The organism is Actinacidiphila acididurans, from assembly GCF_016918855.1.
GTDB lineage: Bacteria > Actinomycetota > Actinomycetes > Streptomycetales > Streptomycetaceae > Actinacidiphila > Actinacidiphila acididurans.
On sequence record NZ_JADKYB010000004.1, the window covers coordinates 283,589 to 341,259 of the forward strand.

The window sequence follows — 57,671 nt, forward strand, 5'->3', positions numbered from 1 at the left end:
TATCGCCTCCCGGCTCCGGCGGATCACGGGCGGTCGTGTGGGCCCGGTCACCCGGCGCACACGTTCACCCGTTCCCGTCACCGGCCGCCACGGCGGGGCCGTTCGCCCGGGCGCCCGGCACCGTACTCGTCGTCAGCCCAGGCACACGCCCAGGACCAGGACGTGCAGGCACACCGGGCTGCGGGTCGGAGCGGGAGTGCCGGGAGCGGTGGTCGGCGGCGGGGTGGTGGGGTCGCCGGGGGCGGTGGTCGGGGAGCCGCCGGAGCCGGACCCGTGGCCGGCGCCCGGTTCGGGTCCCGCCGACGGGGAATCGGTGCCGGCCGCGGCCGAGGGGCGGCCGGTGGCGGCGGACGGGGACCCGGCCGGGGCGCCGGCGGTCGGCGCGCGGCCGGCGGGATCACGTACCGGCCCGGAGGCGACGGGACCGGACGGCGGGCCGGAAGGCTGCGCGGCGGGCGGGCCCGGCGACGGCGAGCCCCCGGGCAGGGGCGTCACGGGGGCGGAGGCACCGGGCAGGGCGGGCGTCGGGCCGGCGTCCGGCCGGGAGGGCACCCCGCCCGCACCGGTCCCGGCGGTCAGCAGCACCCCCGCGAGCGCGGCAGCGGCCAGCAGGGCGGCCACCGCGAGCAGTAGGAAGCGCCTGTTGCGGCCGGGCAGCCCGTCCTGCGGGCTCAGCGGGTCGAGCGGGTCGGGGTAGGGCACCGGTTTGCCCCGACCGCGTTCACCGGTGCCGGAGTTGGCCTTGCGGGCCAACTCCCACAGCGCGCCGATCCGGTCGTAGTCCGCGCCCGACGCCTGGGCGAGCACTTCCACGGCGTCCAGCGGCGGCAGCTTCCGCCCGGCCAGGACCAGCGACCACGCCTCGGCCGACAGCCCGGTCCGGGCGGCCAGCGCCGGTACGGTCAGCCCGCTGCGGTCCTTCATCCGGCGCAACTGCGTCGCCAGCCGCCGCACATCCACCGGTATCCGGTCGGCCAGCGGCTCCCACTGCCCCATCAGCCCCATCACGCCCCCAAAGCCCAGGCGCAACAGATGACTTGCCGCGCCGGGGTCACCGTAGAACGCCGGCGACCCATTCGGGGGATTTTCCCGGCAGCGCGTCTGAAAGGCGGCAGGTAGTGATATGGGCGATCACGCGCCCCGAGTACGCCTTCGCGCCCCTGAGCACGCCTGCCGCGCCCCCGCACTCGTAGCCGACCTCGGACCCCGGTACGAGGGCACGTACGTCAACCCGTCACCGCACCCCGAAGTGGATCACGTCGTCCAGGTACGGAATGTGCAGCAGTGGATCCGGCTGCGCCATCAGCGCCAGCAGCACGATGACCAGGCCGAGGATCCCGTACGTGATCACGTCGGTGAACCGGCTGCGGACCGCGAGCATGCCGACCGCGGTGACCGTCCACCGCAGCACCGCGCCGATCAGCAGGGAGACGCCCACGATGATCGTGCCGGCCCGGAAGGCACCGGTCGCCGTCGTGATCAGGCCGATCACCGTACCGACGATGACCAGCAGAATCGGCCACTGGCGGGCCGGGGCGGGCGCGGCACCGCTCGCCGCCCGCCCGCCGCCCTCGGGCCGCGGGGTCGACGTGGTGACCACCGGCCGCCCACCCGGCCCGCGCTCGACGTCCGTGCGTCCGCCGGAGTCGCGTCCGCCGGGCTCGCGTCCGCCTGGCTCGCGACCGCCCGCGCCCGGGGCACCCGCTTGCCGCTCCCCCGGAGCACCGGGCCGTACGGCCGTCCGCGCATCGGCCGGAGCGGCCGCCGGCCGCTCCCCGGCAGCGCTCGCGGTCCGTTCACCGGCCGCCGGCGCGGCCGGTCGCCCTTCGCCCGGCCCCCGGCCCGGGACCTCAGTGGACATGGCCCGCGGCCCGGTCCGCGGCGGACCGCTCGGCGGCCTCCACGACGTTCTGCAGCAGCATCGCGCGGGTCATCGGGCCGACACCGCCCGGGTTCGGGGACAGCCAGCCCGCGACCTCTGCGACGCCCGGGTGCACATCACCGACGATCTTGTTGTTCTCGTCCCGGCTGACGCCGACGTCGAGCACGGCCGCGCCCGGCTTGACGTCCTCGGGCTTGACCAGGTGCGGCACGCCCGCGGCCGCCACCACGATGTCGGCCCGCCGCAGATGGGCGGCCAGGTCACGGGTGCCGGTGTGGCACAGCGTCACGGTGGCGTTCTCCGACTTGCGGGTCAGCAGCAGCCCGATGGACCGGCCGACCGTGATGCCGCGGCCGACGACGACCACGTCGGCGCCGTTGATCTCCACGTCGTGGCGGCGCAGCAGTTCCACGATGCCGTTGGGGGTGCAGGGCAGCGGCCCCTGCTCGCCCAGCACCAGGCGGCCCAGGCTCATCGGGTGCAGCCCGTCCGCGTCCTTGGCCGGGTCCATCAGCTCCAGCACCTTGTTGGTGTCGATGCCCGCCGGCAGCGGGAGCTGCACGATGTAGCCGGTGCACTCGGGATCGGCGTTCAGCTCGCGGACGACGTCCTCGATCTCGTGCTGCGTGGCGGTCGCCGGCAGCTCGCGCTGGATGGAGCCCAGGCCGACCTCGGCGCAGTCCCGGTGCTTGCCTGCCACGTAGATGCGGCTGCCCGGGTCGTCCCCGACCAGCACGGTGCCCAGGCCGGGGTTGATTCCGCGCGCCTTGAGCGCCTGGACTCGGGTGGTCAGTTCGGACTTGATGGCGGCGGCGGTGGCCTTGCCGTCGAGAATCTGCGCGGTCATGCCCCCATATTCGCGGATGGCGCCGGTGCCCGGCCAATCCCCCCCGTCCCTCGGGTCCCGCCCGGCGACGGTGCCGGAGGAGTCGGGGGACGGCCCCGGTACGGCCGGGGGACGAAATGCCGTACGCCCCTGGCCACAGTGCTGCCACGATGCCGCCACAATGCCCCTTTGTCCCTTGCGCCCGGAGCGTGCTCGGCCCCACGATGTGCCGCGTCCCCGATTACGTCCGCTCGAAGGAACTCGCGTGAGCCAGCCTCCCGGCCCCAACCCCTACGACGGCTCCCCGCAGCAGCCGCCGTACGGCCAGCCGCAGCAGCCGTACGGTTACCCGCAGCAGAACCCGTACCAGCAGGGCGGCTACGGCCAGCCGGGATACGGCCAGGCGCCCGGTTACGGATACCCCGGCTACGCGCAGCAGGCGCCGCCGCCGGGATACGGCTACCCGTCCGGGCCGCTGCCCGGGATGCCGCCGCTGGCCGGGTGGTGGGCCCGGGTCGGCGCCGTCATCCTGGACTCGCTGATGTTCTCGCTGGTCCCTGTGGGCCTGATCATCGCGGGCAACGTACAGATCGCTGTGAAGGCCAACGACCAGACGGACAAGTGCGACCGGCTCGGCATCTCGCCGTGCCCCAGCGCCGACGTCCCCGGCGGCGCGGTGGCGCTCATCCTCATCGGCTTCCTGCTGGCCGTGGTCGCCGGCTTCTACCTCATCTACCGCGAGGGCAAGACCGGCCAGACCCCGGGCAAGCGGATCGCGGGCATACGGGTGCTGCGCGAGTACGACGGCTCCAACCTCGGCTTCGGCCGCGCCTTCGGCCGCAAGCTGCTGCACTTCCTCGACGGCATCTGCTACATCGGCTACCTGTGGCCCATCTGGGACGGCAAGAAGCAGACGTTCGCCGACAAGCTCGTGCATTCGGTGGTCATCAAGGATCAAGGCTGATCCGAGCGCTGCGCGAGCGTGGCAGCACGAAGGGGCCGCACCCGATCACCCGGGTGCGGCCCCTTCGCTCGACCACAGCGCCTCAGTGGAAGAAGTGCCGCGTCCCGGTGAAGTACATCGTCACGCCGGCCTTCCGCGCGGCCTCGACCACCGCTTCGTCGCGGATGGAACCGCCGGGCTGGGCAACGGCCTTCACACCCGCGGCGGCCAGCACCTCGAAGCCGTCGGGGAAGGGGAAGAAGGCGTCGGACGCCGCGTAGGAGCCGGCCGCGCGCTCGGCGCCGGCCCGTTCGACCGCGAGCCGCGCGGAGTCGACCCGGTTGACCTGGCCCATGCCGACGCCGACCGTGGCGCCGTCCTTGGCCAGCAGGATCGCGTTCGACTTCACCGCGCGGCAGGCCCGCCAGGCGAACGCCAGCTCGGCCAGCTCGTCCGCGTCCAGGGCGTCGCCGGTGGCCAGCGTCCAGGTGGCGGGGTCGTCGCCCTCCGCCTGGAGGCGGTCCCGGGTCTGCAGCAGGGCGCCGCCCTCGATCGGCCGGTACTCGGTCACCGCCGCCGGGGCGTCGGCGCAGCGCAGCACCCGGATGTTCTTCTTGCGGGCCAGCACCTCCACGGCGCCGTCCTCGAAGTCCGGGGCCACGATCACCTCGGTGAAGATCTCGGCGACCTGCTCGGCCATCGCCACCGACACCGGGCGGTTGACCGCGATCACCCCGCCGTACGCCGACACCGGGTCGCAGGCGTGCGCCTTGCGGTGCGCCTCGGCCACGTCCGAACCGACCGCGATCCCGCAGGGGTTGGCGTGCTTGATGATGGCCACGCAGGTCTCGTCGTGGTCGTACGCGGCCCGGCGCGCGGCCTCGGTGTCCACGTAGTTGTTGTACGACATCTCCTTGCCGTGCAGCTGCTCCGCGCCGGCCAGGCCCGCGCCCGTGCCGTCGGAGTACAGCGCGGCGCCCTGGTGCGGGTTCTCGCCGTAGCGCAGGGTGTTGACGCGGCTGAGGGTGACGCCCGCGAAGTCGGGGAAGCCGGCGGAGGCGCCGTCGCCGTCGGGTGCGTAGGAGCTCGCGAACCAGGAGGCGACGGCCACGTCGTACGCGGCGGTGTGCTGGAACGCCTCGGCGGCCAGGCGCTTGCGGGCGGCCAGGTCGAAGCCGCCGGAGCGGACGGCGGCGAGCACGTCGGCGTACCGCTCGGGGCTGGTGACGACCGCCACGGAGGGGTGGTTCTTGGCGGCGGCGCGCACCATGGAGGGGCCGCCGATGTCGATCTGCTCCACGCACTCGTCGGGGCTCGCGCCCGAGGCGACGGTCTCGCGGAAGGGGTAGAGGTTCACCACGACGAGTTCGAACGGCTCGACGCCCAGCTCCTCGAGCTGCCGCGCGTGGTCGGGCAGCCGCAGGTCGGCGAGGATGCCGGCGTGGACGCGCGGGTGCAGGGTCTTGACCCGGCCGTCCAGGCACTCCGGGAAGCCGGTCAGGTCCTCGACCTTGGTGACGGGCAGACCGGCGGCGGCGATCCGGCCGGCGGTGGAGCCGGTGGAGACCAGGGCGACGCCCGCCTCGTGCAGGCCGCCGGCCAGCTCCTCCAGGCCGGTCTTGTCGTAGACGCTGATCAGGGCGCGGCGGACGGCCTTGCGGCCGGTCGCCGCGTCGGTGCCGTCGGCGTGCATAACGTCGGCGCTCATGCGGGAATCAGAACCTTTCGTCCCTCGATGCGGTAGCCGTCGCGTGACAGCCGCCCTACTACGTCGACGAGCAGTCGTCGCTCGACTTCCTTGATGCGCTCGTGGAGCGCTTCCTCCGTGTCGTCCGGGCGGACCTCGACCACGCCCTGGGCGATGACCGGGCCCGTGTCGACGCCGTCGTCGACGAAGTGGACGGTGCAGCCGGTGACCTTGGCGCCGTACGCGAGTGCGTCGCGCACGCCGTGGGTGCCGGGGAAGCTCGGCAGGAGCGCCGGGTGGGTGTTGACGGTCCGGCCGGCGTACCTGGCCAGGAACTCCGTGCCGAGGATCTTCATGAAGCCAGCCGATATGACCAGGTCGGGCGCGTGGGCGGCGACCGCCTCGGCCAGCGCGAGGTCCCACGCGGCGCGGCTGTCGTAGTCCTTGACCTTCACCACGAAGGTGGGCAGGCCGGCGCGCTCGGCCCGGTCCAGGCCGGCGATGCCGTCGCGGTCGGCGCCCACCGCGACGATCGTGGCGCCGTAGTCGGGATCGGCGGCAATGGCGTCGAGCAGCGCCTGCAGGTTCGTGCCGGAACCGGAGACGAGGACGACGAGGCGGGCGGGGGTGCGGGGGGCCACGGGTGAACGCTTCCTCGGGTGCGGCTCTTCTTGACTGGTGGTGATGTTCCGTCGATCGCACGAGCCGGCCGCTTGACGATCCGGCTGTCGATCCGACTTTTGGACGATCGTACGAGTCGGGGGCGGGGAGAATTCTTGGGGAACCCTACGAGACCGCCGACCGTCAGCAACGATACCGGCACTCCGCACGGCCCCCACGGGACGGGGGAACGGCCGGGGGGTAGCGTCTGCCCCTGGAGAGGTGTTCCGTCGGCGCTCCGTCGGCGCCGGAGGCCGGCCCGGACGGTCCCGAGCGGCCCCGGGCGGTACGGTCCGACGACACGGGACGGACGCGGGACGCTCGCGTCGGCGACACGTCGCGTTCACGCGCATCGTTGAGAGCAGGTGGACAGCGGTGACGGCGCGGCGACCGCAATACGTTCGGATACGTTCACCACGAGGAGAGTCGAGCCCAAGGGGATGGCGCTACACATCATGAGCAGCGGCCGTATTCGCATTGCGCTGCGCGCGCCCGAGGGCGATCAGCGGGACAACCCGTTCGCGCCGCCGCCGGTGGGGGCGCCGGACCGGCCCTGGCAGCCGCGGCAGCCCACCGCGGGGAAGGGCGAGGGCTCCGGTGAGGATCAGGGTGAAGGCCAGGGGGAGGGGCAGGGTCAGGGCGACGAGGGCCGGCCGGGTCCGCCGCCGCCTCCGGTGTGGGGCAGTCAGTGGAGCAGCCGGCAGCCGCAGTCCGGGCGGCCCGAGCCCTTCGCCCGGCGGCCCGACGCCCCGCCGAGCGGTCCGCAGGGGCAGGGGCCGCGGTTCGACCCGACCGACCCGGCGCAGCGCAGGTCGCGCTACGCGCTGGTGTGCGGCGGCTGGGGCCTGATCTTCGTCCTCATCGGCTGGACCGCCGTCGGCTTCCTCCTGGGCGCGCTGGCCCTCTACTGGGGCATCTCCGCTCTGCGCATGTCCCCCGAGGACCGTGCCCGCGCCCGCGCCTCGGCCGCCTCCGCCCTGGCCGACGCCACCCGCACCCCCCGCCCGGCCCCGCCCCCGCCCGGCCCCGATGCCCAGCGCTCCTTCATGACCGCGGCCTGGACCGGCATCGTCACCGCGGCGGTCACCCTCGCACTGGTCGCCGCCACCTACGCCTTCCAGTTCGCGTACCGCGATTACTACTCCTGCAAGACCGACGCGTTGACGATGCCCGCGTCCCAGGCCTGCGAGAAGTTGCTGCCCACGCCTTTCCGTCACCTCCCCGCTTTCCACAACTGACCCTCCGCCCCGGCTTGGACCGCCCCTCGAGCCCCGCCCACTTCGGGCGGGGCTCCCGCCTTTCCCGGGGCCGGCCTTCACCGACCGAGCGTGGCCTTGCGCCTGTGCGGCGCCCGCCCTGCGGTGAGTCGGGCACCGCCGATCCACGCCGTCGTGGCCGCGCGCCACTGCGGCGGATGTGGGGGCGGCCCCGCTCCCGGCCCCCACACCCCCGGCCCGGGGTCACCCATACCGGGCGCAAACCTGCCTATCGCTCACCCATGCCGCCCGAATCCCCCGGCTACGCGCCGCCAGGCGCACCGTCACCCTCCGACGCGGCACCTTCGGCGGCCAAAAGGCGCTTTCCGCGGCGGAGGGTGGGGCGGAAGTGGAGGGCAAGGGTGAGGGGAAGGGCCAGGGCGAGGGACCAGGTGAGGGTGAAGGAGGCGGCGAGGTACCAGGTGGGGCCCAGGTGGGAGAGGTGGTGGGTGCCGAGGGGGCCGGAGGCGAGGAGGGCGAGGAGGGCGAGGGCGACGGCCTGGAGGAGGGCGGCGGTGAAGGCGGCGAGGAGGGCGCGTCGGAGGGGGAAGGGGCGGCGGGTGACGCAGTGGGCGAGGGCGGCCGCCGCGAGGACGGGGAGGGCGAGGGCGGCCCAGCCGATGCCGGTGGGGCCGGGCGGGGGGACGGCGGCGAAGAGGGGGAAGTCGGGCAGGCGGGGGCGCGCGGAGGTGCCGGAGAAGGGACCGACGAAGGTGCCGGCGCCCACGGAGAAGCCGGCGCCGACCGCGTAGGAGGCGCCCCAGACCGCGAGGTTGGGGACCAGGGCAGCCGCACACAGGAAGAGCGAGATACGGCCCGCGAGGGGCACGCTGAGCTGGCTGTACGTCGCCCCGGACGCGCCCGCGTGCCAGGCCAGGGACGCCCCGCCCAGAAGCGCGCCGCCCCCGACGAGGACGGCGGTGGCGACGGCCGCGGCCCGTAGCGCGGCGCGGGCCTGGGCGGCGTAACCCCGGAGCTCGCCGAGGGGCCGCCCGCTGCCCGACCAGGCCCCGCACCCGGTGGCGGCAGCGGCGAACAGGGGCACGCAGAGCGCGCTGAGCGGCGCCACGTGCATCGGGCCGCCGACGGTGTACGTGACGGCGACCACGGCCACCGAGAGGTAACCGGCCAGCACCCACCAGCAGACCACCGCCACCTCGCGCAGGCCGCGCGCCTCCTCGGCGACGACCGCGGACGCCGCGCCCCGGTAGAGCAGCCACGCCGGCAGCGCGCTCAGCAGCAGCGGCGTCAACGCAACGGGCGCCGGGTCCCCCGAAAGAGTCTCCGTACGAACGAGTTCCGCGCCCTGCGCGAGCAGCCACACGCCGGCGCCGGTGTGCAGCGCCCCGCCGAGCCCGTTGTCGGGGAACGGCGAACTGACCCAGAGCAGCAGCACCAGCGCCACGGGCACGCCGAGCCCGAGCCCGGCGGCCACCAGCCCGGCCGCCAGCGCCGACACGCGCATCGAGGACCACCGCTCGGGGGCGGGGACGGGAGCGGGGGCGGACCCGGCCCGCGAGCTGTGCGCCCCCTGCGGGGCGAGCGAGGCGACGGTGCCGTCGGAGGTATCGGTCACGGCGTTCCATGATGACGGCAACACCCGTTTCGCCCGTGCAAGAGGATATTGGTCGCCGTGTCGCACATCATGAGGCTTATGCGTTCTTTGTTCGGATCATCCACCGAGCGGCTCGGCGTGGACGGGAGGGCCGGGTGAGCTCGCGCAGGAAGACGGCGACCTTCGCTGCCCGGCGCGGGAAGGCGGCCGGTGACCGGGGGCGTACGGCGTCGTCCACGGCTCCTGCGACCTCCGCTCCCCCTGCGGCTGCCCAGGCGCAGGAAACGGCAGGGGAAGCTCCTCAGGAGACGGTTCAGGGCCCGGCCCGGGGCACCTCGCACCCCCGGCGGGGGTCCAGGGCCGAGCGCCGGGCCAGGAACCGTCCGCCGTCCGGGACCTCCGAACCCGAAGCCACTCCCGCCGGCGGACCCGCGCCCGCCGCCGGACGCGTCCTCGTCTCAGAACCCCCGCCGCCGGAACCGGAAGCAGAACCGGAACCGGAACCGGAACCCGTGGTCCCGCGGACCGGCGAGGGCGCGCGAGCCGCCTTCGACGCGCTCTACACGGCGACCGCCGGCACCCTGCTGCGGCAGACCCGCCTCCTGGGCGGGGACGATGCGCTGGCGCTGCGCGCGGTGGGGCACGCCTTCCGGCTGGCCTGGCAGCGCTGGCCCGAACTCGCCCGGGACAGCGATCCGGTGGGATGGGTGCGCCTGGCGGCGTACGACTTCACGCTCGCGCCCTGGCAGCGGTGGCTGCGCGGTCGCTGGCAGGTCGTGCCGGCCCCGCAGAGCCCGCTGGAGGCCGCGCTGCTGGACCTCTCCCCCGCCCGGCGCCGCGCGGTGCTGCTCCACGACGGGCTCGGGCTGAACCTGGGCGACGTGGCCGTGGAGGTTCAGGCGACCACCATGGCGGCCGCCTCCCGGGTGGTCGGCGCCCGCGAGGAACTGGCCGCGGCCATGGCGACGGAAAACGGCGCGGAGGCCGTGTCGGACGCGCCGGGCGCCGGCACCGTGTCCGCGGCCATGGCGACGGAAAAGGCCGCCGAAAGCCGGGCCGGAAGCACAGCGGAAGGCGAAGCGGAAGATCCACGCGGGCCCGGCGCCCAGCCCGCTCCGCTGGCGCCACTGCTCAGGAACCCGCCGGAGCCGCCGCAGGCACCCGCGGTCGTACGGGAGGAGAGCGAGCGGGAGGCCCAGCAGCGGGCCACCGCGTGCCTGCTGCTGGCCGGGCTGGTCGGGCTCGTCGTGCTGATCGTGATGCTGCTCGGGTCGGGCTCCCGGCACGCGCACGGCCTGGCCCGTGACAGCGCGCCCGCGGCAGCGCGGGGCGGCGTCACCCGGACGGCACCGCTGCGGCCGCACGCCCCGAACGGCCACGGCGTGGGCGCGGCCCCCTTCCGGAGGCCGGCCCACGCCATGGTGAGGTGACGGGCTGCGTCAGTTCGCCGCGAGGATGGCCCGGGCGAGGCGGGCGGTCTCGGACGGCGTCTTGCCGACCTTGACGCCCGCGGCCTCCAGGGCCTCCTTCTTGGCCTGGGCGGTGCCGGAGGAGCCGGAGACGATGGCGCCGGCGTGGCCCATGGTCTTGCCCTCGGGCGCGGTGAAGCCCGCCACGTAGCCGACGACCGGCTTGGTGACGTTCTCCGCGATGAAGGCCGCGGCCCGCTCCTCGGCGTCGCCGCCGATCTCGCCGATCATCACGATCAGGTCGGTGTCGGGGTCCGCCTCGAACGCGGCCAGCGCGTCGATGTGCGTGGTCCCGATCACCGGGTCACCGCCGATGCCGACCGCCGAGGAGAAGCCGATGTCGGAGAGCTCGTACATCATCTGGTAGGTCAGCGTGCCGGACTTCGAGACCAGGCCGATGCGGCCGGCCGAGGTGATGTCGGCGGGGATGATGCCCGCGTTCGACTGTCCGGGGCTGATCAGGCCGGGGCAGTTCGGGCCGATGATCCGGGTCTTGTTGCCCTTGGCCTGCGCGTGCGCCCAGAACGCGGCGGTGTCGTGCACCGCGATGCCCTCGGTGATCACGACGGCCAGCGGGATCTCCGCGTCGATCGCCTCGATGACCGCGCCCTTGGCGAAGGCCGGCGGCACGAAGATGACGCTGACGTCGGCGCCGGTGGCCTCCATGGCCTCCTTGACGGTGCCGAACACCGGCACGGAGACGCCGTCGAAGTCCACGGTCTGGCCCGCCTTGCGCGGGTTGGTGCCGCCGACGATGTTGGTGCCGGCGGCCAGCATGCGCCGGGTGTGCTTCATGCCCTCGGAGCCGGTCATGCCCTGGACGATGACCTTGCTGTCCTTGGTGAGGAAGATAGCCATGGTTGTGTCTGTCCTCGTCCCTTGCTTACTTCGCGGCCAGCTCGGCGGCGCGCTCGGCGGCGCCGTCCATGGTGTCCACCTGCTCGACCAGCGGGTGGTTCGCCTGGTTGAGGATGCGGCGCCCCTCCTCGGCGTTGTTGCCGTCCAGGCGGACGACCAGCGGCTTGGTGACCTCCTCGCCCTTGGACTTCAGCAGCTCCAGGGCCTGCACGATGCCGTTGGCCACCGCGTCGCAGGCGGTGATGCCGCCGAAGACGTTGACGAAGACGGACCGGACGTCCGGGTCGCCCAGGATGATCTCCAGGCCGTTGGCCATGACCTCGGCGGAGGCACCGCCGCCGATGTCCAGGAAGTTCGCGGGCTTGACGCCGCCGTGGCCCTCACCGGCGTACGCGACCACGTCGAGGGTGCTCATGACCAGGCCCGCGCCGTTGCCGATGATGCCGACCTGGCCGTCGAGCTTGACGTAGTTCAGGCCCTTGGCCTTGGCGGCGGCCTCCAGCGGGTTGGCGGCGGCCTTGTCCTCCAGCGCCTCGTGCTCGGGCTGGCGGAAGTCGGCGTTGGCGTCCAGCGAGACCTTGCCGTCCAGCGCGATGATCTTGCCGTCGGCGGTCTTGACCAGCGGGTTCACCTCGACCAGCAGGGCGTCTTCCTTGATGAAGACGGTCCAGAGCTGCTGGAGGACGTCCGCGACCTGGTCGGCGACCTCGGCCGGGAACTTGGCGGCGGCCACGATCTCGGCGGCCTTCTCCGGGGTCACGCCGTCCAGGGCGTCCACCGGGATGCGCGCCAGGGCGTCCGGGTTCTCCTCGGCGACGATCTCGATCTCCACGCCGCCCTGGACGGAGGCCATGGCCAGGAAGGTGCGGTTGGCCCGGTCGAGGAGGAAGGAGACGTAGTACTCCTCCTTGATGTCCGCGGTCTGGGCCAGCATCACCTTGTGGACCGTGTGGCCCTTGATGTCCATCCCGAGGATGGCCTCGGCCTTGGCGACCGCGTCGTCCGGGTCCGCGGCGAGCTTCACGCCGCCGGCCTTGCCCCGGCCTCCCGTCTTGACCTGCGCCTTGACGACCGCCCGGCCGCCGAGTCGCTCCGCCACCGCGCGCGCCGCCTCGGGCGTGTCGATGACTTCACCGGCAAGCACCGGTACCCCGTGCTTGGCGAAGATGTCCCTCGCCTGGTACTCGAACAGGTCCACGGGCGTCCGTCTCCCTTTTTCCCTGGTGTTCCCTGGATTTCCCTGGTGGAGGACGTCTCGGGCGGCTGCCGCCGGAAGTGTGCAGTGCCGCCAGATCCGCCTGGGCGTGCCGCTACGGGCAGGGCGACTGCACTGTCACAAGGGAAGCGCACACGGTGACCGAGTACGCGGCATGTCCGTCTTGCAGGTTATCGCCGTCGGTCGTGGGCTCCTAAATCGCGGATCACTTGTGGGCGGTGAGAACGGTCACAAACGTGTCCCTGACATCGGTCCGGGCTCGGCTGCCTGTCATGGGCATGTGCCGCAGTCACTTGTCGTCACTTGTCCGGGACCGGCAGCGGGCGCTTCTCGATGGCCGCGGCCATGACGTCGGGGAACAGGTCGGGTGTGCAGGCGAAGGCGGGGGCGCCCAGTGCGGCGAGCGCTGCCGCGTGCTCCCGGTCGTACGCCGGCGCGCCCTCGTCCGACAGCGCGAGCAGCGCCACGAACTGCACCCCGGACGCCTTCATCGCCGCCACCCGCTTGAGCATCTCGTCACGTATGCCGCCCTCGTACAGGTCGCTGATCAGCACGACGACGGTCTCGGCGGGCCGGGTGATCAACGACTGGCAGTACGCCAGGGCGCGGTTGATGTCGGTGCCGCCGCCGAGCTGGGTGCCGAACAGCACGTCCACCGGGTCGTCCAGCTGCTCGGTCAGGTCCACCACCGCGGTGTCGAAGACCACCAGCTTGGTGTCGATCGACCGCATCGAGGCGAGCACGGCGCCGAAGACCGAGGCGTAGACCACGGAGGCGGCCATCGAGCCCGACTGGTCGATGCACAGCACGACGTCCTTCTTCACCGCCCGGTCCGCGCGGCCGTAGCCGATCAGGCGTTCGGGGACGACCGTGCCGTGCTCGGGCAGGTAGTGCTTGAGGTTGGCCCGTATCGTGCGGTCCCAGTCGATGTCGCGGTGGCGGGGGCGGTTCACCTTGGCACTGCGGTCCAGAGCGCCGGTGAGGGTGGCCCGGGTGCGGGTGGCCAGCTTCTTCTCCAGGTCGTCGACCACCTTGCGGACCACTGCCCGCGCGGTCTCCTTGGTGGTCTCGGGCATCGCCTTGTTCAGCGACAGCAGGGTGCCGACCAGGTGGACGTCCGCCTCCACGGCCTCCAGCATCTCCGGCTCCAGCAGCAGCGCGGACAGCCCGAGCCGGTCGATGGCGTCGCGCTGCATGACCTGCACCACGGAGCTGGGGAAATACGTCCTGATGTCCCCGAGCCACCGCGCGACCTGCGGCGCCGAGCCGCCCAGCCCCGCCGACCGCTCGGCACCGCGGGGGCCGCCCGCCTCGCCCGATCCGTACAGCGCGGTGAGCGTACGGTCCATCGCCGCGTCCCGCCCGCTCAGCTCCCAGCCCGTGCCCGCTCCGGCGCCGCCGTCCCCGGCCGCGCCGAGCACCAGCCGCCAGCGGCGCAGCCGCTCATCGGGGTCCGTCATCGTCCGTGCCTCCAGGGGTGCCGGGGGCGACGTCCGTCGTCCCGGGTTCGGTCGGGGTCGCGCCGGGTGTGCCGTCGGCGGGGGTGCGGTCGGTGGCCGTGGCCAGGTCGGTGGTCGTGGTGGTGCCGAGCAGGAGGCGTACGGTGTGGGCCGCCGCCTGCGCGCGGGCCGCGTCCAGGCCGGGGCCGAAGCCGGGCAGGCCCGCCTCCGCCGTGCCCGCGGGCCGGGTGCCGCGGGCCGGGCCGCGGCGCACCAGCTCGCCCACGGTCCGCCGCACTCCCGGCTCGAAGTCGGCGAACGTCCGCCGCAGCAGCGGCAGCACATCCGTGAACGCCTCCCCGCTCACCCCCGTCAGCCACCCGTCGACCAGGGCGAGCAGCCGCTCGTCGTGGACCAGCAGCATGCCGCCGCCGGCGAGGAAGCCCTCGATCCACGCTGCGGCCTCGCCGGGCGCGGTCCCGGGCGACAGCGCGAGGCCCATCAGCCGCGCCGCCTCCCCTGCCCCGAGCCGCCCCTCGTCCAGCAGCAGCCGCGCGGCGGCGCCCCGGAGCAGCCCGGGCACGGAGCCGTCCCGCTCGGCCAAGTTCCGCAGCACCCCGGCCCACCGCTCCCGCAGTTCCGTCACGGACGCGGCCGACTCGGGCGAACCCGGGCCCCGGGTCCCGGCCGGCTCGGGGCGGGCGGCGGGGAGGAGGGCGATCGCGCGGTGGACCTCGTCGAGGTGCTTGCGCATGGCCGCCGCCGCGTCCGCGTCCAGGCCGACGCAGGCCGGGGGAAAGCCGACGCATATGCGCTGGGCCAGGCCCTCCGCGACCCGGGCCAGGGCGGCGGAGTCGGTGCCGCGCACGTCGCCGTAGCGGACCGCGCGGACCAGGGCGGGCAGGGCCGCGGCGAGGTGGGCGACGTCCGCGTCCAGGGCGGCGCGGTCGGCCAGCACCCGCATCACCGTGGGCAGCGCGCCGGACAGCCCGGCCAGCAGGCACTGCTCGGCCACCGCGGTCACCTCGGCGAGGACGGCGGAGTCCACGGCCGCGTCCTCGGCGCGGGCGGTCGCCGCCGCCTCCACGGTGGTGCCCCAGATGCCGGCCTCGGCGACGCGTATCGCCGCCTCGGGCTCCCACCGCAGCCGCCAGGTCTCGCGGAAGGTGCCCTTGCCGCCGCGTCCGGCGACCGGCTGGCCCCAGTCGATCCGCAGCAGCCGCAGCCGGTGCAGCAGGCGGCTGCGGTCCGCGTCGGTGTCCTTGCGCAGGTCGAGTTCCAGCTCGCGTTCCAGCGCCTCGGGCTTCAGGCGCAGCCGCCGCTGCTCGCGGGCCAGGTCGCGGGCGAGCGGCACCGCGGGCGCGTCCGGCGGGACCTCGCCGAGCACGTCCCCGACGACCAGCCGGTCCTGTATCAGGGTCAGCGGCACGTCCGAGCCGTCGCACATCACCGCCCTTATCGCGTCCGTGGTCTCGCCGAGCCCGGCCAGCGGGCGGCCGCGCATCACCGCGAGCGCGTCGGCGAGCCGTACCGCCTCGATGACGTGCGCCGACGACACCGGCAGGTCCTCGTCCCGGAGCAGGCCGGCCACCTTGGTCATCCAGCGCGCGACCGGCCGGTCGGGCGCGGTGAACAGGTGCCGGTACCAGCCCGGCGAGGTGATCCCCGCGCCGTATCCGCCGGCCCGGGCCAGCCGGCGGTGGGTCCAGGGCACCCAGGTGGTCTCCACCTTCGCCTTGGGCAGGCCCTTGAGGAGCCGGCGGTCCGCCGCGGCGGCCGTGCGGGTCGCCAGCGCCGGGACGTGCCAGGCGCCGCAGACCACCGCCGTGCGCTCGTACGCCTTGCGGGCCTCGCGGATGCGCAGCCGCATGTGCGCCTCGCGCGGCAGGTCCTGCGGGTACCCGCCGTCGCCGTAGGTCTCCCGGATCGCGGCCATCGCCTCGGCGACCGCCTGGAACGGGGCGAGCGCGTCCCCGTCGCCCTCCGCCCGGTGCTCCACGGCGTCCTCCCACCAGCGCTCCGGGTCGTCGTACCCGGCGGTCCTGGCGAGCACGGCCAGCGGGTCGATCCGTACGGATACCGCCTCGGCCGCGGGGTCCGGTCCCTCGCCCGGCGCCGCTCCCGGCCCGGCGTCCCCGGAGTCCGGCGCGCGGTCGGGGTCCGGGCCGCCGTCCCGCACCGGGCCCTCCCCCGGGGCCGGTGCGGCGTCCGGGGCGCCGTCACCGGCCGGGGGCCCGGCGTCCTCACGGGCCAGGGAGTGGGCGGCCGGCAGGTCGATGAAGCGCACCTCGGCGCCCGCCTTGGCGGCCCACCGCATCGCCACCCACTCCGGGGAGAACTCGGCGAACGGCCAGAAGGCGGCCCGGGCCGGGTCGTCCACCACGTGCGCGAGCAGCGCGACCGGCGGGCGCATCGCCGGGTCGGCGGCCAGCGCGGTAAGGGCGTCGGCCTCCGGCGGGCCCTCGATGAGCACGGCTTGCGGCCGGTAGGCGTCCAGCGCGGCCCGCACCGCCCGGGCCGAACCGGGGCCGTGGTGGCGCACGCCGAGCAGGAGCAGGTCGTCCGTCATGCCGACACCTCGCGGCAGGCGCGGTAGAAGTCCTTCCATCCCTCGCGCTCGCGCACGACGGTCTCCAGATACTCCTGCCAGATGACCCGGTCGGCGGCCGGGTCGCGGACCACCGCGCCGAGGATGCCGGCGGCCACGTCCCCGGCGCGCAGCACCCCGTCGCCGAAGTGGGCGGCCAGCGCCAGGCCGTTGGTGATCACCGAGATCGCCTCGGCCGTGGACAGCGTGCCCGAGGGGGACTTGAGCTTGGTGCGGCCGTCCTCGGTGACGCCGGCCCGCAACTCGCGGAAGACGGTGACGACCCGGCGGATCTCGTCGGCGCCGCGCGGCGCGGCGGGCAGCTCCAGGCCGCGGCCGATCTGGTCGACCCGCCGGGAGACGATGTCCACCTCGTCGTCCGCGCTGGCGGGCAGCGGCAGCACCACCGTGTTGAAGCGGCGGCGCAGCGCGCTGGACAGGTCGTTGACCCCGCGGTCGCGGTCGTTGGCGGTCGCGATCAGGTTGAAGCCGCGCACGGCCTGGGTCTCGGTGCCCAGTTCCGGTATCGGCAGCGTCTTCTCGGACAGGATGGTGATCAAGGTGTCCTGCACGTCGGCCGGAATCCGGGTCAGCTCCTCGACCCGGGCGATCCGGCCCTCGGCCATCGCGCGCATGACGGGGCTGTGCACCAGCGCGGCCGGGGTCGGGCCGTGGGTGAGGAGCTGCGCGTAGTTCCACCCGTAGCGGATCGCCTCCTCCGGGGTGCCCGCGGTGCCCTGCACGAGCAGCGTCGAGTCGCCGCTGATCGCGGCGGCCAGGTGCTCGGAGACCCAGGTCTTCGCGGTGCCCGGCACGCCGAGCAGCAGCAGCGCGCGGTCGGTGGCGAGGGTGGTGACGGCCACCTCGACGATCCGCCGCGGGCCCACGTACTTGGGGGTGATCACGGTGCCGTCCGGCAGGGTGCCGCCCATCAGATACGTGGCGACGGCCCACGGCGAGAGCTTCCACCGGGCCGGGCGGACGCGGTCGTCCGCGGCGGCCAGCGCGGCGAGTTCACCGGCGAAGGCGTCCTCGGCGTGCGGGCGCAGCGCCTGGTCCCGACCGGGCTCCCGGCCCTGCTCGTGCCCCTGCTCCCGGTCCTGGCCCGGGTCGGTCGTCGTGCCGAGGCCGGCACCGGTCGTTTCGGACATGGTTCTCCCCCATCGCGTGAGTGCGTAGACAAGTGACGACGAATGAAAAGGCCTGCCAAGGCATGGGAACGGCCTGTGCACGGGCCCCTCGGTCCGTGCTGAATCCACCATGCACCACCCCTCTGACAATCGGTCACCGAGCGCGATCTGTGCAGGTCAGGGCGATTGTCAGAGGGGGGTCCTACCTTCGTGGGCATGGAGACGGAAGCACGGTGGACGGCTGATCAGGTGCTCGCGCTCGCGCCTGACGCCGCATCGAGAAAAGCGGGCGCGCGCCTCGCGACGCCCGCGCCGTGGACCGGCACGGGGGTGGCCGGACGCACGGTGTGGGGGTCGTGCAAGGGCAGCGGGAGCCGGCCGTACCAGACCGCGGTCGACCTGGCCGGGCCGGCGTTCCGCTGCACCTGCCCGAGCCGCAAGTTCCCGTGCAAGCACGCGCTGGGCCTGCTGCTGCTGTGGGCCGAGGGGGAGTCGGGTCCGATCACGGCGGACACCGAGCCGGACTGGGTGGAGCAGTGGACCGCTGCACGGCGGAAGAAGGCCGAGGAAGCGGCCGCGAAGGAACCGAAGGCAGCGGCGGGCCCGGCGGACCCGGACGCGGCGCGCAAGCGGGCCGAGCGGCGGGCGGTGCGGGTCGAGGGCGGCGCCGCCGAACTGGAGCAGCGGCTGACCGACCTGCTGCGCGGCGGCCTGGCCGGCGCGGACCGGGCCGGCTACCAGCAGTGGGACGAGGTCGCGGCCCGCATGGTCGACGCGCAGGCGCCCGGGCTCGCCTCGCGCGTACGGGAGTTGGGGGCGCTGCCGGCCACCGGCGGGGACTGGCCGTCGCGGATGCTGGAGGAGACCGCGCTGCTGCACCTGCTGGCCCGCGGCTTCCTCGGCCGCGAACGGCTGCCGGGCCCGCTCGCGGAGACCGTGCGTACCCGGATCGGCTTCACCGTCGACACCGCGGAGGTGCTGGCGGGGCCCACCGTGCGCGGCCAGTGGCTGGTGCTGGCGCAGTACGACACGGCGGACGACCGGCTGACCACCCGCCGGATCTGGCTGCACGACGAGGGCGCCGGACGGTTCGCCCTGCTGCTGTCCTTCGGCGCGGCGGGCCGGGCACCCGAACTCGCCCTCGCGGTGGGCACCGTGATGGACGCGGAACTGGCCTACCACCCGGCCGCGCTCCCGCTGCGGGCCGCCCTGGGCCCGCGCCACGACATCGGCCGGCCCGTGCGAATCCCGGCCGGCACCGCGACCGGCCAGGCGCTGGCCGCATACGGCTCCGCCCTGGCCGACGACCCCTGGCTGGACGCCTTCCCAGTCCTGCTCGGCCCGGTCGTCCCCCTCCCCGGCCCGGACCGCTGGCAGCTCGCCGACGCCCACTCGGACGACGCGATCCCGGTCGCCGGCATGGGCCCCTCCGCCGCCCTGTGGCGCCTCGCCGCGGTCTCCGGCGGCCACCCGCTCACGGTCTTCGGCGAACTCGGCCCCACCGGCATACGCCCGCTCACGGCATGGACCGACGGCTCACCGGAGCCGATAGCCCTCTGACGGGGGTTCAGACGGCGGCAGACGCTCTCCCGGCAGGGGCCCGGGCGGCCACGGCAAGGCGACAGCGACGGACGGCAGGCGTGGGGGAAACGATGGACGTGACGTGGGACGACCTGGTGGGCAGCGCCCTGCTGGGGACGGAGCGGCGACGGCCGCCCGGAGTGGTCGGGGACGCCGAGGAAGCGGCGGCGGGGCTGCTGGACGCGGCGGCCGCCGGGGTGGTGCGGCGGCGGGCGGGGCTGCGCCCGGGGATCGCCGGGCAGCGGCCGAAGCCGGCTCCGGCGGACCGGCGCCCGCCGTTGCCGGAGGCCGCGCGGCGGCGGCTGGCGATGCTGCTGGCGGACCGTACGGGGGACGGTGCGCGTGGCGGGCGCAGGGGGGCGGCGCCGAATCTGACGGAGTTGCTGCCGCAGTGGCTGGGCGCGGCCCGGGCGGAGGGCTACGCGGCGCCGCCGGAGTTGCTGCCGGCGCTGCTGGACGCTGCCCGCGCCCGGACCGACCTGCGGCCCGACGCCCTTGCGCTGGCCGGCCCGCGCGGGCTGTGGCTGGCCGGGCTGAACCCGGACTGGAAGTTCGCGCTGCGCGCCGGCCCGGCAGGGGCGGCGCCGGGCACGGCCGGCGGCGAGGACCCGGAGACGGCACGGCGGCTGTGGGAGGAGGGGCTGTTCGCCGAGCGGGTGGCCCTGCTCACGCGGATGCGGCTGGCCGAGCCGGCCGCGGCCCTGGAACTGCTGGACTCGACCTGGCGCGGTGAGCGGGCCGAGGACCGGCTGATGTTCCTGGACTCCCTGCGCACCGGGCTCGGCCCGGCGGACGAGCCGTTCCTGGAGGAGGCGCTGTCGGACCGCAGCCGCAACGTACGGGCCACGGCCGCGGAGTTGCTGTCCGCCCTGCCCGGCTCCGCGCTGGCCGGACGCATGGCGGCGCGGGCCCGGGCCTGCGTACGGCTCGGCCCGGACGGGATCACCGTCGAGGCGCCGCACGCCTGCGACGCGGAGATGGAACGCGACGGGGTGGCCCGCAAGCCGCCCAGCGGGCGGGGTGAACGGGCCTGGTGGCTGGGCCAATTGGTGGACGCGGCACCGCTTTCCGCCTGGCCGGAGCACTTCGGGGGGCGCAGCCCGGAGCAGATCATCGCACTGCCCGTGCCGGACGACTGGCAGGCGGACCTGCACGCGGCCTGGTGCAGGGCTGCCGTGCGGCAGCGCGATCCGCAGTGGGCGCGGGCCCTGCTCGGGCCGCCGCCGGCCGCCTCCGCACCCGTCGCGGCGGTCGGCGACCCGGCAAAATTGCTGGCGATATTGCCGGTGGACGAGCGCGCGGAATGGGTCGCCGAGTTCATCGGGACGCACGGGTTGTCGGAGGCCTTCCAAATGCTCGGCGTCTGCGCGGTGCCTTGGGCCGGCCGCCTCGGCCGGGCGGTCATCGATGCCCTTGATATGGCCCGGGACGTGGGCAGCTATCCCTGGAGCTTCAGCGGCGTCATGGGCCTGGCCGAGCGCTGCCTCGACCCTGCGGTGGCCGAGCAGGTCGCCCTGCTCAGCGCCACGGCCGAGGATGCGCCCGACGGCGCGCCCGGCGCCACCGCGTACTGGTCCGAGGCCTTCCAGCGCCTCACCAGCACCCTCCGGCTCCGCCGGTTGATGCTCGCCGAACTCCGCCCCGGTTCGCCGGGTTGACCCGACCCCCGCCTGGCGGCGGGCGGTACGCCGGGAGTGCCCCGGGCTGCGGCTGCGCCGCGGGGCTCCCCGGGGGTACCCCGCGCACAGGGGCTGTTGCGGTTGTGCCCGGGCCACCGGCCGCATGTAGTTGCTCGCGCAGTTCCCCGCGCCCCTACGGGGCGCTCCCGGCGTGCCCCCGGCCGCGGGCGTGCCCCCGTCCCGGGGGCGTCGAGCGGTTCGCCGCGAAAACCAAGGGGCGCGGGGCTGCATCTGATATGCGGCTGGCGCCGCGCGGGCGCGACAAGCCCATCACCGGGCCGCAGGTCGCCACCGGCTCAAAGGGGCTGTTGCGGTTGTGCCCGGGCCACCGGCCGCATGTAGTTGCTCGCGCAGTTCCCCGCGCCCCTGAGTGTGCCGCCGATGGCAGGCGGTGCCCCCGCCCCGGGGGGCGTATCCCGGGCGAACCGGCCCGCCGTCAGGGCGGGGCTAGACGTCGGCGGTGGGGCGGAGGTGGGCGTTGACCCAAGTGACAACGTCACCCGTGGGGGTGCCGGGAGTGAAGATCGCGGCGACACCGAGGTCCTTGAGGGGCTGGATGTCGGCCTCGGGGATGATGCCGCCACCGAAGACTTTGATGTCGGCGGCGTCGCGTTCCCGGAGGAGTTCGATGACCTTGGCGAAGAGGGTCATGTGGGCACCGGAGAGGATGGACAGGCCGATCGCGTCGGCGTCCTCCTGAATGGCGGTGTCGACCACCTGTTCGGGGGTTTGGTGCAGCCCGGTGTAGATGACCTCCACACCGGCGTCGCGCAGCGCACGGGCGATGACCTTGGCCCCGCGATCGTGGCCGTCGAGACCCGGCTTGGCGATGACCACACGGATCGGTCCGGACACTCCCATCACTGCCTCCATGGATACGGCCCGGGGGCCGGGGATTCGGGCCCGCCGCACTGGCGGGCGTCACTCCACAGTGTGAACGAACGTTATCGCCCGCGCCCGTACGGCGTCAGTTTTACCGGTCGCACCGAGGGGGAAATCACACAGTGGGACACATTCACCAGAGGTCGGGCCCGCCGGACCGTCCCGGCGAGGGACACGCCGGGGCGGCGGCCGGGCCCGGACACGTTCCGCAGGAGCCGCTGCCAGGACGCCGCATCTCCGCGCTCGCAGCCGCAGGGCGCGGCGATGCGGCCTCCGCTCCGGCTCCCGCCGAGGGTGCCGCCCGGTCGGAGCCGACCCCGTGGCGCCGTGACGGGAGGTGGGTCATGGCCACCCAGTCATCGCACGACCGGTCCTCGCACGGCCGGCCGGCGCACGACCAGTCCCCGCATGATCATTCCCAGCCCCGCCGTTCCCCGCACGACCAGCCGTCCGCCGCCGACCAGGGGGACCGCCCCGGCGAAAGTCCCCGGGGCTACCTGGCCTGGGGCAAGCACGGCGCCGACCTGGTCAGGGTGACCGCCATCGACCTGGCCGTCCTCGCCGGCCACATGCTGCTCTACCCGACCGGGATACTCCCCGAGCGCGTGCCGTCACCCTCCGCACCCGCCGACGACCCCACCGACAGTCCTGCCGAAAACCGCACCGGACACCCCGCCGAAAACCCCGGCAGCGACCAGGAACAGCGACCCGCCGCCCCGGCCACGGGCCCGCCCGACGGCCGGCCGCACCCGCCGGTCCTGCTGCTGCACGGCTTCGTGGACAACCGTTCGGCGTTCACCCTGCTGCGCCGTTCCCTGCAGCGGCACGGCTGGCCCCGGGTGCAGGCGCTCAACTACTCGCCGCTGACGAACGACATCCGCACCGCCGCCCGCCTGCTGGGCCCGCACATCGAACGGATCTGCGAGCAGTCCGGCCACCGCAGGGTGGACATCGTGGCGCACAGCCTGGGCGGCCTGATCGCCCGCTACTACGTGCAGTGCCTCGGCGGTGACAGCCGGGTACGCACCCTGATCACCCTGGGCACCCCGCACGCGGGCACCCGGGCCGTGCCCGCCCTGGCCCCGCATCCGCTGGCCCGGCAGATGCGCCCGGGATCGGAGGTGCTGGAGGAGCTGGCCGGGCCCGCGAAGGGCTGCCGGACCCGGTTCGTGGCGTTCTGGAGCGACCTGGACCAGTTCATGATCCCCGCCGGCGCCGCCTGCCTGACCCACCCCGACCTGATGTCCCAGAACATCGCGGTCCGCGGCATCGGCCACCTGTCCCTGCCGGTGCACGGCACGGTGGCCGCCGAGATACGCCGGACCCTCGCCTACGGCGGCCCGATGCGGGGCGCGGCGGACGCCGCATAACGGGCACATAACGGTCGAATATCAACCGAACACCGACCCCAGCGCACGCAAGGTCACCGCCAAAGATTGTCGGCGCCCCACAGGGGCAGCTACAGTCGCCGCTAATTCTCCTGCTGCCTAGGCGAAAGAGAAGCTGGCGGTGAACGAACGGCACGCGTCGGGATACGCCCCCGATTACGACGCCTACGGGTACGACGCCTATTCCTCGGGCTCCTACCCGACCGTCGGCACCGGCATCGCGTACGAGCAGTACGGCGACCCGTACGCCCAGAGCGGCGGCTACGACCCGTACGAGCAGACGACCGCCGGCGGCGGCCAGGACTACGCGTACGGCTACGGATACGCCACCGGCTACGGCACCGGGCAGGACCAGACGGGCACGTACGCGCTGTACGACCCGTACGCGTACGGCGGCGGGACCGGCGCCGGCGCGGCCACCGGGCAGTCCGCCGGCGTGCAGCAGCAGGCGGCCGGGACGCCGTACTACGAGACCGGCACCTACGACGCGAGCGCCTGGACCGGCGTCGTCCCGCAGCAGCAGACCGGGACGCACACCGGCCACGAGCCGCAGCAGGACTGGGACTCCGGCGGCTACCCGGTGTACGGCCAGGGGTACGGCTACGGCTACGGGTACGACGCAAGCGGCGACACGGGCATGTTCGAGCAGGTGGCGTACGCCGCCGGGCCCGGGACCGGGTACGAGCAGGACCTCACCGCCGAGTTCGGCACCCATTCCGGCGGCCACACGGGCTACGAGCCGCAGAGCGCCCAGGACCCGTCGACGGCCCTGATGGACCCGGTGACGGACACCGGCCTCGCGGCGGAGGCGGACCCCGCGACGGACTTCACCGCCTTCACCGCCTTCCCCGACGACCTCGCCCACGACGGTGCCCCCGAGGACATCGAGGCGCGGCACGACTACGCGGCCGACGGCCCGGCGGGCGACGACGGCATGGCGGCCCGCAGCCGGCGCCGTAAACCGGCCAAGCGCTCGGCGCTGCTCACCATCGCGGTGCCGTCGGTGGCCGTGATGGGCGTCGCCGCGGTGGGCGCGGCGGCCGTCGGCGGGGTCGGCGTGGCGCAGGGCTCGAACAAAGCGCAGGCGGACGGCCCGGACGCGGCGGCCACCACCGCCACCGGCAACGCGCCCACCACGCAGCTCGACCGCCAGCTCAGCGGGGTCAGCCGCCAGGCCGACGACTTCGCCACCCGGGCCAGCCGCACCCAGGAACGTATCGACCTCAAGGACCGGCAGGCCGCGGCGGCCAAGGCCCGGGCCGAGGCGGCGGCCCGCGCGGAGGCCCTGCGGCCCAAGTTCGTGCTGCCGGTCACCCAGAAGGGCCTGAGCGCCTACTTCGGGCAGGCCGGCGAGCACTGGATGATGCTGCACACCGGCATCGACTTCCCCGTGCAGGTCGGCACCCCGGTGATGGCCGCGACCGACGGCACGGTGCGCACGCAGTGGAACCCGTCGTACGGGAACATGGCCATAGTCACGGCGCCCGATGGCACCGAGACCTGGTACTGCCACCTGAGCAGCACCAAGATCCGCAGCGGCAAGGTGCAGGCCGGCACGGTCATCGCGTACTCCGGGAACACCGGCAACACCACCGGCCCGCACCTGCACTTCGAGGTACGGCCCGGCGGGGGATCGCCCATCGACCCGCTGCCCTGGCTGCTGGCCCACGGCCTGGACCCGCGCTAGCCGGACGCACAGCAGTCGGACCCGCGACAGCCCGGATCCGAAGCGCCCGGGCCCGAAGCCGGCGGGACCCGAGCCGCCGGGCCGCACCGATCGCGCGCCGTTCAAGCGCCAATAATGCGCCGAGCGGCCCGAGCCCCAAGGCCCGAGCCGCCCCTCCAACGGCCCCCGCGCTGCCCGGCGGACCCGCTCAGAGCTTCTCCACCGGCGCGTACCGCAGCAGAAGCTGCTTGGGCCGGTCGTCCCCGAAGTCGATGGTCGCCTTCTCGTCGCCCGGCCGGCCGCTGACCGCGATGACCGTGCCCAGCCCGAACTGGTCGTGGGTGACGCGGTCGCCGACCGCCAGCGAGATGACTGGGCGGTCACCGGCGCGACGGGTGGCGAAGGCGGAGGGACCGGATCGGCCGCGCGCGGCGATCGAGGAGGACAGCGAGGCCGCCGCCCTGGAGCCCGCGCTGGAGCCGGACGTCCCGGCGGCCACGGACGTCGGGGACGAGCCGGTGCGCCGCCACTGCACGAGCGGCTCCGGGATCTCCTCCAGGAACCGGGACGGCGGGTTGTAGGCGGGCTGTCCCCAGGCGCTGCGCATGACCGAGCGGGTCAGGTAGAGGCGTTCGCGGGCCCGGGTGATGCCGACGTAGGCCAGCCGGCGCTCCTCCTCCAGTTCGGTGACCTGGCCGAGCGCCCGCATGTGCGGGAAGACCCCGTCCTCCAGGCCGGTGAGGAACACCACCGGGAACTCCAGGCCCTTGGCGGTGTGCAGGGTCATCAAGGTGATCACCCCGCCGTTGTCCTCCTCGTCGTCCGGGATCTCGTCGGAGTCGGCGACCAGCGCGACCCGCTCCAGGAAGTCGGCCAGTGTGCCCGGCTCCCCCTCGGCGCGCTCCTGCTCGAACTCCAGGGCCACCGCGGCGAGTTCCTGGAGGTTCTCCACCCGGGTCTCGTCCTGCGGGTCGGTGGACGCCTGCAACTCGGCCAAGTAGCCGGTGCGTTCGAGCACCGCTTCCAGGACCACGGCGGGTCCCGCGCCGGACTCCACGACCGTACGCAGCTCCTCCAGCAGCGTGTTGAACCGCTTGACCGCGTTCGCCGAGCGGGCCGCCATGCCGTACGCCTCGTCCACCCGCCGCAGCGCCTGCGCGAAGGAGATCCGCTCGCGGGCGGACAGCGCGTCGATCATCGCCTCCGCGCGCTCGCCGATGCCGCGCTTGGGCACGTTCAGGATCCGGCGCAGCGGCACCGCGTCCTCGGGGTTGGCCAGCACCCGCAGGTACGCCAGCACGTCGCGGACCTCGCGCCGCTCGTAGAAGCGGACGCCGCCGACGACCTTGTACGGCAGCCCGACCCGGATGAAGACCTCTTCGAAGACCCGGGACTGGGCGTTGGTGCGGTAGAAGACGGCCACGTCGCCGGGGCGGGCCTGGCCGGCGTCGGTGAGCCGGTCGATCTCGTCCGCGACGTACTGCGCCTCGTCGTGCTCCTGGTCGGCGACGTAGCCGACGATCTCCGGGCCTGCGCCGGACTCGGTCCACAGGTTCTTGGCGCGGCGGCTGGCGTTGCGCTCGATGACGGCGTTGGCGGCCGACAGGATGGTCTGGGTGGAGCGGTAGTTCTGCTCCAGCAGGATGGTGCGGGCCTGCGGGTAGTCCTCCTCGAACTGGAGGATGTTGCGGATGGTGGCGCCGCGGAAGGCGTAGATCGACTGGTCCGCGTCACCGACCACGCACAGCTCCGCCGCGTCGTCGCCGGTGCCGACCAGCTCGCGGACCAGGGTGTACTGGGCGTGGTTGGTGTCCTGGTACTCGTCGACCAGGACGTGCCGGAACCGCCGCCGGTAGTGCTCGGCGACGTCGGGGAACGCCTGGAGCAGGTTGACGGTGGTCATGATGATGTCGTCGAAGTCCAGGGCGTTGGCCTCGCGCAGCCGCGACTGGTAGAGCGCGTACGCCTCGGCGAGCTTCTTCTCGAACGGGTTCTCCGCCTGGCCGGCGAAGGTCTCCTCGTCGATCAGCTCGTTCTTCAGGTTGGAGACCTTGGCGCTGAAGGACTTGGGCGGGAACTGCTTGGGGTCCAGCTCCAGGTCCCGGCACACCAGCGCCATCAGCCGCTTGGAGTCGGCGGCGTCGTAGATCGAGAACGACGACGTGAAGCCGAGGTGCTTGGACTCGCGACGCAGGATGCGGACGCAGGCGCTGTGGAAGGTGGACACCCACATGGCGTTCGCGCGCGGGCCGACGAGTTGCTCGACCCGCTCCTTCATCTCGCCGGCCGCCTTGTTGGTGAAGGTGATGGCCAGGATCGAGCCGGGGTGCACGTGCCGGGCGGCCAGCAGGTGGGCAATCCGGTGGGTGAGCACGCGGGTCTTGCCGGAGCCGGCCCCGGCCACGATGAGCAGCGGCCCCCCGGCGTGGACCACTGCGGCGGCCTGCTGCTCGTTCAGCCCGTCCAGGAGCTGTTGCGGGTCGAGGGCGGGGCGCGGGGCGCCGTCGCGGTAGTACGCGTCCCGTGGCGGACCGTCGAAGCGGTCGCCGAACAGGCCCTCCGGTACATCGTCGGGCCGGTCCTCCTCCTCGGGCGGCGGCGGGGGTTCCGCAGCGTCGCGGGCCCCCCGGGACGTGTCCAGCCCGGCCAGGAAGTGTTCGTCAAAGAGGCTGCTCATCGCCTCCCGAGTCTAGGCCGCCGCACCGACATCGAACCCGCGGTTCGCCCGGACCGCCCCGACCGGGCGGCCGGGGCCGCGGGCCGGACCCTGCGTGTGCCGCCGCGGTCACCACGGGTGACCGGAACACCGTCTTTGTATGGCAACCGCAAAAGATTACGAAAAGGTATCGGTGCTTATCGGACACCGGCCTTCCCCCGGCCGAGAGCGTCCGGCTAGCGTGCGGCGGCACAAGCGTCCGAAAGGGCGTCCGAAAGGAGCCACTCCCCCATGGCGACGCACCGTAAGGCCCGTACCGCGCTGCTCAGCACCACCGGACCCCGCGCGGCGGTCGGCCTGACCACTGCCGCTCTAGCCACAGTGACCTTGTTCGGCGAGAGCGCCAGTGCCTCTCCTGCCCCGACCCGGCCCGCCCAGCCCTCGATCACCGAGGTGAAGGCGAAGGTCGACACCCTGATGCACCAGGCCGAGGTGGCCACCGAGCAGTACAACGGCGTCAAGCAGCAGACGAACCAGCAGTCCGTGAAGGTCAACAAGCTGCTGGACGCCGCCGCCCGCAAGACGCAGGCGCTCATCGACGCCCGGCAGACGCTCGGCCTGTACGCGGCGGCGCAGTACCGGGGCGGCGGTGACGACAGCACCGGCCGTTACCTGCTCTCCGCGAACCCGCAGGACCTCGCCGACCAGACGCACTTGACGAACGTGCTGGCCGACCGGCAGAAGCAGGCCGTCGAGTCGTACCGGGTGGCGCAGGCCGCGGCCACCCAGCAGCGCATCGAGGCGGCCAAGAGCCTCAACCAGCTCACCGCCCAGCAGGCCCGGCTCAAGACGGCCAAGGCGACCGTGCAGAGCAAGCTCTCCGAGGCGCAGCACCTGCTCAACAGCCTGACCGCGCAGGAGAAGGCGCGCCTGGCCGCGCTGCGGGCCCAGCAGGAGGCGGCGGCGAAGGCGGCCGCGCAGAAGCTGGCCGCGGAGATCGCCGCCAAGCAGAAGGCCGCCCAGGAAGCCGCGGCCAAGGCGGCCGCCGCCGGCAGCGGTACGAGTACGCAGGGCGGCACCTCGACACCGGTCGGCGGTTCGACCGGCTCCGGCGGCTCCTCGTCCTCTTCGTCCACGGCGGCCGAAAAGGCCATCGCCTTCGCCCGGGCGCAGCTCGGCAAGCCCTACGTGTGGGGCGCGACCGGCCCGGACTCCTTCGACTGCTCGGGGCTGACCCAGGCGGCGTACAAGGCGGCCGGAATCGACCTGCCGCGCACCACCTGGGACCAGGTCAACGTCGGCACCCGGGTGTCGGAGACCGACCTGCAGCCCGGCGACCTGGTCTTCTTCTTCAGTGACATCAGCCACGTGGGCCTCTACATAGGAAACGGCGACATCATCCACGCGCCGCACACCGGCACGGTGGTCAAGATCGCGCCGGTCACGGAGATGCCGTTCTACGCGGCGGTCCGTCCTTATTGAGAAGCTTTCGGACCGATTCGGGCCGACACCGTCCGATCCCGTCGGATCTCATCCGATCCTGTCCGTCTCTGTCCGGTTCAGCCGTTCCGTCCAGTCCGCACCACAGAGCACCGCAATATCCTGCACAACGAGTAAGATCACAACTCGATTTCGGTCACATTGCGATCCAAACTTCCCAAGCCTCCCAACACTTGACTACGGTAGCCCGCTAGGTGACGCGCTCCCCGCCGGTGACAGCGCCGGCAGCACGTCACCTCCGCTTAATCCGGCCGGCGGCCGGAGCCGGGGACCCACCAGCACGTTGGGGTGAATCGGACAGACGCCCGCAAGGCGTCCGACCGTAGGGCAGCCTTCCCAGCCCGAACCCGTCAGCTAACCCGGTCAGCGGTCCACGGAAGGAGTCGCCTCCTTGGCGTCGCACCGCAAGCCGCGTCCATCCATACTCGCCACGACCGCCCCGCGCGCGGCGGTCGGAGTCACCGCAGCGGCACTGGCGTCGGTCACCCTGCTCAGCGAGACCGCGAACGCGGCGCCCGCCCAGCCGTCGATCTCCCAGGTCAAGGCGCAGATCGACACGCTCAACCAGCAGGCGGAGGTGGCCACCCAGCAGTACGACCAGGCCACCGAGAAGACGACCACGCAGCGCGCCAAGGCGAACGCACTGCTCCAGCAGGTCGCCCAGAAGACGCAGCAGATGAACGACACGCGCCGGATCCTGGGTCAGTTCGCAACCGCGCAGTACCGCGACGGCGGCCTCGACCAGACCACGCAGCTGTTCTTCTCCGACGACCCGGAGCAGTTCCTCCAGCAGAACCATCTGATGGCCCGCCTGTCCATGACACAGGAGCAGGCCCTTCAGACCTTCAAGACGCAGCAGGAGCAGGCGAACATCCAGCGGGCGCAGGCCACCGCGAGCCTGAACGAGCTGACCGCCGCGCAGAGCAAGCTGGCCGCCGAGAAGAAGAACCTGCGGACCAAGCTGGCCGCGGCGCAGAAGCTGCTCAACAGCCTCACCGCGGCGCAGAAGGCCCGGCTCGCCGCCCTCGAGCACCCGCCGACGCCGTCCGGCGGCTCGTCCTCGGCCTCCTCCTCGTCGTCCTCTTCTTCGTCTTCCTCCTCCGCGTCCTCGTCCTCGGCGGGCTCCAGCTACACCGGGCCGGCCACCGGGCGCGCCGCCGCCGCGATCCAGTTCGCGCTCGCGCAGCGCGGCAAGCCGTACGTCTCCGGTGGCACCGGCCCCAACGCGTACGACTGCTCCGGCCTCACCCAGGCCGCGTACCGCGCCGCGGGCATCAGCATCGGCCGCACCACCTGGGACCAGGTCACGGACGGCGTCGCGGTCTCCGAGTCGGACCTGCGCCCCGGCGACCTCGTCTTCTTCTACTCCGGCATCTCCCACGTCGGCATCTACCTCGGCAACGGCCAGGTGGTCCACGCCCCCCACACCGGGGCCACCGTGGAGATCGCCCCGATGTCCTGGATGCCCTTCGCCGCCGCGCGGCGTATCGCCTGACGGCTCACCGGACGTACCCGAAGGGGCGCGGAGAACGTCACAGTTCCCCGCGCCCCTCGGTTTTCCCGGCGGACCGTACGCCCTGCGCTCAGCCCTTGTGCGGCAGCGGCTTGGAGGAGAAGCCGCCGGTCCAGGCGGCCTTGGCGCCGGAGTCACCTATGCGGTAGACGTCCACGCAGGCGCCGACCGCGACTATGAGGGCGACGACGACGGCCACGCTGCGGAACCAGGTGGTGGAGGTCCAGGCCAGGGAGGACCCGGGGGCGGGCGCGGCGGAGTCGGCGGAGCCCGCCCGGCGGCCGAGCCACCAGAGGGCGGCGGAGACCAGGAACAGGCCGAGCGCCCAGGGCAGCAGGGTGTCGCCGAGTTCGGTGTGCTTGTCGAGCAGCGGGGAGTCGCCGACGCGCTTCTCGAGCCATTCGCCGGCGTGGGTGGTCAGCGGCACCGAGACGAGGCTGACCAGGGCGAGCACGGGGAGCAGCAGGCCGAATCTGCGCGCCCAGCCCGGCCGTACCGCCGCGGCCACCACCCCCAGCGCGGTCAGCGGCACCAGGACCACCACGACGTGGACGAACAGGATGTGGGCAGGCAGCCCATTCACAACAGTCGGACCCATGGAACGCACGCTTCCACACCAACCTCTGAACCGGCTCTGAGCCGTCCGGCCCGGGCCGGCGCACGCCCGGGGCCCGCCCGCCGCACCGCGGCACATCCGGGGCGCATTGGCCGATAGAGGTCCCGCGCCCGGGCCGTGGGGCGTACGGTCTGCTCACGGCCACGGCGGCCGGGACGACAAGGAGGTCGGACATGCGTGCCCTGACGGCGGGTTGGGGGGACTGGCTGTCGGTGTTCGAGGAGCACTACGCCGCCCTCCCCGCGGCGGCGGAGCGCCGGGCGTGCCCCAACTGCGGGGCCGAGCGCCTGCGGCTGGCGTTCACCGGTCTGGAGCCGGAACGTGTCGGGTACGCGGCCTTCTGGTGCGACGACTGCCTGTTCGGCATCCATGTGAGCCGCTGCCAGGTGCCCACCGGCGTGCCGATGGATTCCCTGCACACCCCGGTCGAACTGCGCTCGGTGCGGATCCCCAACTACACGCTGCTCTGGCCCGACGAGGACGAGAGACGAGCCTAGCCCCGACCGGAACAACCGGAACGACAGGAACTACCGGAAGCCCCGCGCCGGGCCGACCCGAAGCCTCGCCAAGCCCTCACACCAGCCGGCGCGCCGTCGCCCACCGGGTCAGCTCGTGCCGGTTGGACAGCTGGAGCTTGCGCAGCACCGCCGAGACGTGCGACTCGACCGTCTTGACCGAGATGAACAGCTGCTTGGCGATCTCCTTGTACGCGTAGCCGCGCGCGATCAGCCGCAGCACCTCGCGCTCGCGCTGGGTGAGCCGGTCCATGTCCTCGTCCACCGGCGGCGCGTCGGTGGAGGCGAAGGCGTCCAGCACGAAGCCGGCCAGCCGCGGCGAGAACACCGCGTCCCCGTCCTTGACCCGGAAGATCGAGGCGATCAGGTCGGGTCCGGTGATGGTCTTGGTGACATAGCCGCGCGCGCCGGCCCGGATCACCCCGATCACGTCCTCGGCGGCGTCGGAGACCGACAGCGCGAGGAACCGTACCGGCTGCTCGGGGTCGGCGGTCAGCGCGGCGCACCGGCGCAGCACCTCGACCCCGCCGCCGCCGGGCAGGTGCACGTCGAGCAGCACCACCTCGGGCCGGGTCGCGGTGACCACCGCCACCGCCTGGTCCACGTCCGCGGCCTCGCCGACGACCTCCACCCCGGTGGTCGCCGTGGCCCCGATCTCGGCCTGCACCCCGGTACGGAACATGCGGTGGTCGTCCACGAGCACCACCCGCACCCGCCGCTCCTCCGGGGCTCCCTCTTCCCGGGCCCCTCCGGTCACGTCAGCCTGGCCCGTGCCGCCGCTCATGCCGCCACCCTCTCCATCTCCAGTTCCACTTCCGTGCCGCCGCCGGGCGCCGGCCGCAGCCGCGCCGAGCCGCCGTTGCGCTGCATGCGGCCGATGATCGACTCCCGCACGCCCATCCGGTCGCCGGGCACCTGGTCGAGGTCGAAGCCGGGTCCGTGGTCGCGGACCGACACGAAGACCCGCCGGCCCTCGACCTCGGCATAGACCTGGACCGGCTCCCCCGCCGCGCTGCCACCGTACTTGGCCGCGTTCACCATGGCCTCGCGGGCCGCCTGCATCTGCGCCACCAGCCCCTCGTCGAGCGGGCAGTCGCCGACGCAGACCACTTCCACCGGCACCCCGTGCAGGTCCTCGACCTCCGCGGCGGCGGCCCGTACCGCGTCGGCCAGGGTGGTCGGCTCGTCGTCGCGGCCGGTGCCCTCGGGACGGTAGAGCCAGGCCCGCAACTCCCGTTCCTGGGCGCGGGCCAGCCGGGACACCTCGCGCGGGTCCTCGGCGTGCTTCTGGATCAGCGTCAGGGTGTGCAGCACCGAGTCGTGGACGTGCGCGGCGACTTCGGCGCGCTCCTGGGCACGTATGCGCATCAGGCGCTCGGCGGACAGGTCCTGGGTCATCCGCACCAGGTACGGGCCGGCGATCAGGGCCACGCCCACCAGGACCGCGAGCGCCGCCTGCAGGATGCCGCCGAGGTGGCTGCCGTTGCCGTGCACCACGATGAAGCCGGTGACGCCGGCCACCACCAGGAACACGCCGGCCGCGGCCCGGGCCAGCGGCCAGAAGCGCTTGCGCTGGCTCATCTCGACCCAGTGGGCCTTGCGGGCGTTGTCCGCCTGCCGCCACACCAGGGCCACGCCCAGGCCGATCACGAGCAGCGGCCACACCGCGCGGTTGGCGGCGCCCAGGTTGAGGTTGTCCACCAGGACGCCGATGCCGACCGCCAGCGCGATCAGCGCGAAGATCTGGCCCTTGTCGGGGCGCTTTCCGGCCAGCCAGGACCGGGCGTCGCGCGGCTCCTTGGCCTCGGCGACCCCGCCGACGCCGAGCGGGACGAAGAACCAGAACAGGGCGTAGAGCAGCACGCCTATGCCCTTGAAGCCGGCGAGCCCGAGGAACAGCACCCGCACCCACAGCACCGGCAGCCCGAGGTGGCCGGCCAGCCCGCGGGCCACGCCGCCCACCCAGCGCCCCTCCGAACTGCGGTACAGCTTGCGCACGTCCGGCTCGGGCGCGGGCTTGAGGAAGGACGCCCCGGACGGCCCGCCCGGTCGCGGCGGCACGCCGGAGGGCGGGGTGCTGGCTGACATAACCCCGATCGTCACACAGCGGCCCGGGCGAGGGCATCAGGGTTGTCCCCCCTGGTTTCCCCGGGGGAAGCCCCCAGGGATCCCCCCAGGGGTGGAGATCAGGGTGGGGTTCAGGGGTGGACGTCAGGGTGCAGATCAGGGACGGGCCAGGGTCGGGGCGGGTGCCGCTCGGGCAGGGCCGGCCGTCACCATGGGCGTATGACGGACGAGCCGAGAGCGGCGGACCAAGCGGCGGCCGCCGGGACCGACGACGCGGCCGGGCGGGACCGGCCGAAGCTGACGCGCGCCCGGGAGCACAAGGTGCTGGCCGGGGTGTGCCAGGGCGGCGGCCGCTACTTCGGGGTGGACCCGGTGATCTTCCGCATCGTGCTGCTGGTGCTCGCGCTGACCGGCGGCATCGGCCTGATCGTCTACGGCATGGGCTGGCTGCTGCTGCCGCAGGACGACGAGCGGGAGAGCGAGGCGCACCGGCTGCTGTCCGGCCGGATCGAGGGCGCCCCGCTGGCCGCCGTCCTGATGGCGCTGGCCGGCTGCGGCCTGTACGCCTCGATGATCGGCAACGGCACCAACCAGGCGTTCTCGCTGATCCTGCTGACCGCCACGGCCGGCGCGGTCTACTGGTCGCAGCGGCGCCACCGGGTGCCTGCGGCCGGGCAGGCCCCGGCGCCCGGCAGCGCGGCGAGCGCCGTGGTGGACGCGCCACCCGCCGTGAAGGCCCCGCCGGAGCCGGGCGGTTCGCCGTCGTGGTGGCGCGAACCGGCTGCGCGCGAACCGTACTTGTGGGGGCCGGACGACGGCCCGTACGGCGACGCGGACCGGGTACGGTGGCGGGCCCGTACCAAGGAGGCCCGCCGCGAGCGGTCCTGGGTGCTGGGCCTGCTCACCTTCCTGCTGGCGGTCGGCGCCGCCTGGGTCGGCGCCGCGGTGGCGTGGCCGGCCGAACCGGCCGCGACCAGCGTGGAGATCGGACTCGCGGCGGCGCTCGGCGTCTTCGGCACCGCCTTCGTGATCGCGTCCTTCGCCGGCCGGGCCCGGGGCGGCACGGTCTTCTTCTCGCTGGTGACGCTGGCCGGGCTCATCGCGGTGGCGACGGTGCCCAAGACCGGGCAGGGGGTGGGCGGCACCACATGGCGCCCGGCCGACGCCGGCGCGGTGCGGGCGACGTACGAGCGCGGCGCCGGCACCGGCACCCTCGACCTGACCGCGCTGAACCTCGACGGCCGCACGGTCGCGGCGCACCTGAACATCGGCGCGGGCCGGGCCGTGGTGCTGCTGCCCCGGAACGCCACCGTACGGCTCGACTACGACCTCGACCTCGGCGAGGTCGTGCTGCCCGGAAAGGCCAACGACGGGGTGGACATCAAGCACGGCCAGCACCGCACGGTCACCTTCGCCCCCGCGCCGGGCACCCTGCCGGGCGGGACCGTCGACCTGCGGGTCACCATCGGCGTCGGCCAGCTCAAGGTGGTGCGGTGATGCGGCGGCACGGGTTCGACCCCGCGGCGCTGGTGATGGGCCTGATCCTGCTCGCCCTGACCGCGGCCTTCGTGCTGGACGCGGCCGGGGCGTGGGACCTGTCCCGGCCCGCCCGCTCGGTGCCGCTGGTCGCCGGCGGCCTGGTGGTCGCGGCCGTGACCGCGGTGATCACGCAGGCGGTACGGACCGTACGGAACCGGCGGTCACGGCGTCGGACCGGCGAGCGCCCGGCACCAGGAGACCGTCGCCGTCACGACGCCGCTTGATCATGGCGTCCAGCGACAGGTAGGGCGCGCCCGCGAGCACCAGCGGCAGCCAGGCCATCAGGTACGCCAGGTCGTTGCCGTAGTAGTACGGGCTGGTGGACCAGCTCACGGTCAGCCACAGGCTGAGCGAGATCAGCGCTCCCCCGGTCGCCGCGACCCGGCCCAGCAGCCCGACCAGGGTGCCCAGGCCCGCGGCGATCTCACCGAAGGCGATGGCGTAGCCGAAGCCGTGCGGCGCCTTGAGGGCGAGGTCGACGAGCGCGGGGATCGCCGCACCGGCCTTCGCCCCGTGCAGGATGCCGACCAGCGAACCGGGCGCGGAATCCGTGAAGAAGGTGTTGCTGGTGAGCTTGTCGAGCCCGGCGTAGACGAACGTCACGCCGAGGAAGATCCGCAGGGGCAGCAGTGCGTGGCGCCGCGCGGTGTCCCGGACCGTATCGAGCATCGTCTTCCACCTCTCTCGCCGCCGGGTTCGGCGCGACGGCGTCAGAGGGCTATACGTACGCCCGCGCGCTGTTGCTCAACGGCCGGGGCAACACAGCGCCGCGCCCCCGGTCGCGGACCTGTGGATCCGGAGCCGGGGGCGCGGGAGATCGCGCGCGGGATCACTCCCACTCGATGGTGCCCGGGGGCTTGCTGGTCACGTCGAGGACGACCCGGTTGACGTCCTTGACCTCGTTGGTGATGCGGGTCGAGATCCGGGCCAGTACGTCGTAGGGCAGCCGGGACCAGTCGGCGGTCATGGCGTCCTCGGAGGAGACCGGGCGCAGCACGATCGGGTGACCGTAGGTGCGGCCGTCGCCCTGGACGCCGACGCTGCGGACGTCCGCCAGCAGCACCACCGGGCACTGCCAGATGTCGCGGTCCAGGCCGGCCGCGGTCAGCTCCTCGCGGGCGATCGCGTCGGCCTCGCGCAGCAGGTCCAGCCGCTCCCGGGTGACCTCGCCGACGATGCGGATGCCCAGGCCCGGGCCCGGGAAGGGCTGGCGGTGCACGATCTCCTCGGGCAGGCCGAGCTCCTGCCCGACCATCCGCACCTCGTCCTTGAACAGCTTGCGCAGCGGCTCGACCAGCTCGAACTGCAGATCGTCGGGCAGGCCGCCGACATTGTGGTGCGACTTGATGTTGGCGGTGCCGGTGCCGCCGCCGGACTCCACCACGTCCGGGTAGAGGGTGCCCTGCACCAGGAACTCCACCGGCTCGTCGCCCGGCGCCTCGGCCACGATCTCCGCTTGCGCCTGCTCGAAGACCCGGATGAACTCCCGGCCGATGATCTTCCGCTTCTGCTCCGGGTCGCTGACCCCGGCGAGCGCCGCCAGGAACCGCTCGGAGGCGTCGACCACCTTCAGCCGCACCCCGGTCGCGGCCACGAAGTCCTTCTCGACCTGCTCGGTCTCGCCCTTGCGCATCAGCCCGTGGTCGACGTACACACAGGTCAGCCGGTCGCCGATGGCCTTGTGCACCAGGGCGGCGGCGACCGCGGAGTCCACGCCGCCGGACAGGCCGCAGATCGCGCGCCGGGTGCCGACCTGGGCGCGGATCAGGGCGACCTGCTCCTCCACCACGTTCTCGGTGGTCCAGGTCGGGGTCAGGCCCGCGCCGCGGTAGAGGAAGTGCTCCAGGATCTGCTGGCCGTGGACGGTGTGCAGCACCTCGGGGTGGTACTGGACGCCGTACAGCCGCAGCTCGTCGTTCTCGAAGGCGGCGACCGGGACGAGGTCGGTGGAGGCGGTGACGGTGAAGCCCTCGGGCGCGGCCGAGCAGGCGTCGCCGTGCGACATCCACACCGTCTGCTCGGCGGGGGTGCCCTCGAAGAGGGTCGAGCCGGGCTTGGCGACGGCCAGCGCGGTCCGCCCGTACTCGCGGGCGCCGGTGTTGTCGACGGTGCCGCCCAGCGCGGTGGCCATGAGCTGGAAGCCGTAGCACATGCCGAAGACCGGGACCCCGGCCTCGAACAGCGACCGGTCCAGGCCGGGCGCGCCCGGCTCGTACACCGACGACGGGCCGCCGGACAGGATCACCGCGGCGGGCTTGCGCGCGAGTATCTCGGCGACCGGCATGGTCGAGGGCACGATCTCGCTGTACACCCGGGCCTCGCGCACGCGGCGCGCGATGAGCTGGGCGTACTGCGCTCCGAAGTCGACGACGAGGACGGTGTCGGGGGCTACAGGCGCTACGGGGGATGCCACGGGCGGCCTTCCGGCGGTCGGTGCGGGGTTCGCTGCCGAGTCTACCGGGGGAAGCGGGTTGCGCCGGGGCCCGGGTGATCGGCCATACTGGCCGCATGACCGCGCACACCTTCGCGTTTACCTATGGCACCGGCTGGTCCGGCTGCCACAGGCCGCGTCGCGTGCGCGATTGACACTTCGCACGTACGACGTCCCAGGCGCCCCGGGCCACTCGGCCCGGGGCGCCTTGCGTTCCCGGACCGGGATCCGCCGGGCGGCACCTGCCGAACCGAGGAGCAGATCATGAGCCTTTCCGCCGAGAACACCACCGGGAACACCACCGGGAACCCGGTCACGAGCCCGGCCCAGGACCCGGTGGGGAAGCCGGTCCGAAGCGCCGCCGGGGACGCGGGCCCCGCCGTGGAGAGCGGCGTCCCCGCCGACCCGCAGGCGCTGATCGCGGCGCGGCGGGTGCGGATCGACGAGATCGACGCGGCGCTGATCGGGCTGGTCCGGGAGCGGATGACGGTGTCCCGGGAGATCCAGGAGGCCCGGATCGGCTCGGGCGGGCGGCGGGTGCACCTGGCGCGGGAGATGGACATCCTGCGGACCTGGGGCGACGCCCTGGGCAAGCCGGGCACGGCGCTGGCGATGACGCTGCTGGAGCTGTGCCGCGGGCAGGCGTGAACGAACGGTTGCGACGAGGTGAGAAGGGGCGGGAAGGGGCGCGCGTGCGGCGGCCGGCGGGTACATCCGGGCCGGGAACGCGGTGCGGCGGGCGGCGGGCCGCAACGCGCCCCCTTTCCGGTGGATCACCCGAACGGCACGTGACCGGCCTGCGGCCCCTTCGTTGGAGGAGATGTCCGTGCCAGCCAGGGGCGGTGACACCACGCGTGGAGTGAGGACACCGCCCGGATGCCGTCCGGGCGGCGTGTGACCGGTGCGATGAGGCGGCCGCCGTCGAGCGGCCGCCATGGGACCTCGCACCGGCGGTGAGTGACCGGTCGGCAGGGGACAGCAGCCCGGTCACGACTCAGCAGGCGGTCGGTTCCCGGGGACGCCCGGGGCCGGCCGCTCTGCATTGGCCACATTACAGGGCAAGCCCGGCTTTCAGGGCGACCTGTGCGAGGGTGCCGGGCCGCGCGGCGGGGTCTTCGAGTCGCCCCCGGGGGCAGGTACGGCCGGCGGAACGTCCGGGTCTCGCACCACCTTCGGGACCTTCGGGACCGGCAGCAGCAGCGCGCCGAAGGCGTCCGCGGGCACGGCAGGGCGGACCGGGGGCACCGACGCCAGCCTGCGGTAGGGCTCGCCCGGGGCCGGCCGGGGATCCGGCTCGCCCTTGTTGGGCCACAGCGCCATCGCCCGCTCGGCCTGCGCCGTGATCGTCAGCGACGGATTGACGCCGAGGTTCGCGGAGACGGCCGCGCCGTCCACCACCGAGATGCCGGGGTGTCCGTGGAGCCGGTGGTAGGGGTCCACCACCCCCTGTGCGGCGTCCTCGCCGATCGGGCAGCCGCCCAGGAAGTGCGCGGTCATCGGGCGGCCGGTCAGCTCGCCGAGGTTGCTGCCGGCGAAGCCGTTGATCTCCTCGGCCAGCAGTTCCGCGGCCCGCGCGCCCTCGGGTATGTGCACCGGGTTGGGCGTGCCGTGCCCCTGGCGCGCGGTCAGCAGCCCCTTCCCCACACCCCTGGCCTTCCGGTACGTGGTCAGGGAGTTGTCGTGGGTCTGCATCACCAGGCCGATGATGGTCCGCTCCGACCAGCGGCGGTTCGACAGCGACCGCAGGGCGAGCACGGGGTGGCGCAGGTAGTTGCCGAGGAATTCCGCCCAGCGCGGCAGCCGTCCGCCGTGGGGCGCGGCCAGCGTGGACAGCGAGCCCATCGCGTTGGAGCCCCTGCCGTAGCGGACGGGCTCGATGTGGGTGTGGTCGTCCGGGTGGACGGAGGAGGTGATGGCCACGCCCTGGGTGAAGTCGGGGACGCGGCCGGGGTGCCGCCGGCGGTAGCGGCGCTCGGTGGTCTGCGCACCCACCAGCGCCTCGGAGTTGGTACGGGTCAGCTCGCCGAGCCGGGCGGAGATCCGGGGCAGGTCGCCGCTGTCGCGCATGGCGTGCAGCAGGGTCTGCGTGCCGTACGTCCCGGCGGCCAGCACCACGTGCCCCGCGCGCAGCACGGTGCGCCTGCCCTTGCGCCGCCGGTCGGTCGGCGCCACCGTCACCCGGTAGCCGCCGGTGCCGTCGGCGCGCTCCTCGGTTATGCCCACCACGGTCGTCATCGGGCGGATCTCGGCGCCGGCGCGTTCGGCCAGGTACAGGTAGTTCTCGGTGAGCGTGTTCTTCGCGCCGTGCCGGCAGCCGGTCATGCACTCCCCGCACTCGGTGCACGCCCGCCGCGCCGGGCCCGCGCCGCCGAAGTACGGGTCCGGCGCCTCCTCACCGGGCCAGGCCCGGGCCCCCTGGGCGTCCTCGCCGTCGCCGAAGAACACCCCGACCGGCGCCAGGTGGAAGCTCTCCCCCACGCCCATCGCCTCGGCCGCGGCCCGCAGGTGCACGTCGGAGGGGGTCAGCGTGGGGTTCGGCCGCACCCCCAGCATCCGGCGCGCCTGGTCGTAATAGGGCGCGAGTTCCTGCTGCCAGTCGGTGATGTGCCCCCACTGGCGGTCGGCGAAGAAGGCGGCCGGCGGCACGTAGAGCGTGTTGGCGTAGTTCAGCGAGCCGCCGCCGACACCCGCGCCGGCCAGCACCAGGACGTTGCCGAGCACATGGATGCGCTGGATGCCGTACAGGCCCAGGGCCGGCGCCCACAGGTAATTGCGCACGTCCCAGGAGTTCTTCGGCAACGTCTCCGGCGTGAAGCGGCGGCCGGCCTCCAGCACGCCGACCCGATAGCCCTTCTCGGTCAGCCGCAGGGCGGCGACCGATCCGCCGAAGCCGGAGCCGACGACGAGGACGTCGTAGTCGTACGAGTCGAAGCGGGGGTCGGTGGTGTCCTGGGGCACGGGGGTCGTCCTCCGGAGGGTTCGGGGGCGCGGGGGCCGGGAGGGGCGGCGGGACGGCTCAGCGCATGCGAAGGGCCTTCATCAGGCGCAGGGAGCGGGTGAGGAAAGCGGCGTACGCCTCGTCGTCCATGCCGAGGGCCGGGCCCATGGGGAGCAGCCGCTGCACGGCGACGGTCTGGGCCTCGGTGTACTTGCGGATGCCCTCGGCGCCGTGCCGGCGGCCGAGGCCGGAGTCCTTCATGCCGCCCATGGGCGCGCGGACGCTGCCGTACGCCGCCGCGTACGCCTCGTTGACGTTGACCGTGCCGGAGCGCAGGCGCGCGGCGATGCGTGCGCCCCGGCGCGTGTCGCGGCTCCACACGCTGGAGTTGAGGCCGTACGCGGTGGCGTTGGCCCGTTCGACCGCCTCGTCCTCGTCGTGGAAGCGGTAGACGGAGACGACCGGGCCGAAGGTCTCCTCCTCGCACACCGCCATCTCGGGCCGGACGCCGTCCAGGATCGTCGGCTCGTAGACGTACGGGCCCACGTCCGGGCGGTGGCGGCCGCCGGTCAGCACGGTGGCGCCCAGGTCACGGGCCTGGTCCACGTGACGGGTGACGGTCGCCAACTGCCGCTCCCCGACGAGGGAGCCCATGCCGGCGCCGTACGCGAGGGCGGTGCCCAGCCGCAGCGCGCGGGTGCGGGCGACGAACTTCTCCAGGAAGGCGTCGGCGACCGAGGCGTCCACCAAGAGGCGTTCGACGGAGATGCAGAGCTGGCCGGCCGAGGCGAAGCAGGCGCGGACCGCGCCCTCGGCGGCCTTGTCGAGGTCGGCGTCGCGCAGCACCAGCAGGGCGTTCTTGCCGCCGAGTTCGAGGGAGGCGCCGATCAGGCGGGCGGCGGCGCGCTGAGCCACGTCGCGGCCGGTGCGAGTGGAGCCGGTGAAGCTGACGTAGTCCGCGTGCTCGACCACGGCGGGGCCAACCACCGGGCCGTCGCCGATCACGATCTGCCAGACGCCGGCGGGCAGGCCGGCCTCGATCATCCGCTCGCGGGCCCACAGGGCGGTCAGCGCGGTCTCGGTGTCGGGCTTCATCACCACGGCGTTGCCGGCGGCGAAGGCGGGCAGGGCGTCGCCGATGCTCAGTTCCAGGGGGTAGTTCCAGGGGGCGATCTGGCCGACGACGCCCTTGGGGTGGCGCAGCTCCACGGCTTTCGTGAGGACGGGGATGGCGCCGGTGTGGTGGCGGGGGCGCAGGTAGGCGGGGGCGCGGTAGCCGAAGTGGCGGGCCGCCATGGCCACCACCTGCACTTCCTCGTGGGCGTGCAGGCGGGTCTTGCCCGTCTCCACCTGGATCAGGTCCAGCACCTCGGACTGGCGGGCCAGCACCAGGTCGTGGAACCGCAGCAGGACCGCTGCGCGGCGCTTCACCGGGGTCGCGGCCCATTCCCGCTGGGCCGCCCGGGCGCGGGCGAACGCCTCCTCGACCTGCTCCGGGCTCGTCTCCGGCAGATCCGCCAGCTTCTCCCCGGTCAACGGCGTCCCGCTACCGGTCCGCCCGGCTCCCGGCACGTCCTTCGTCAGCCTCGCGACGATTTCCGGGGTCACGACGTCCCGGGGGCCTCTTCCACTTCCGGCTCCGCCTGGTGCGACCGGATTGCCGTCGGCCGGCGGGGTGCGTTCCAGGGATTCCGTCATGCGGGTGAGGGTACGACTGCGGGGCTCGCTTGAATACCCGTGAGTAGCTTTTTCCCGGCTTGGACCGCCGCGTCGCAGCCCCGTGCGGTTGGGCACCGCCTGCCCAGGCGCGGGTCGTTCCGACCCGGAGGGGTGGTTACTGTCGTGCCCGGATCAACGGCAGTTTGTGGTTGCTCGCGCAGTTCCCCGCGCCCCTTGGTACTCCGGCCTTGCCCCCGCCCCGCAGTCTGGACCCCCTCGCCGGTGATCGGTTGCTCGCGCCCACGCGGCGCCAGCCGCACATCAGACACAGCCCCGCGCCCCTTGGTACTCCGGCCTTGCCCCCGCCCCGCAGTCTGGACCCCCTCGCCGGTGATCGGTTGCTCGCGCCCACGCGGCGCCAGCCGCATATCAGACACAGCCCCGCGCCCCTGGGTACTTCCGGCCTGCCGCCGCCCCGCAGACGCAGCCTCCTCCTGGGTACACCGTGCGTGCCGCCGCCCCGCAGCGGCAGCCTGCCGCCGGCGCACAGCCGGGGTTACCCAGGGGCGCGGGGAACTGCGCGACAAGCCACAGGCAACCGGTGATCCGGAGACGGCCGGGACAACCCCTCCTGGACGGAAAAGAGCCCAAGCCGGTAGGGGGCCGCCTTCTTCGCGAGCCCGGACCCCGTGCGGCTATTCCGCAAGGCGGAACGTGCTTCGGGACTGGTCGAAGACCTGCCGCGCGGATTCGGTGCGGGGGATGGGGGAGGAGAGCCAGATGTCGTACATGTGGCCGTTTTGGATCCAGCAGAGGTCGAAGGTGCGGCGGGGGCCACCGCCGGTGGGGAAGCCGTCGTAGGTGAATTCCCAGAGGGCGGCGGGGTGGCCGTCCTGGACGGTGGTGGTGATGATGCCGTCGCGGTAGCCGGGATAGATGGTGCCGGGGCCGCGGGAGGCGAGGTCCTGGGCGCGGAGGACGGCGTAGGGGCTGCGGGGGTCGGCGCCCTGGGTGCGTTCGCCCCAGCGGAAGGCGTGGTCGGGGGACCAGTAGTAGACGCGGGGCGGCTGGAGGTCGCGGACGTAGCCGGAGGGGAGGGCCACCGAGAAGCCCGAGGGGTCCGTGATCGTGCGGAAGCCGGACGGGAGGGGGTGGGGCGCGGCCTTGGGGGGCGCCAGGGAGGGGGAGGCTCCGTCGGCGGGCGGGCCGGAGATCGAGGGTGCCGCGGTCGGGCCGAGGGCGGTGTCGCCGCGGGTCGCCACGAGGCCGGCCGTCGCGCCGGCGATCACCGCGAGGGCCGCGACGCCGAGGGCCAGCATCGCCAGGGACGCCTTGGAGCGGGCGTGGTGGGAAGCGGGGGCGGGGGTCGGGCCGGCCGGGGGCGTCGGGTGGGGAGCCGCGGGTTCGATGCCGGCCTCGGCGTAGGCCGTGAGGACCGTCTGGACCTCGGCCGCGGCCATCCGGCGGCCCGGGTCGCGGTCGAGGAGGCGTTCGACGACCGGCCGCAGCGGGCCCACCGCGGCGGGCGGGGTGATCTCGTCGATGGCGACGGCGTGCACGATCTCGCCGATCGACTCGCGGTGGAAGGGCGAGCGGCCGTCGACCGCCGCGCAGAGCAGCGCGCCGAGGGACCACAGGTCGGACTCGGGCCCGGCGCCGCAGCCGGACATCCGCTCGGGCGCGGTGTACTCGGGCGAGCCGACGAAGGCGCCGGTCTCGCTGATGGTGGCGCTGCCCGGCACGCGGGCGATGCCGAAATCGGTGAGCACCACCCGGCCGGAGGCGCGCTCGATGAGCACGTTGGCCGGCTTGACGTCACGGTGCATGACGCCGTGCTCGTGCGCGGCCCGCAGCGCTCCGGCGACGGCCGCGCAGATCCGGGCGGCCTCGCGCGGGTCGCGGGGGCCGTCCTCGCGCAGCACGTCGGCGAGCGAGCGGCCGTCCACGAGTTCCATCACGATCCACGGCCGGCCGTCCTGCTCGACCACGTCGTGCACGACGACCACGTGGGGGTGACGTATTCCGGCCACGCTCCGCGCCTCGCGCAGCGCGCGTTCCCGGTGGTTCACGGCCCGCGCCTCGTCGACGGCAGGGTCCGGTAAGTGCAGCTCTTTGACCGCGACATGACGTCGCAGCAGCTCATCGGTGGCCCGCCACACCGTGCCCATGCCGCCGCGGCCGAGCCGCGCCTCGATCCGGTACCGCCCCGCGACCACGTCAAGCGGCCGGCGCGCCGCCGTGATCCGGCCCCCGTCACTCGCCATGACGCCATCATGCCCGACGACCACGCGTCGCCCCCGCGACGGACACACGATCCCCACAGGTAAGCGGTTTATGTCAACCGGGCCCGGACGCCGCCCCGTTGACGACGCCACGGGTACGACGGCGGAACGTACGGGCACCGCGTCGGTCCGGTCACGACGCCGAGTACGTCTCCACCGCCTTGTCGAACGCCCGCTGGACGGCGGCGCGTTCGCTGTCCGGGCCGCTGACCAGGACGACGTGGTAGCGGCCGCCGATCTGGACCGCGAGATTACGGGCGTAGACCGTCTGGTCGTTGGCGTCCCGCCAGGTGTACTCGCCCTCGGCCGCCTGGTGGCCGCGTACGGTCAGGGTCTCCAGGCCGGAGGCGGAGGACCAGGCGGAGGAGCGGAAGTCGCCGAGTTCGGGCTCGACGAGCTGGTAGGCGAGCGGGTCGCTGCTGTCGCCGGAGGCCCGGTCGCGGCCGGGCACCACGGTCATCCGCAGGTCGCTGCCGGTGAAGCCGACCTGGTCGCGGGAGTTGCGCCCGGTGCGGGCCCAGCCGGTGTGGACGGCGACGGAGAAGCCCGCCGGGTCGGTGTGCAGCGCGAAGTCGGGGCCGAGGTCGGGCGGCGTGGTCACGGGCGGGGCAGCCGGGGTGGTGGCGGGCGGCGGCGCGGGCGCGTGCGTGGCCTTCGCGGTGGTGGGCGCGGGCTTGGGCGGCGCGCTGGTGGCGTCCTTGTGGTCGCCGCCGCTGTGGCCGCCGGAGCCCGGCATCTCGGCCGGGAGCGTACGGGTGGCGCCGGCGCCATTGGTGTCGCCGGAACGGTTCGGCATGACCAGCAGCGCGTACGCCACCAGGGCCGCGAGCACCACCAGGACGGCGATCAGGATGCGCACGCCCATGCGGCGGGGCGACTCGACGGCGGCCTCGGGGGAGCGGTAGACGACCTGCTCGCTCCGCAGCTGCTCCCGGCGGGCCTGGGTGCGCTCGGCGCGCACGCTCTCCTTGGGAGTCCGCTCGGCCTTGACCGGGCGGGGCGGGCGGACGGGCCGAGCCTGCTTGCCGCGGGCGTGCCGGCGGTGGCCCGATCCGAGGTCGGCCGCCCCGGTCTCGGCCGACGCGGCGGCGGCGGCCGCGGCAGCCGCGGCGGTCCGCCGCTTGCGCCGTACCAGCTCGCCCCTGCGCCGCTTCTCCGGCAGCCGGGCGGGGTCGGCGGGCACCTGGACGGTACGGGCGCCGAGGTCGGGCTCGGGCGCGGAACGGATCAGGGAGCGCAGCCAGCCGCCCAGTTCCTCGGCCTCGGGCCGCTCGTCCGGGTCGGGGCGCAGCAGCGACTCCACGACCGGCCGCAGCGGGCCGCAGTCCTCGGCGAAGGCGGCCGGCTCGGCGCACACCAACTGGACGAGTTCGGTGGCGCTTTCCTCGGGGTAGGGCGGGTGGCCCTGGACGCTTCGGAACAGCAGCGAGCCCAGCGCCCACAGGTCGGCGGCCGGGCCGACCGGCGGGGACAGCCGCCAGTTCTCGTGCACCTCGTGCGCCTGCTCGGGCGCCCACCGCTCGGTGATCGCGCCGACCACGGTGATCCGGTTCTGCCGGGCCCGCTCCTGCTCCAGCGCGGACTGCGGGCCGTGCCAGGACGGCTCGGCGCCGCCGGCCAGCACTTCCTCGGGCAGCGGGTCGTAGCCGCACAGCGCCTCCTGGGCGGCGCCGGCCGCGAGGCCGCCCAGCATGGCCCGGCCGTCCTCGGTGACCAGGACCGTGCTGGCGGTGACATTGCGGTGGGTCCAGCCGTGGGCGTGCAGGGCGCGCAGCGCGGTGAGCACGTCGGAGCCGACCTCGGCGGCCCGGTAAGCGTCCAGCGGGCGTTCGGCGAGCAGCGCGGCCAGCGGGCGCCCGGACACCAGTTCGCTCGCGATCCACAGGCTGCCGTCCTCGACGAAGATGTCGAAGACCTGGACCAGCCGGGGGTGGTCGGGCAGCGCCGCGGCGGCCCGCGCGGCCTCCAGGGCGCGCCGGGCGCTCTCGCCGAGCACGTCGCCCTCGCCGTCGAAGCCGCCCTCCTCGCCGGGGACTTCGGCGGTCACCACCTCGGGCAGCAGCACCTGCCGGACGAGCACTTCCTGCCCGCTGTACGTGTCGAAGGCCCGGGTCTCGACGAGTTCGAACTCGTCGGCCGGCGGCCGGGGCAGCCGGTAGCGTCCGGCGAGCACCCGCCCCGCGTACTCCTCCACGGCGCCCTCCCTTCGGGCCCGGCCCACTGTCCGGCGGTCGACTCCTCGGCAGGCCGCGGGATTTCCGCGGTCCCGCCCAGCTCCGGTGAACTGCGCGGCGGAACGGTCCGGTTCGGACAGGATCCGATGCGGACGGTCCGCAACTCTTCACGATACGTGCTGCGGCAGGCTCGTTCGGCCCCTTTGCGAGCCGAAGTGCCCATACCCGTCCGGCGCTTCCCCTAGTCCCTCCCAGGCCCACCGGTCACACCCGGAAGCGACGATCAGCCGACCGGCTTGAACGTGGCGTACGCGACCTGCCGCATCTCCTTCGCCTGGTCGCTGTCCCACTGGTCCGCGGGGTACGAAATCATGATCGCGTAGCCGTGGTGGGGGTCCGTCACGAAACCGCGGTCGCGCACCTGGCTGTGGGTGCCGTCGCTCTCGGTGCGGCGGAAGTCCCAGTCGGCGGCGGTCGGGTAGTGGCGGTAGTCGATCGACGTGATCCCGATCAGGTGGTAGTCGGTGCTGTGCGTGCTGGTGGTCCGCGACAACTGCTCCCAGTCGGCCTTCGCGTCCGTCTTGGGGCTGTCGGTGAAGTCGACCTGGACCCGGGGGTATCCGCCGTCCTTGCTGTAGATCGCGCCGGAGCTCTGCCCGGCGGTCCCGGTGCGGTGCCAGCCCGCCGGCAGGGCGATGGCGAAGTGGAACTGCGCGTCGGTGACCAGGTGGTAACCGGCCGGGGCGACGCCGGGGGCGAGCGCGGCGGAGGTGGCGGGAGCGCTGCTCGCGGGCGCGGACGGGGAGGTCGTACCGGAGCCGCTGGCGGAGGCCGACGCTGACGGGGAGGTGCTGTGGGTGGCGCCGGTGGACGGACCGGGGCTGCCGGTACGGCCCGAGGCGCCGGTGCTGTGCCCGCCGGCCCCGGTGGAGGGCGAGGTCCCCGGGGTGCCGCCGCTGTGCGAATCCTTGCCACCGCCACCGGAGTTGGCCAGCGCCACGCCGATCACCGTGCCCAGCACGGCGAGCACCACCACCACGATCACCAGGATCAGGGTGCGGCGCGGCAGGATGTCGCTGAGGGGCGCGCGCGGCGGCGGGGGCGGCGCGTTCTCGGGGGTGCCGTGCTCCGGCGCGGGTCCGGCGGCGGCCTTGCGTACGGTCCGCAGCGCGTCGCGCACCCGCGTCTGGTCGGCGGCCGCGGCGGCACCCGAAGCGGCCGCGGCCTTCTCGCCCCGCCCGGCGGAAGCGGGCGCGGCATCGGGGGCGTCGGGGCGCGCACCGGCCGGCAGCACGGTGGTACGGGTGGCGTCGGAGGCTTCCGGAGGCTCTGGGGGCGCGGAAGGGCGCTCGGGGGCGTGCGCGGCGGCTTGCAGCAGGCGGCGTGCGCCGGGCTCGTCCAGCCGCCGCTCGGGGTCCTTGACCAGCAGCCCGGAGATCACCTCGGCGAGCGGCCCGGCCTTGCGCATCGGGCCGACCGGCTCGGTCATCACCGCGGTCAGGGTGGCGATCGCCGAGCCCTTGTCGTACGGCGGGTGGCCCTCGACCGCCGCGTACAGCAGCACGCCGAGCGACCACAGGTCGGCCGGCGGGCCGGGCTTGTGCCCGCGGGCCCGCTCGGGCGAGATGTAGGAGGGGGCGCCGACCAGCATGCCGGTGGAGGTCACCGAGGGGTCGCCGTCGATCAGGGCGATGCCGAAGTCGCTGAGCACCACCCGGCCGTCCTTGCCGAGCAGCACGTTGGACGGCTTCACGTCGCGGTGCAGGATGCCCTCGCGGTGCGCGTCCTTGAGCACGTCCAGCAGCACCAGGCCGACCTCGGCCGCGCGTCTCGGGCTCAGCGGGCCGTCCTCACGGATGGCGTCCGACAGCGACTTGCCCTCGACCAGCTCCATCACGATCCAGGGCCGGTCGTCCTCCCTGACCACGTCGAAGACGGTGATCGCGCCGGTGTTGCGGATCCGCGCGGTGGCCTTGGCCTCCCGCAGTGTACGGGTGACCAGGCGGCGCTTCTCGTCCTCGTCCACGTTCCCGGGGAACCGCAGTTCCTTGACGGCGACGGATCGGCCCAGCGTCTCGTCGAGCGCCCGCCAGACCGTACCCATGCCGCCCTTGCCGAGTACTCCGTTCAGGCGGTACCGATCGGCGAGCACGCGGCCTTCGGCACCGTCGGGGCCTTCGGGGCCATCGGTACCTTCGTGCTCGCTCATGGGGGCCTCGCTGGGACTTTGGGCGCTGTTGGTGGAGGTCCATCATCGCCGACGGGGGCACAGGTGCGCGAACTCGGTTCGACCCGTGCGGGTTTGACGGGGGCGGTTACGGTTCCGTCTGCCCCGGAAGGCGGTTCTCGTGCTGCCCGCCCGGTGGTTGGGGGTACCCCATGGGGGCACCCCCGGACGGAGTCTGGGGGAGAAGCTCTGGGGGAGCTCGCGCCCACGCGGCGCCGGCCGCAAATCGAACGCAGCCCCGCGCCCCTGTTTGGCGCCCTGGCGGGTGCCCGGCCTACTGGTTCGTCACCCGGAATCCGTCCACCGCGGTTTGGAAGACCGGGAGGTAGGTGGCCCATTGGGACTTGGGCGCCGAGAGGTAGACGGCGTATTCGGTGCCGCCGGGTTTGCCGAAGCCGAGGTCGGCGGCGCGGAAGTCGCGTATGGAGCCGCTGAAGGTGAACTGCCAGATGGCGGCGGGCTCGTTGCCCCAGGTGGTGCGTTCGAGGCGCTCGCGGTGGTACTGGTGGACCTGGTCGCGGGTCTGCGGCTCGAGGGTGACCCAGTGCTGGTAGGGGTCGTTGCTGCCGAACGGGAGAGCGCTGACCTTGAGGCCCACCAGGCCGGTGGGGTCCACCCAGTCGACCTCGTCGCCGTTGTCCTTGACGGTGCGGGTCCAGCCGTCGGGGACCGGTACCGCGTAGCCGTGGTCGGGGCGGCTGACCAGGTGGTAGCCGGCCGGGACGGGCGGCGGGGGTGTGGTGCTCGGCGCGGTGGCGGTGGGGCCGGTCGCCGTGGGTCCGGGGGCGGGTGCGGTGGACACCGGGGCGGACGGGGACGGCCCGGCGGTGGGGCCGGTGTGATCGTCCGAGCGCAGCCGGGTGACCACCAGCGCGGCGGCGGAGGCCAGCACGACCACGGCGACGGCGGCGGCGAACCAGGGCAGGGCCTTTCGGCGGCGCGCCGGGCGGGCGGGCGCCGGGACCGGGGTACCCGTGCCGCTGCCCTGACTCCAGGAACCGGAGCCGTACGTGCCACCGGCCGGACCGCCGCCGGAGCCGTAGGTGCCGGCCGGGCCGCCTCCGGAGCCGTAGGTGCCGCCGGCCGGAACGCCACCGGAGGCGTACGAGCTTCCGGGGGCGTACGGGCTGCCGGTCGCGTAGCCGGAGGTCCCGGTCGGTGCGGGCACGGCGGCGGACGGCTGGGAGCGGGTCGGGGGTTCGGCGGCGGGGAGTGGTGCGGGGGCTTCCCGGTGCGGGCCGGGGCGTTCGGACAGCCCCTCGACCAGGGCCGTCTCCTGTTCGGCCTCGGACAGCCGGAGCATCCGCTCGGCCTCCTCCACGGACAGGCGCTGCTCCGGCTCCTTGGCCAGCAGGCCGGCGATGACCCGGCTGAGCGGACCGGCGCTGGTGCGGGGCACCGGGTCCTCGGCGATGGCGTACGCGGTCTCGATCGCTGTCGGCCGGCGGAAGGGGGAGGTGCCCTCGATCGCCTGGAACAAGGTGGCGCCCAGCGCCCACAGGTCGGCCTCGGGGCCGGGCATGGCGCCGCGGATCCGTTCCGGGGACAGGAAGTCGATGGAGCCGATGAGTTCGCCGGTGCGGGTCAAGGTGGTGGTGCCGGACGCCTGGGCGATGCCGAAGTCGGTGAGCACCACCCGGCCGCCGCCGTAGCCCTGGGCCTGCGTGCCGTCCTCCTCGCCGAGCAGCACATTGCCGGGCTTGACGTCGCGGTGCAGCACCCCGGCCTGGTGGGCGGCGCGCAGGGCGGCGATCATGCCGCGGCCGATCCGGGCGACCTCGGCCGGCGGCAGCGGGCCGTGCTTCTTCAGCCGCTCCCCCAGCGTCACCGAGGGCACGTACTCCATGACGATGGACGGCAGTCCCGCGTCGTCCACCACGTCGTGCACGACGATGACATTGGGGTGGCTGATCCGGGCGGCGGCCCGGGCCTCGCGGCGGGTGCGCTCGAAGAGGGTGGCGAGCTCGTCCTCCATCATGTGCGGCTGCGGCGGGTGGAGTTTCTTCACCGCGACCCGGCGGCCGAGCAACTCGTCCTCGGCCAGCCAGACCGTGCCCATGCCGCCGCGCCCTATGCGCTCCACCAGCCGGTAGCGGCCGGCGACCAGCCGCCCTTCCTCGACCTGTCCGACCATCCCCGAGCCTTTCGCCTGCTCCCCCGTCCGCGCGCCCTTCCCGCGCCCAGGCGCACGCCGCTTAGGAAGGCACGATATCCGGAGCGCCGAGCCGCGCGGCATCGGCGGTCAGGTCGTCGGGCTGCAACTGCGACTCCCGCTCGGCCTCAACCCGCTTTTCGTAGTAGGTGACTTCCTTGTCGATCCGGCTGTCGTCCCAGCCCAGCACGGGTGCCATCAGTTCGGCGGCCTCGCGGGCGCTGCGGGTGCCGCGGTCGAACGTCTCGATCGAGATACGGGTGCGTCGCGCCAGCACGTCGTCCAGATGCCGGGCGCTCTCGGCGCGGGCGGCGTACACGATCTCGGCCCGCAGGTAGTCGTCGGCCGCGGCCAGCGGCTCGCCGAGCGAGGGGTCCTCCTCGATCAGGGCGAGCACGTCCTCGCTGAGCGAGCCGTACCGGTTGAGCAGGTGCTCCACCCGGGCGACGTGCACTCCGGTACGGGCGGAGGTGCGGGCGCGGGCGTTCCACAGCGCGTGGAAGCCCTCGGCGCCCAGCAGCGGGATGTCCTCGGTGACGCAGGGGGCGACCTTGCGGTCCAGGCCGTGCACGGCCTCGTCCACCGCGTCCTTGGCCATCACCCGGTAGGTGGTGAACTTGCCGCCGGCCACCACGACCAGCCCCGGCACCGGGTGGGCCACGGTGTGCTCGCGGGACAGCTTGCTGGTGGCGTCGGACTCGCCGGCCAGCAGCGGGCGCAGCCCGGCGTACACGCCCTGGACGTCGTCCCTGGTCAGCGGGGTGTTCAGCACCGAGTTGACGTGTTCGAGCACGTAGTCGATGTCGGCGCTGGAGGCTGCCGGGTGCGCCTTGTCCAGGTTCCAGTCGGTGTCGGTGGTGCCGACCAGCCAGTGCCGGCCCCACGGGATGACGAACAGCACGCTCTTCTCGGTGCGCAGGATGAGCCCGGTGGTGGAGTGGATCCGGTCCTTGGGCACCACCAGGTGGACGCCCTTGGAGGCGCGGACGTGGAACTGGCCGCGCTCGCCGATCAGGGCCTGGGTCTCGTCGGTCCACACGCCGGTGGCGTTGACCACCTGGCGGGCCCGCACCTCGTACTCCTGGCGGGTCTCGACGTCCTGGACGCGGGCGCCGACCACCCGCTCGCCCTCGCGCAGGAAGGTGGTGACCCGGGCGGCGTTGGCGACCAGGGCGCCGTAGGAGGCGGCGGTGCGCGCGAGGGTGGCCACGAAGCGGGCGTCGTCGACCTGGGCGTCGTAGTACTGGAGGGCGCCGACCAGGGCGTCCTTGCGCAGCGCGGGCGCCACCCGCAGGGCGTGCTTGCGGGTCAGGTGGCGGTTGAGCGGCACGCCGCGGCCGTGCCCGGAGGAGACGGACATGATGTCGTAGAGGGCCACGCCGGAGCCCACGTAGAGCCGCTCCCAGCCGCGGTGCTGGAGCGGGTAGAGGAACGGCACCGGCTTGACCAGGTGCGGGGCGAGCCGCTGGAGCAGCAGGCCGCGTTCCTTCAGGGCCTCGCGGACCAGGGCGAAGTCCAGCATCTCCAGGTAGCGCAGGCCGCCGTGGATGAGCTTGCTGGCCTTGCTGGAGGTCCCCGAGGCCCAGTCACGGGCCTCGACCAGGCCGACGCTCAGGCCGCGGGTCGCGGCGTCCAGCGCGGTGCCGGCGCCCACCACCCCGCCCCCGACGACCAGGATGTCCAGCTCCTGCTCCGCCATCCGGGTGAGGTGCGCGGTGCGTTCCGCGGGGCCGAGTTCTGTCGTACGCATCCTGCCTCCGTGCCTGCTCGGGGCCTGCTCGCTGGCCTGCCTGCGGCCTGATCGTGCGCCTGCTTCGGCGGTCGGGGTGGCTCTCCTTCGATAGTGACCGGGGCGCGGCCCGGCGGCCACCCCGGTGGGGTACGGGGCGGGTGTGCGGCGCGCCGCACGGTCATATCACTGATTTGTCTGGTTAGCCTGTTTTCGAGCTTTTGCTGAGCCCAAGGGAGTGGTGGCCCCGGACCCGGCGGCCGGGGCCCTTGCACGCACAGGCGACCGGGCGCCCGGTGCGCCGGCCGGCGAGAGGACGGACCGATGCCCGCAGGACCGGTGGCCGCAGACCTGGCCGTACTCGGGCTCGGCCGGCCCGGGCTGCCCCTGGCGCAGGCCGCGACCGTCGCCGGGCTGGGCGTCGTCGGCTGGGACCCCGATCCGGTGGTGGCCGCGGCGGTCGCGGCCGGCCGTGATCCGTCGGGTGCGCTGACCGCGGCCGAGCTGCGCCGGATGCTGGCCGCGGGGTTCCGGGCCACCGCCGACCCGGCGGTGCTGGGGCGGGCGCGGACCGCGGTGATCTGCGTGCCCGCCGTGCCCGGCGAGGACCGGGTGCCGGACCTGGGCGCGGTGGAGCGGGCGGCGCGGGCGCTGGCCGGGTCCCTGCGCCCGTACACCACGGTGGTACTGGAGTCGGCGGTGCACCCGGGTACCACCGAGGGCTTCCTGCGCCCGCTGCTGGAGGCCGGGGGGCTGACCGCCGGGCGGGACTTCCACCTGGCCTACTCCCCCAGCCGGCTCGACCCCGGCAACCGGGACTTTCCGGCGGCCGCCGTGCCCAAGGTGGTGGGCGGCCTCACCCCGGCCTGTACGGAGGCGGCCGCGGCCTGCTACGGCCGGTTCACCGAGCGGATCGTGCGGGCCCGCGGCATCCGCGAGGCGGAGGCGGTCAAGCTGCTGGAGACCAACTACCGGCACGTCAACATCGCTTTCGCCAACGAGATGGCGGTCTTCTGCCACGACCTGGGGGTGGACGTGTGGGACGTGATCCGGTGCGCGGAGACCAAGCCGTTCGGGTTCCAGGCGTTCCGGCCCGGGCCCGGGGTCGGCGGGCCCGGGGTCGCGCTGGACCCGGTGGCGGCGCCGGCCTTCGCGGCGGCGCGCGTGCGGACGCCCGGCCATCCGCTGCGGATGGTGGAGCTCGCGCAGGAGATCAACGGCCGCATGCCGCGGTACGTCGTCCAGCGCGCCGCCGCCCTGCTCAACGAGCACGGCAAGTCGCTGCGCGGCGCCCGGGTGCTGCTGCTCGGCGTCACCTACAAGGCAGACCTCGCCGACCAGGAGGGGGCGCCGGCCCGCGAGATCGGCACGCGACTGATCGAGATGGGCGCGAATCTGGCCTACCACGACCCCTACGTCCCCCAGTGGCGCGTGCTGGACCGTCCCGTGCCCCGCGCCGACTCGCTCTGGGAAGCCGCCGCCGAAGCCGACCTGACGCTGCTTCTCCAGCACCACCGCACCTACGACTTGCAGTCCCTGGCGGTCAAGGCGCAGCTTCTGCTCGACACCCGCGGCGCGACCCCGGCCGGGTCGGCGGCCCGCCTCTGACCTGTGCCGGGGCCCGGTCGGGCACGGTTGGCATGTGGTGGTCCTGTAACGACCGCATCAATCGGCTTGCCCGGTCGTCGTACCGCCCTGCTAGATTCCGGCGTCACCGTGGCGCTCCGCAGGGTTCGCGCGGCGCCATCACCATTCATTCGGGGGAACTTCGCGTGAGCTCCAACTTCACGCCGCCTTCGGGCGGCCAGAATCCGTATGCCCAGCAGCAGCCGTACGGCCCGCCGGCCGCGGCTCCGTCGCCGTACGCCGCCGGCCCGGTCCCCGGCCAGCCGGGCCACCCCGCGCCCGCCTGGGCACCGCCCGTCCCCGTCGCCGCCCGGCGCGACAACGTCGCCCTCGGCATCCTGGCCGGCGTCGCGGTCATGCTGGTCGCGATCTTCGCCTACGCGGGCATCATGCGGGCCATGGCCAAGGACGACGGCCACTACTCCGAGGTCGGCTACATCGCCATCGTCGTCGGCCTCCTGGTCGGCGCCGCCATCGGCAAAGTGGGCGGCCGCAACCCCGCCCTCCCCGTGGCCGGCCTCGTCCTGGCCGTCCTTGGCGTCTTCTTCGGCGAGATCTTCGGCCTCGCCATGATCGCCAGCCACTACGCTTCCCTGTCCGGCCAGTCCATCTCCTGGTTCTCCGTCCTCACCCAGCACTTCGGCGACGTCTTCCGCCAGTGGAAGCACGACTTCGACGTGAAGACCTTCCTCTTCCTCGCCCTGGCCGGCCTCGAAGGCTTCGTCGTCACCCGCCGCGTGGCCGGCTGATCCTTCGCCCTTCACGCCGGTGGCCCCGTACCTTTTGGTACAGGGCCACCGATGCGTCACCGTCACACCTTGGCGACGACGATCCTGTCCGGGAGCAGGCGCTCCAAGTCGTCCACGTCCGAGGTGAAGACCGTGACGTGCCCACGCTGTTGGAGGGCGACGACAGCGAGCACCGCGTCGATGGCGTACTTGTGGCCGTGCAGGTTCGCGTCGGCCAGCAGGCGCCGCGCCTGACGGGCCTCGGCCTTGCCGACCTCGGCAACGGTGACGCGGGAGAGAACCCAGTCCCAGCGGCGTTCGCCGATGCGGCCGTCGTGGGCCTCGACCAGGGCCATGGGCGAGGTCACGACGACAGCGGCACCACCGACGGCGGCTTCGAGCCGACGGATCATGGTCCGATCACCCCGCACGGCCAGCGACAGGGCCTCACTGTCCAGAACGAACGTCCGCGAGGCGACGGGCTGGGCAGAACTCTTGGTCATGCGGCATTCTCGTGGTGGCTCGCAGCCGCGGCCTGACGGCGGCGCTCGTGCTCGGCGTCAAGCGCCGCGATCTCCTCCGCGGCCGCCGCACGCTCCTCGTCGGTCAGCGGACCGTATTCCTCCTGAAGCCACTCGACCAGTTCGCCCAGCAGGTCACGGTCGTGCTTGGCTCGCAGAGCTTCCGTGACGTACGCCGACAGACCCCGTTCGGCCGCGTGAGGACGGATCTCCTCGAGCAGGTCCTCCGGGATCGTCACCGTCACCTTTTTCGTCGCCATACTCGCCACCATACCGGCAGCGCAAAGCCCTATCGTCCGGTTTTCCGGAGATTCCTACGAAAGGATGATCACCGGTGGTGGGTCGGGGACACCGTGACCTCGACGCGCTGGAATTCCTTCAGGTCGGAGTAGCCGGTGGTGGCCATGGAGCGGCGGAGGGCGCCGAAGAAGTTCATGGAGCCGTCGGGGGCGTGGGAGGGGCCGAGGAGGATTTCCTCGGTGGAGCCCGTCGTGCCGAGGTTCATCCGCTTGCCGCGCGGGAGTTCGGGGTTGACCGCCTCCATGCCCCAGTGGAAGCCGCGGCCGGGCGCGTCGGTGGCGCGGGCCAGGGGCGAGCCCATCATGACCGCGTCCGCGCCGCAGGCGATCGCCTTGGGGAGGTCGCCGCTGGCGCCGAAGCCGCCGTCGGCGATCACGTGCACGTACCGCCCGCCGGACTCGTCCATGTAGTCGCGCCGCGCGGCGGCCACGTCGGCCACCGCCGTGGCCATCGGCACCTGGATGCCGAGCACGCTGCGGGTGGTGTGCGCGGCCCCGCCGCCGAAGCCGACCAGCACCCCGGCCGCCCCGGTCCGCATCAGGTGCAGCGCCGCGGTGTACGTCGCGCAGCCGCCGACGATCACCGGCACGTCCAGCTCGTAGATGAACTGCTTGAGGTTCAGCGGCTCGTGCGACCCGCTGACGTGCTCGGCCGAGACCGTGGTGCCGCGGATGACGAAGAGGTCCACCCCGGCGTCCACCACGGCCTTGGAGAACTGCGCGGTCCGCTGCGGCGAGAGCGCCGCCGCGGTCACCACCCCGGCCTCGCGCACCTCCTTGATCCGCTGCCCGATCAGCTCCTCGCGGATCGGCGCCGCGTAGATCTCCTGGAGCCGGCTGGTCGCCCGCGTGTCGTCCAGCTCGGCGATCTCGGCCAGCAGCGGCTCGGGATCGTCGTACCGGGTCCACAGACCCTCCAGGTTGAGCACCGCGAGCCCGCCCAGGTTGCCGATCCGGATCGCCGTCTCCGGCGAGACCACCGAGTCCATGGGCGCCGCGAGGAACGGCAACTCGAACCGGTACGCGTCGATCTGCCAGGCGATCGAGACCTCCTCGGGGTCCCGGGTGCGCCGGCTCGGCACCACGGCGATGTCGTCGAAGGCGTACGCCCTGCGGCCCCGCTTGCCCCGCCCGATCTCGATCTCAGTCACAACCCGCGCCTCTCTGTCCTGGCCATGCGCCCCAAGTATCCCGCACACCGTGTCGGGCGTGCCCGCCCCGGCACCCCCGACCGCGCGGCGGCGTGACAGGGGTGCCCCGGGGCAGACGACCGGCGACCGGGACCGGCCGCACCGGACGGGCCGGGCGAAGCCAGGGAGGGACGATGTCGTCGCATTCGCACGTACGCGGCCTGTGGACGGGTGCACCGCGCCGCGCCGGCCGGAACAGAGGCCGGACCGCCGGCCGTACCACCGGCAAGGGGCAGGCGGGCCGGCGCGCGCTCGGCCCCGCGGGGCGCGCCGGATTCGCCGCCCGCGGCGTGATCTACGTCCTGGTCGGCATCCTGGCGCTGCGCATCGCCTTCGGGCACCGCGGCGAGGCGGACCGGCAGGGCGCCCTCCAGCAGATCGCGACGCGGCCGTTCGGCACCGTGCTGCTGTGGCTGCTGGCCGCCGGCTTCGCGGGGATGGCGCTGTGGCGCGCGGCCCAGGTGTTCCCCCGGGCCTTCGGCGGCCGTGGCGGCAGCCGCAAGAAGGGGACGCGGGCGATGAACGCGGTCCGCGCGGCCTTCTACGCCGCGGTCTGCTGGGGCACCGCCGCCTACGCCGCGGGCAGCGGCGGCTCCGGCAACAGC

The 57,671-nt window shown here is 73.8% G+C and carries 43 protein-coding genes and 1 riboswitch (1 of these 44 cut by a window edge); of the genes, 15 read left to right on the forward strand and 28 right to left on the reverse strand.

Features of this window, described 5'->3' with window-relative positions; genetic code table 11:
- Positions 1 to 132: 132 nt before the first annotated feature.
- The 3 genes from ITX44_RS09040 to ITX44_RS09050 all read right to left on the reverse strand — a co-directional run bounded on the left by ITX44_RS09040 (position 133) and on the right by ITX44_RS09050 (position 2,729).
- Positions 133 to 996: a helix-turn-helix domain-containing protein gene (locus ITX44_RS09040; RefSeq protein WP_205356545.1), complete on the reverse strand. Its 864-nt coding sequence runs from the start codon at positions 994 to 996 to the stop codon at positions 133 to 135.
- A 238-nt stretch (positions 997 to 1,234) separates the two neighbouring features.
- The gene (locus ITX44_RS42575) at positions 1,235 to 1,600 is read right to left on the reverse strand and encodes a DUF3017 domain-containing protein (protein WP_307795180.1); all 366 of its coding nucleotides are present in this window, start codon (positions 1,598 to 1,600) and stop codon (positions 1,235 to 1,237) included.
- A 250-nt stretch (positions 1,601 to 1,850) separates the two neighbouring features.
- Positions 1,851 to 2,729: a bifunctional methylenetetrahydrofolate dehydrogenase/methenyltetrahydrofolate cyclohydrolase gene (locus tag ITX44_RS09050; protein WP_205356547.1), complete on the reverse strand. Its 879-nt coding sequence runs from the start codon at positions 2,727 to 2,729 to the stop codon at positions 1,851 to 1,853.
- Positions 2,730 to 2,973: 244 nt separating this feature from the next.
- Here ITX44_RS09050 and ITX44_RS09055 point away from each other — a divergent pair, with 244 nt between their 5' ends.
- Positions 2,974 to 3,672, forward strand: coding sequence for an RDD family protein (locus ITX44_RS09055; protein ID WP_307795181.1), 699 nt, complete (start codon positions 2,974 to 2,976; stop codon positions 3,670 to 3,672).
- Between the two features lie 82 nt (positions 3,673 to 3,754).
- On the opposite strand, the gene purH is transcribed toward ITX44_RS09055, so the two are convergent.
- Positions 3,755 to 5,344 carry a bifunctional phosphoribosylaminoimidazolecarboxamide formyltransferase/IMP cyclohydrolase gene (gene purH, locus ITX44_RS09060; protein ID WP_205356784.1) on the reverse strand — a complete coding sequence of 530 codons (1,590 nt, stop codon included), beginning with the start codon at positions 5,342 to 5,344 and terminating at the stop codon, positions 3,755 to 3,757.
- Between the two features lie 11 nt (positions 5,345 to 5,355).
- Complete coding sequence (gene purN / locus ITX44_RS09065; RefSeq protein WP_205356549.1) at positions 5,356 to 5,979, reverse strand: phosphoribosylglycinamide formyltransferase; 624 nt, start codon at positions 5,977 to 5,979, stop codon at positions 5,356 to 5,358.
- 459 nt (positions 5,980 to 6,438) lie between these two features.
- On the opposite strand from purN, the gene ITX44_RS09070 reads away from it, so the two are divergent.
- Positions 6,439 to 7,236, forward strand: coding sequence for a hypothetical protein (locus ITX44_RS09070; protein ID WP_205356550.1), 798 nt, complete (start codon positions 6,439 to 6,441; stop codon positions 7,234 to 7,236).
- Between the two features lie 280 nt (positions 7,237 to 7,516).
- On the opposite strand, the gene ITX44_RS09075 is transcribed toward ITX44_RS09070, so the two are convergent.
- Positions 7,517 to 8,830, reverse strand: a complete 1,314-nt coding sequence (locus ITX44_RS09075; RefSeq protein WP_205356551.1) for a cell division protein PerM — start codon at positions 8,828 to 8,830, stop codon at positions 7,517 to 7,519.
- Positions 8,831 to 9,321: 491 nt separating this feature from the next.
- Here ITX44_RS09075 and ITX44_RS09080 point away from each other — a divergent pair, with 491 nt between their 5' ends.
- Positions 9,322 to 10,239 (forward strand): hypothetical protein, encoded by a 918-nt coding sequence (locus tag ITX44_RS09080; protein WP_205356552.1) that lies wholly within the window; start codon positions 9,322 to 9,324, stop codon positions 10,237 to 10,239.
- A gap of 9 nt (positions 10,240 to 10,248) precedes the next feature.
- Here the strand turns inward: ITX44_RS09080 and sucD are convergent, their stop codons facing one another.
- The 5 genes from sucD to ITX44_RS09105 form a co-directional block, all read right to left on the reverse strand.
- A complete protein-coding gene (gene sucD, locus ITX44_RS09085) occupies positions 10,249 to 11,136 on the reverse strand; it encodes a succinate--CoA ligase subunit alpha (protein WP_205356553.1) in 888 nt (295 codons plus the stop codon).
- Positions 11,137 to 11,161: 25 nt separating this feature from the next.
- Positions 11,162 to 12,334, reverse strand: a complete 1,173-nt coding sequence (gene sucC, locus ITX44_RS09090) for an ADP-forming succinate--CoA ligase subunit beta (protein ID WP_205356554.1) — start codon at positions 12,332 to 12,334, stop codon at positions 11,162 to 11,164.
- Between the two features lie 317 nt (positions 12,335 to 12,651).
- On the reverse strand, positions 12,652 to 13,812 hold the full coding sequence (locus tag ITX44_RS09095; RefSeq protein WP_205356555.1) for a VWA domain-containing protein: 1,161 nt from the start codon (positions 13,810 to 13,812) through the stop codon (positions 12,652 to 12,654).
- A complete protein-coding gene (locus ITX44_RS09100; RefSeq protein ID WP_236060273.1) occupies positions 13,796 to 16,360 on the reverse strand; it encodes a DUF5682 family protein in 2,565 nt (854 codons plus the stop codon). Before ITX44_RS09100 ends, ITX44_RS09095 begins: the two co-directional genes overlap by 17 nt.
- Positions 16,357 to 17,529: an ATP-binding protein gene (locus ITX44_RS09105; RefSeq protein WP_236060274.1), complete on the reverse strand. Its 1,173-nt coding sequence runs from the start codon at positions 17,527 to 17,529 to the stop codon at positions 16,357 to 16,359. Before ITX44_RS09105 ends, ITX44_RS09100 begins: the two co-directional genes overlap by 4 nt.
- 195 nt (positions 17,530 to 17,724) lie before the next feature.
- On the opposite strand from ITX44_RS09105, the gene ITX44_RS09110 reads away from it, so the two are divergent.
- The gene (locus tag ITX44_RS09110) at positions 17,725 to 19,068 is read left to right on the forward strand and encodes an SWIM zinc finger family protein (RefSeq protein WP_205356556.1); all 1,344 of its coding nucleotides are present in this window, start codon (positions 17,725 to 17,727) and stop codon (positions 19,066 to 19,068) included.
- Between the two features lie 92 nt (positions 19,069 to 19,160).
- Positions 19,161 to 20,747 carry a DUF5691 domain-containing protein gene (locus tag ITX44_RS09115; RefSeq protein WP_205356557.1) on the forward strand — a complete coding sequence of 529 codons (1,587 nt, stop codon included), beginning with the start codon at positions 19,161 to 19,163 and terminating at the stop codon, positions 20,745 to 20,747.
- A gap of 468 nt (positions 20,748 to 21,215) precedes the next feature.
- Here the strand turns inward: ITX44_RS09115 and icmB are convergent, their stop codons facing one another.
- The gene (icmB, locus tag ITX44_RS09120) at positions 21,216 to 21,629 is read right to left on the reverse strand and encodes a coenzyme B12-dependent isobutyryl CoA mutase small subunit (protein WP_205356558.1); all 414 of its coding nucleotides are present in this window, start codon (positions 21,627 to 21,629) and stop codon (positions 21,216 to 21,218) included.
- Positions 21,630 to 21,994: 365 nt separating this feature from the next.
- On the opposite strand from icmB, the gene ITX44_RS09125 reads away from it, so the two are divergent.
- Together ITX44_RS09125 and ITX44_RS42580 are read left to right on the forward strand one after the other, a co-directional pair.
- Complete coding sequence (locus ITX44_RS09125; protein ID WP_205356559.1) at positions 21,995 to 23,020, forward strand: lipase family alpha/beta hydrolase; 1,026 nt, start codon at positions 21,995 to 21,997, stop codon at positions 23,018 to 23,020.
- A 139-nt stretch (positions 23,021 to 23,159) separates the two neighbouring features.
- A complete protein-coding gene (locus tag ITX44_RS42580) occupies positions 23,160 to 24,725 on the forward strand; it encodes a M23 family metallopeptidase (protein ID WP_307795182.1) in 1,566 nt (521 codons plus the stop codon).
- A gap of 187 nt (positions 24,726 to 24,912) precedes the next feature.
- On the opposite strand, the gene pcrA is transcribed toward ITX44_RS42580, so the two are convergent.
- Complete coding sequence (pcrA, locus tag ITX44_RS09135; protein WP_205356560.1) at positions 24,913 to 27,381, reverse strand: DNA helicase PcrA; 2,469 nt, start codon at positions 27,379 to 27,381, stop codon at positions 24,913 to 24,915.
- A gap of 270 nt (positions 27,382 to 27,651) precedes the next feature.
- Here pcrA and ITX44_RS09140 point away from each other — a divergent pair, with 270 nt between their 5' ends.
- A complete protein-coding gene (locus ITX44_RS09140; RefSeq protein ID WP_205356561.1) occupies positions 27,652 to 28,842 on the forward strand; it encodes a C40 family peptidase in 1,191 nt (396 codons plus the stop codon).
- A gap of 247 nt (positions 28,843 to 29,089) precedes the next feature.
- Positions 29,090 to 29,244, forward strand: a riboswitch (cyclic di-AMP (ydaO/yuaA leader).
- Between the two features lie 7 nt (positions 29,245 to 29,251).
- Entirely contained in the window at positions 29,252 to 30,355 is a 1,104-nt protein-coding gene (locus tag ITX44_RS09145) for a C40 family peptidase (RefSeq protein ID WP_205356562.1), read from the forward strand.
- 88 nt (positions 30,356 to 30,443) lie between these two features.
- Here the strand turns inward: ITX44_RS09145 and ITX44_RS09150 are convergent, their stop codons facing one another.
- Positions 30,444 to 30,956, reverse strand: a complete 513-nt coding sequence (locus tag ITX44_RS09150; protein WP_307795183.1) for a DUF2231 domain-containing protein — start codon at positions 30,954 to 30,956, stop codon at positions 30,444 to 30,446.
- Positions 30,957 to 31,162: 206 nt separating this feature from the next.
- Here ITX44_RS09150 and ITX44_RS09155 point away from each other — a divergent pair, with 206 nt between their 5' ends.
- Complete coding sequence (locus ITX44_RS09155) at positions 31,163 to 31,486, forward strand: hypothetical protein (RefSeq protein WP_205356564.1); 324 nt, start codon at positions 31,163 to 31,165, stop codon at positions 31,484 to 31,486.
- Positions 31,487 to 31,562: 76 nt separating this feature from the next.
- Here the strand turns inward: ITX44_RS09155 and ITX44_RS09160 are convergent, their stop codons facing one another.
- Positions 31,563 to 32,288 (reverse strand): LuxR C-terminal-related transcriptional regulator, encoded by a 726-nt coding sequence (locus ITX44_RS09160; RefSeq protein WP_205356565.1) that lies wholly within the window; start codon positions 32,286 to 32,288, stop codon positions 31,563 to 31,565.
- Complete coding sequence (locus tag ITX44_RS09165; RefSeq protein ID WP_205356566.1) at positions 32,285 to 33,592, reverse strand: ATP-binding protein; 1,308 nt, start codon at positions 33,590 to 33,592, stop codon at positions 32,285 to 32,287. The genes ITX44_RS09160 and ITX44_RS09165 overlap by 4 nt, the downstream gene beginning before the upstream one ends.
- A 198-nt stretch (positions 33,593 to 33,790) precedes the next feature.
- Here ITX44_RS09165 and ITX44_RS09170 point away from each other — a divergent pair, with 198 nt between their 5' ends.
- Positions 33,791 to 35,068, forward strand: coding sequence for a PspC domain-containing protein (locus ITX44_RS09170; RefSeq protein ID WP_205356567.1), 1,278 nt, complete (start codon positions 33,791 to 33,793; stop codon positions 35,066 to 35,068).
- Between the two features lie 168 nt (positions 35,069 to 35,236).
- Here ITX44_RS09170 and ITX44_RS09175 read toward each other — a convergent pair whose 3' ends face one another.
- Together ITX44_RS09175 and guaA are read right to left on the reverse strand one after the other, a co-directional pair.
- Entirely contained in the window at positions 35,237 to 35,779 is a 543-nt protein-coding gene (locus ITX44_RS09175) for a DoxX family protein (protein WP_205356568.1), read from the reverse strand.
- A gap of 160 nt (positions 35,780 to 35,939) precedes the next feature.
- Positions 35,940 to 37,523, reverse strand: a complete 1,584-nt coding sequence (gene guaA, locus ITX44_RS09180; protein WP_205356569.1) for a glutamine-hydrolyzing GMP synthase — start codon at positions 37,521 to 37,523, stop codon at positions 35,940 to 35,942.
- A gap of 282 nt (positions 37,524 to 37,805) precedes the next feature.
- Between guaA and ITX44_RS09185 the strand changes: the two genes are divergently transcribed.
- Entirely contained in the window at positions 37,806 to 38,189 is a 384-nt protein-coding gene (locus tag ITX44_RS09185) for a chorismate mutase (protein WP_205356570.1), read from the forward strand.
- 423 nt (positions 38,190 to 38,612) lie between these two features.
- Here the strand turns inward: ITX44_RS09185 and ITX44_RS09190 are convergent, their stop codons facing one another.
- From ITX44_RS09190 to ITX44_RS09220, 7 genes are all read right to left on the reverse strand, one after another.
- Positions 38,613 to 40,499 (reverse strand): GMC oxidoreductase, encoded by a 1,887-nt coding sequence (locus ITX44_RS09190; RefSeq protein ID WP_205356571.1) that lies wholly within the window; start codon positions 40,497 to 40,499, stop codon positions 38,613 to 38,615.
- 58 nt (positions 40,500 to 40,557) lie between these two features.
- Complete coding sequence (locus ITX44_RS09195; protein ID WP_205356572.1) at positions 40,558 to 42,177, reverse strand: succinic semialdehyde dehydrogenase; 1,620 nt, start codon at positions 42,175 to 42,177, stop codon at positions 40,558 to 40,560.
- A gap of 656 nt (positions 42,178 to 42,833) precedes the next feature.
- Positions 42,834 to 44,402 carry a serine/threonine-protein kinase gene (locus ITX44_RS09200; protein WP_205356573.1) on the reverse strand — a complete coding sequence of 523 codons (1,569 nt, stop codon included), beginning with the start codon at positions 44,400 to 44,402 and terminating at the stop codon, positions 42,834 to 42,836.
- Positions 44,403 to 44,553: 151 nt separating this feature from the next.
- Complete coding sequence (locus tag ITX44_RS09205) at positions 44,554 to 46,614, reverse strand: serine/threonine kinase C-terminal domain-containing protein (protein ID WP_205356574.1); 2,061 nt, start codon at positions 46,612 to 46,614, stop codon at positions 44,554 to 44,556.
- Positions 46,615 to 46,877: 263 nt separating this feature from the next.
- Positions 46,878 to 48,803 (reverse strand): serine/threonine-protein kinase, encoded by a 1,926-nt coding sequence (locus ITX44_RS09210; RefSeq protein WP_205356575.1) that lies wholly within the window; start codon positions 48,801 to 48,803, stop codon positions 46,878 to 46,880.
- A gap of 292 nt (positions 48,804 to 49,095) precedes the next feature.
- Positions 49,096 to 50,955: a serine/threonine-protein kinase gene (locus ITX44_RS09215; RefSeq protein WP_205356576.1), complete on the reverse strand. Its 1,860-nt coding sequence runs from the start codon at positions 50,953 to 50,955 to the stop codon at positions 49,096 to 49,098.
- 61 nt (positions 50,956 to 51,016) lie between these two features.
- On the reverse strand, positions 51,017 to 52,723 hold the full coding sequence (locus ITX44_RS09220; RefSeq protein ID WP_205356577.1) for a glycerol-3-phosphate dehydrogenase/oxidase: 1,707 nt from the start codon (positions 52,721 to 52,723) through the stop codon (positions 51,017 to 51,019).
- A 318-nt stretch (positions 52,724 to 53,041) separates the two neighbouring features.
- On the opposite strand from ITX44_RS09220, the gene ITX44_RS09225 reads away from it, so the two are divergent.
- Both ITX44_RS09225 and ITX44_RS09230 read left to right on the forward strand, forming a co-directional pair.
- Positions 53,042 to 54,310 carry a nucleotide sugar dehydrogenase gene (locus ITX44_RS09225; protein ID WP_205356787.1) on the forward strand — a complete coding sequence of 423 codons (1,269 nt, stop codon included), beginning with the start codon at positions 53,042 to 53,044 and terminating at the stop codon, positions 54,308 to 54,310.
- A 164-nt stretch (positions 54,311 to 54,474) separates the two neighbouring features.
- The gene (locus ITX44_RS09230) at positions 54,475 to 55,077 is read left to right on the forward strand and encodes a hypothetical protein (RefSeq protein ID WP_205356578.1); all 603 of its coding nucleotides are present in this window, start codon (positions 54,475 to 54,477) and stop codon (positions 55,075 to 55,077) included.
- A gap of 62 nt (positions 55,078 to 55,139) precedes the next feature.
- On the opposite strand, the gene ITX44_RS09235 is transcribed toward ITX44_RS09230, so the two are convergent.
- The 3 genes from ITX44_RS09235 to ITX44_RS09245 all read right to left on the reverse strand — a co-directional run bounded on the left by ITX44_RS09235 (position 55,140) and on the right by ITX44_RS09245 (position 57,027).
- Complete coding sequence (locus ITX44_RS09235; protein ID WP_205356579.1) at positions 55,140 to 55,559, reverse strand: hypothetical protein; 420 nt, start codon at positions 55,557 to 55,559, stop codon at positions 55,140 to 55,142.
- Positions 55,556 to 55,837 carry a ribbon-helix-helix domain-containing protein gene (locus ITX44_RS09240; RefSeq protein WP_205356580.1) on the reverse strand — a complete coding sequence of 94 codons (282 nt, stop codon included), beginning with the start codon at positions 55,835 to 55,837 and terminating at the stop codon, positions 55,556 to 55,558. The genes ITX44_RS09235 and ITX44_RS09240 overlap by 4 nt, the downstream gene beginning before the upstream one ends.
- Positions 55,838 to 55,905: 68 nt before the next feature.
- The gene (locus ITX44_RS09245; protein WP_205356581.1) at positions 55,906 to 57,027 is read right to left on the reverse strand and encodes a GuaB3 family IMP dehydrogenase-related protein; all 1,122 of its coding nucleotides are present in this window, start codon (positions 57,025 to 57,027) and stop codon (positions 55,906 to 55,908) included.
- Between the two features lie 173 nt (positions 57,028 to 57,200).
- Here ITX44_RS09245 and ITX44_RS09250 point away from each other — a divergent pair, with 173 nt between their 5' ends.
- A protein-coding gene (locus tag ITX44_RS09250; RefSeq protein WP_205356582.1) for a DUF1206 domain-containing protein crosses the window boundary here: on the forward strand, positions 57,201 to 57,671 show its 5' portion. 417 nt of this gene lie beyond the right edge of the window; only the first 471 of its 888 coding nucleotides appear in the window; it begins with the start codon at positions 57,201 to 57,203; the stop codon falls past the right edge of the window.

What these genes read in the sequence shown, in the direction of transcription:
- purH (WP_205356784.1), bottom strand. Translation starts at nt 5,344, where the DNA reads ATGCACGCCGACGGCACCGACGCGGCGACCGGCCGCAAGGCCGTCCGC.
- ITX44_RS09195 (WP_205356572.1), bottom strand. Translation starts at nt 42,177, where the DNA reads ATGACGGAATCCCTGGAACGCACCCCGCCGGCCGACGGCAATCCGGTC.
- ITX44_RS09235 (WP_205356579.1), bottom strand. Translation starts at nt 55,559, where the DNA reads ATGACCAAGAGTTCTGCCCAGCCCGTCGCCTCGCGGACGTTCGTTCTG.
- ITX44_RS09185 (WP_205356570.1), top strand. Translation starts at nt 37,806, where the DNA reads ATGAGCCTTTCCGCCGAGAACACCACCGGGAACACCACCGGGAACCCG.
- icmB (WP_205356558.1), bottom strand. Translation starts at nt 21,629, where the DNA reads ATGGGAGTGTCCGGACCGATCCGTGTGGTCATCGCCAAGCCGGGTCTC.
- sucD (WP_205356553.1), bottom strand. Translation starts at nt 11,136, where the DNA reads ATGGCTATCTTCCTCACCAAGGACAGCAAGGTCATCGTCCAGGGCATG.
- ITX44_RS09125 (WP_205356559.1), top strand. Translation starts at nt 21,995, where the DNA reads ATGGCCACCCAGTCATCGCACGACCGGTCCTCGCACGGCCGGCCGGCG.
- ITX44_RS09100 (WP_236060273.1), bottom strand. Translation starts at nt 16,360, where the DNA reads ATGACGGACGACCTGCTCCTGCTCGGCGTGCGCCACCACGGCCCCGGT.
- ITX44_RS09220 (WP_205356577.1), bottom strand. Translation starts at nt 52,723, where the DNA reads ATGCGTACGACAGAACTCGGCCCCGCGGAACGCACCGCGCACCTCACC.
- ITX44_RS09040 (WP_205356545.1), bottom strand. Translation starts at nt 996, where the DNA reads ATGGGGCAGTGGGAGCCGCTGGCCGACCGGATACCGGTGGATGTGCGG.
- ITX44_RS09095 (WP_205356555.1), bottom strand. Translation starts at nt 13,812, where the DNA reads ATGACGGACCCCGATGAGCGGCTGCGCCGCTGGCGGCTGGTGCTCGGC.
- ITX44_RS09155 (WP_205356564.1), top strand. Translation starts at nt 31,163, where the DNA reads ATGCGTGCCCTGACGGCGGGTTGGGGGGACTGGCTGTCGGTGTTCGAG.
- ITX44_RS09175 (WP_205356568.1), bottom strand. Translation starts at nt 35,779, where the DNA reads ATGCTCGATACGGTCCGGGACACCGCGCGGCGCCACGCACTGCTGCCC.
- ITX44_RS09115 (WP_205356557.1), top strand. Translation starts at nt 19,161, where the DNA reads ATGGACGTGACGTGGGACGACCTGGTGGGCAGCGCCCTGCTGGGGACG.
- ITX44_RS09050 (WP_205356547.1), bottom strand. Translation starts at nt 2,729, where the DNA reads ATGACCGCGCAGATTCTCGACGGCAAGGCCACCGCCGCCGCCATCAAG.
- ITX44_RS09110 (WP_205356556.1), top strand. Translation starts at nt 17,725, where the DNA reads ATGGAGACGGAAGCACGGTGGACGGCTGATCAGGTGCTCGCGCTCGCG.
- ITX44_RS09140 (WP_205356561.1), top strand. Translation starts at nt 27,652, where the DNA reads ATGGCGACGCACCGTAAGGCCCGTACCGCGCTGCTCAGCACCACCGGA.
- ITX44_RS09165 (WP_205356566.1), bottom strand. Translation starts at nt 33,592, where the DNA reads ATGTCAGCCAGCACCCCGCCCTCCGGCGTGCCGCCGCGACCGGGCGGG.
- ITX44_RS09210 (WP_205356575.1), bottom strand. Translation starts at nt 48,803, where the DNA reads ATGAGCGAGCACGAAGGTACCGATGGCCCCGAAGGCCCCGACGGTGCC.
- ITX44_RS09105 (WP_236060274.1), bottom strand. Translation starts at nt 17,529, where the DNA reads ATGTCCGAAACGACCGGTGCCGGCCTCGGCACGACGACCGACCCGGGC.
- ITX44_RS09170 (WP_205356567.1), top strand. Translation starts at nt 33,791, where the DNA reads ATGACGGACGAGCCGAGAGCGGCGGACCAAGCGGCGGCCGCCGGGACC.
- ITX44_RS09160 (WP_205356565.1), bottom strand. Translation starts at nt 32,288, where the DNA reads ATGAGCGGCGGCACGGGCCAGGCTGACGTGACCGGAGGGGCCCGGGAA.
- ITX44_RS09215 (WP_205356576.1), bottom strand. Translation starts at nt 50,955, where the DNA reads ATGGTCGGACAGGTCGAGGAAGGGCGGCTGGTCGCCGGCCGCTACCGG.
- pcrA (WP_205356560.1), bottom strand. Translation starts at nt 27,381, where the DNA reads ATGAGCAGCCTCTTTGACGAACACTTCCTGGCCGGGCTGGACACGTCC.
- ITX44_RS09070 (WP_205356550.1), top strand. Translation starts at nt 6,439, where the DNA reads ATGGCGCTACACATCATGAGCAGCGGCCGTATTCGCATTGCGCTGCGC.
- ITX44_RS09240 (WP_205356580.1), bottom strand. Translation starts at nt 55,837, where the DNA reads ATGGCGACGAAAAAGGTGACGGTGACGATCCCGGAGGACCTGCTCGAG.
- ITX44_RS09200 (WP_205356573.1), bottom strand. Translation starts at nt 44,402, where the DNA reads ATGGCGAGTGACGGGGGCCGGATCACGGCGGCGCGCCGGCCGCTTGAC.